The sequence below is a fragment of the Leucobacter faecis genome (assembly GCF_054456695.2).
Genome location: NZ_JBTJER020000012.1, coordinates 1 through 55950, shown reverse-complemented (window position 1 = coordinate 55950; position 55950 = coordinate 1). Strand labels below are relative to the sequence as shown.

Below are 55950 nucleotides of genomic sequence, written 5' to 3'. Positions count from 1 at the left end.
GCGCGTCCGGATCAGTGCGTGCCGCGAGCCAAATCCAGTCGGCCCCGTCTCCGCCCGAGGTGAAGACCTTTGAACCGTTAATGACGTAGTCGTCGCCGTCACGCACCGCACGTGTGCTGAGCGATGCGAGGTCTGTGCCAGAGGAGGGCTCGGTATACCCGATAGAGACGACGAGCTCGCCCGCTAGAATCTTCGGCAGAAAATAGGCTTTCTGCTCGGGTGTGCCGTGGTCCATGAGGGTGGGGCCCACAGTGGTGAGCGTGATCATGGGAATCGGCGCTTCTGCCCGGTACGCCTCATCGAAGAAGATGAACTGCGCCGCGGGGCCACGGTCTTGCCCCCCGTACTCGGCGGGCCACCCTATACCCAACCAACCATCGGAGCCGATCTGCCTGCGCACGCGATCGTGTGCGGGGCCGCCTCGTTCACCCTCGGCCCGCAGCTGGGCCCGAATTTCTGGAGTGAGGAGATTCGCGAAGTAGCGCCGTAGCTCTTCGCGTAGCTCTCTCATCTCCTCAGATACCTGAAGATACATGAGTTCCTTGCCTAGTGTCGTCGTTGACAGCAGCTCCTGGAGGGAGCGTGATCAGACTATCTACCTGCCGACCGGTAGGCAAGTGTTTCGGAAAAGTTTACGCACTGGCGCATTGCCCACTTCAGGAGCACACTGGAATCATGGACGTCAAGATCAAGCGCGTGTACGACACTCCCAGCGAGAGCGATGGTTATCGAGTGCTCATCGACAGGCTCTGGCCGCGCGGACTCAGCAAAGAGCATGCCCGCGTCGACCTGTGGGACAAAGAGGTTGCGCCTACCCCAACGCTTCGGCGCGAGTGGCACGGCGACCCCAATGCGCACGCCCCCGCACGCTTCGCCGCGTTTGCGAGCGATTACCGCAGGGAGCTCGCGAGCGGTCCAGCCTCAGATGCGCTCGACGAGCTCGTCACACTCGCACAGGAGCACGAATCGTTGACGCTCGTGTACGGCGCAAAAGACGAGCACGTAAACCACGCGGTCGTACTACTCGAAGCACTCACCGAGCGCGCGAAGTCTCACTAGGAGCACACAACACGCTCATGCCCTGAGCGCGGCACGGAGCCGCGTGAGCGCCCGATCAAACCCCTCCTCGTCGGGCCCGCCCATGCCAATCACGAGCCCCGCAGACCCCGCGGCACTGCCCGTCTCCCAATAGCTGCTCAGACCCACCGCCCCCAACCCTTCGGCACGGGTGTGAGCGAGCACGCGGCACTCTCGCTCGACGCTCGCGGGTAGTAGCTCAATCACGGCGTGCAGCCCTCCGCTCATAGGTCGCACGCGCCACCCGGCGTGCCCCGCGAGTCGCTCCGAGAGCAGGTCACGCCGGCGCGCATACCGCCTGCGCATCCGCGCAATGTGTCGCCGCAGTTCGCCTTCTGCCAAATACCCCGCGAGCGCCGCCTGCACCACCGCTGAGACCGGTCCGCCCAGGTCGTGCCGCACCGGTTCGATGAGTCGCCTCAGCCCTGCTGGCGCCAGCAAGAACCCCGCCGCCAAGGCGGGCGACAGTGTCTTCGAGAAAGTGCCCAGCAGCACGACCGAACCGCTATCGGGGTCGTCGAGCGCCGCGAGTGTGGGCAGCGGGCTGCCCACGTGCCGCAGCTCAGAGTCGTAATCGTCTTCAACGATCACCACCCCCGTGCGGTTCGCCCATTCGAGCAGCTCTCGCCGCCTAGCAAGCGGCAGCGAGCCGCCCAGCGGATACTGGTGACTCGGCGTCACAACCACCGCGTCGAGCACCCCCGAGGGCAGCGCCCCCGTCACGAGCCCGTCGGCGTCCACCGGCAGCGCAACGATGCGCGCACCGTGCCGGGCCGCTACCTGCCGCAGGGACGGATAGCCCGGGTCTTCAACTCCCACCACAAGCGCCCGCCCGCGAGTCGTGCCGAGCGCGGTGAGCAGCAACGAGAGCCCGTCGCGCGCCCCCGCCGTCACAATCACGTCGGCGGCGCCCCGCCGGGTGCCACGCATCTGTCGCAGGTGATCGGCGATCTCCTCGCGCAGCCGCGGGTCGCCCAGCTCGGGCGCGGCCAGCTGCGCGAGCGTCGCCGCGTGCCGCCACGCCGATCGCCACGCGGGCCGATCTACGGCGTCGGCGAGCGGTGTGCCCGGCGCGAGCGGCCCCGCGACCTGGGCCGCTTCGGGTCTCGCTTGATCCGGATCAGGGCCCTGCGACGCCGTGCGCGCACGGTCGAGCCGCGGGTGCACGACCGTGCCCCGCCCGTGGCCCGCGAGCAGGTATCCCTCGGCGACCAACTGCTCGTATGCGGCCACGATCACGCCGCGCGCCACCCCCACGCGGGCGGCAAGGTCACGCGTCGAGGGCAACGGTTCGCCGGGGCGCAGCGTGTCGCGATCGATCGCGTCGCGCAGGGCCGCCGCGACCTGCGCGGGCAACGTCACGCTGCCGCCACGCTCCAGTACGATCGGAAACTCGCCCGCCATACCCATTGCATCTCCCCCAAGAATAAAAACCACTGGTCCATTCACATTACAACTTTTTGGATCTTGAGGTAAACCATGAGGTGCGAAAAGCTCGATGCATGAGCAACAACACACGAACCAATATTCCCTCCACTGGCACGACCGAGTCGGCCGCAGCGGGCCTCGCCCTCGCACACGCCCTGGGCGGCGGCGTCATCATGGACGTCGTCACCCCCGAGCAGGCCCGCATCGCGGCCGATGCGGGCGCCATCGCCGTCATGGCGCTCGAGCGGGTGCCCGCCGACATTCGCGCACAGGGCGGCGTAGCCCGTATGAGCGACCCCGACCTCATCGAGGGCATTCGCGCGGCCGTGCAGATTCCGGTGATGGCGAAGGCTCGCATTGGCCACTTCGTCGAAGCGCAGGTGCTCGAAGCCCTCGGCGTCGACTTCATCGACGAGTCCGAGGTACTCTCACCCGCTGACTACACCCACCACATCAACAAGCGTCAGTTCAAGACGCCGTTCGTGTGCGGTGCCACCAACCTGGGCGAAGCGCTACGGCGCATCGCCGAGGGTGCCGCCATGATTCGTTCGAAGGGTGAAGCCGGCACGGGCGACGTGTCAGAGGCGACGAAGCACCTGCGCACGATTCGCGGTGAGATCGCACAGCTGGTCGCACAAGACGCCGACGAGTTGCCGCTCGCGGCAAAAGAACTGCAGGCACCGCTCGACCTCGTCGAGCGTGTGGCCCGCGAGGGGCGACTCCCCGTACCGATGTTTACCGCGGGCGGTGTGGCGACCCCGGCAGACGCAGCGATGATGATGCAGCTGGGCGCCGATGGCGTGTTTGTGGGCTCGGGTATTTTCAAGTCGGGCAGCCCCGCCAAACGCGCCGCCGCGGTCGTGCGCGCCACCGCCGATTTCACGAACCCCGGCACCATCGCAGACGCGTCGCGCGGCCTCGGCGAGGCGATGGTGGGCATTAACGTGGCCGACCTGCCAGCCCCGCACCGCCTCGCAGAGCGCGGCTGGTAGCCGGAGCCCACATCGGTAACTAAAATATGCGCGACAAGTTCCGTCTTAGACACCCTCTAAGGCGGAACTTGTCGCGCATATTCTTGACGAGCAGCGCCGCGCTCGACTACTTCACGATGAAGTGCATCTCGGGGTCGGTGAAGCGTCGCAGCATGACCTTCGCCGCCTCGGGGTTATCGTCCATCAACACGAACCGGCGATGCAGTTCCTCGGCCGCCGCCCCCGTAGTACCGCTGCCCGCAAACGGGTCAAGCACCCAATCCCCCGGGCGGCTGGACGCCTGAATGATGCGGCGCATAATGCCCACCGGCTTCTGCGTCGGGTACCCCGTGCGCTCCTTGCCCGTGGGCGAGACGATCGTGTGCCACCACACGTCAGTCGGCAGCTTACCGAGCGCCGCCTTCTCGGGCGTCACAAGCCCCGGCGCCATGTAGGGCTCGCGGTCGACCGCTTCGGCGTTAAAGAAATAGCGATCCGGATCTTTGGCATAGACCAGAATGTTGTCGTGCTTCGTGGGCCAGCGCTTCTTGGTGCGGCCACCGTAGTCGTATGCCCAAATGATTTCGTTGATGAAGCACTCGGGGCCAAACATGGCGTCGAGAATCACCTTGGCGTAGTGCACCTCGCGATAGTCGAGGTGCAGGTAGAGCGTGCCGTCTTGCGCGAGCAAGCGCCAGGCCTCCTCGATGCGCGGCTCGAGAAAGTTCCAGTAGTCGCGAAACCGGTCGTCAAACGAGATGGTGCGCTCACGCGTCACCGCGTACCCCTGGCCGCGAAAGCCGAGCCGGCCGCCGTCTTCGACGTCGGCGCGCACGCCGCGCACCCGCTCGGTGTGCCGCTCACGCCCGGTGTTAAACGGCGGATCCAGGTAGATCAGCTGAAACGATTCCGAGGGCATCGACCTCAAAATTGGCAGGTTGTCGCCCGCGTATACCTGGTTTGGCCCCAAAGAATCCCAGCGATCAGTCACCCGTCAATCGTAGTGGGCTCGGGCTGGGCGCAAGGCCCACGGCCCACGGCGTGCGGCGTGCGGCGTGCGGCGTGCGGCATGCCGACTGCAGAGCGCGAGCGGCGCTACAGCGCGAGCGGCGATTCGCCGGGCTGCAGGCGCGTATCAAGGATGCGCGCGAGCTCGGCGTCGTCAAGCTGTTCAATCGTGGCCGGCCACCACGCGGGGTTTCGGTCTTTGTCGATCACCTGCGCGCGCACTCCCTCGGCAAAGTCGGGGCGGGGCGCGACTCTGCCGAGCACCCGCAGGTCGTCGACCAGCACTTCTGAGAGCGAGAAGTCGAACGCCCGGGTGCGCGCGATCTGCGCGAGCGTCACCGCCACCGACGTGGGGCACATCTCCCGAATCTGACGGGCTGCCTCGCCCGCCGCCTTCGCGCGATGGGCATCGGCCGGCGTTGATCCGGTCAGTTCGACCGCGTCGCCCTGCGCCGCGACTGGCTCTGCCGCGGCCGCCTCGTCGAGCGCCGCGAGCAGGCGCAGCGCGGCCTCGCGGGGCTCGGCAAATATCGCGCGCCAGTCGTCACCGAGCGCCTCCCCCGCAAGCGGTCCCCACCAGGCCCCGGTCGCGAGAAGCGGCGCCTCGGCCACCGGGCCACGCGCCCCGGTGCCGGCAATCCCAGCGTCAGCAAACCTTGCGCACGCTGCCGCCGGATCCTCGCCTGCGGCGAGCGCCTCGCGCAGTGCATCGAGCGAAGCAGCCGGCACGAGGAGGTCGGCGAAGCCGAGCGCGATGGCGTCGAGCGGCCCCATTTCGGCGGCGGTAACAGCGAGGTATTCGCCGAGCAGCTGGGGCGCGTGGGCGAGGAGGCGATGCCCGCCGACGTCGGGAGCGATGCCGATGCGCGCTTCGGGCATGGCGAGCCGTGACCGCTCGGTGACGATGCGATGGTGGGCGTGGCCGGTGAGCCCGATGCCGCCGCCCATCGTAATACCGTCCATGAACCCGACGACGGGCACTCGGGAGGTGGCAATGGCGTAGTCGACGCGGTACTCGAGGGCAAGAATCTCGTGGCCGTCTGGGCCAGAGAGTTGTTTGATGTCGCCGCCGCCGCAGAAGCCGCGGTCGCCAGCGCCGTCAAGCACGATGGCCTGTGAGCCGTCTTGCTGGGCCGCATCGATGCCGTCACGGATCAGTTCAAACATGTCGCGGGTGAGGGCGTTGAGCGCGCGCGGCCTGTTGAGTGTGATGCGCGTGATGGCGCCCTCGCGGCGCACGAGCACAAGTGGCGCGGCGGGCTGTGTGGGAGTGACGTGTGAGGTGGGCTGCGTCGTGGGCTGCGTCGTGGGCTGCGTCGTTGCGTTGCTCATGTCAGCACCGTAGCAGGCACCAGTGACAGCGCCTCGAGTGACGAAGCCCCGGTTCACAGCGCCTCGAGTGACGAAGCCCGACGCTACGGCGTGGGCGCGTGCGCGTCGTAGTTCATGAAGCCGTGTGCGGTACGTGCGAGCACGAGCATCACCCCCAGCACGACCAGGCCGCCGAGCATCGCGGGCGCCCACAGTGCCACCGCGGTGGCCACCGTGCCAGCGAAGAGGTCGCCCACGCGTGGCCCGCCCGCAACAACGACGTAGTAGAGGCCCTGCATACGACCGCGCACTTCGTCAGGTACCGCGGTCTGCAAAATGGTGGAGCGAAACACCGAGCTGACGTTGTCGGCGGCTCCCGCGCCCGCGAGGGCAAGCGCGGCCAGCGCAATCGCGGGCAGCAGCGGGTCGGTGGCGCTGTGACCCGGCGAGACGCGCGAGGTGATCAGCAGCACGAGCCCAAACAGGGCGTTGCACACACCAAACACGGCGATCGCGTACGTGATGGCACGGCCCTGCCGGCGCACCCTGCCGAGCGGGCCAGAGAGCAGGCTGCTCGTGAGCGCGCCGACGGCAAAAGCCGCGGTGAGCGCGCCGACGGTGACCGACCCGCCGCCGAGCACGAGCGCCCCCGCGGCGGGGAACACCACTTTCGGGTTGCCCAGGGTAGTGGCCACGAAATCCCACACGAACGTGGCCCGCACGTTGGGGGCGGTCTGCAAGAATTTGAGGCTCGCAAGCACCGATCCGGGGCCTGCCCTGTGACGCTTTTCTCCCGCGGCCAGCCCAGCCGGGCGCATGGGCGGCAAGCTCGCGATGCCCAGAAACGCGCCGGTGTAGAGCACCGCGTCTGCAAGGTAGGTCCACGGATATCCCACCGCCGCGACGAGCACGCCCGCGGCGGCGGGGCCGACGGTGACGGCGAGCCCCATCGAGATGCCGGTGAGCGCCGCGGCGGCGGGCAGCAGCTGCGTGGGCAGCAGCTGTGGCACGATCGCGCCGCGGGTGGCGCCCATAATCGTGGCAGAGGCCGCGTTGACGGCGGCGAGCGCGTAGTACGGCCAGGTGGCGGTGACGCCGGTAAACGCGATCGTGGTCATTGTCGCGATGCTCAGCCAGGCCGTGCAGGCAGTGAAAAGCGCGACCCTGCGGCGGTCGAACGCGTCGGCCAGCGCCCCTCCAATAAAGCCTGCAAGAATCATGGGGCCAATCGCCCACAGGGCGACGAGTGAGACAGCGAGCGTTGACCCTGTGAGATGGTAGACGTGCAGCCCGACCGTCACGATCGTGAGCTGCGACCCGATCTGTGCGACCGAGGTGCCCGCCCACAACCGCGCAAACTCGGGGCTGCGCTTCAGCGGGGTGGTGTCGGCAAGCAGCCCTTTCAGGGCGCGCAGGCGGTGTGGCCGCGCGGGCGTTTCTTCGGGTGCTTCTTCATCTGTCACCACAGCACGTTATCGCAGGGTTCGGACAGGGCTCGGCCAGGGCTCGGCCAGGTCGCCCGTCGCCTCGGCATGATCTAGGCTCTTTAAGCGTGTTTGATGATCGCTACGCCCACGATCCCGTCGCCCGTATGCAGCCCCGCCGCGGGCCCGTGCAGCGGCGCAGTGTGACGCTCGCTCGCGGGCTCGTGGTGGAGCACACCGAGAGCGAGTGGTGCGGGGCCGTGACGGGCGTGCGCGAGGGTCTCGTGCAGCTCGAGGATTACCGGGGCAAGGTGCGCGCGTTCGCTCTCACCGACGGGTTTTTGATCGACGGGGAGCCCGTCACCCTCGTGATGCCGAAGCGGGCGCCGCAGGGTCGCGCTCGCACGGCGTCTGGCTCGTTCGCGGTGAAGCAAGACCGCGCCCGTGTCGCGATGCCCAGCCGCATTTTCGTGGAGGGTAAACACGACGCCCAGCTTGTCGAGCAGGTGTGGGGCGCCGACCTGCGTGTCGAGGGCGTCGTCGTCGAGCTGTTGCAGGGCGCCGACAACCTCGAAGAGGTGCTCGCCGACTTTGGCCCGGGCCCGGGGCGCAAGGCGGGCGTGCTGCTTGACCACCTCGTGCGGGGCAGCAAAGAGACGCGCATCGCCGACGCGATCGCGCGCGGGCCGCACGGTGGCTTCGTGTCGATCGTGGGGCACCCCTACGTCGATATCTGGCAGGCGGTGAAGCCCGCGCGGGTGGGCCTCGAAGCGTGGCCCACGATTCCGCGCGAAGTCGAGTGGAAGACGGGCATCTGCCGGGCGCTCGGCTGGTCTGGAGAGGAGCCAGCCGACATCGCCGAGGCGTGGGCGCGCATTCGCGGCCGCGTACGCAACTTTCGTGACCTCGAGCCGGTGCTCGTGGGCCGTGTCGAGCAGCTCATCGATTTCGTGACCGCACCCTGAGACGCGCGATTCAGGCGTAGCATGAAGGGTATCGGCTTCAAGCAAACGAACGTAGCGAGGTAGCTCATGTCAAGGCCCGTCTTTTTCGTGATGCCAGAGTGGCAAGGGTCGGCCTCATCGCGTGCGATGCGGCTGGCCGAGGGCGCGCAGCTGCTGCGCGAAGACCTGCCCAGTAAGTCGCGCGTTGATGTGCCGGTGCCGCTCGAGGCTGGCGACGCCCTCGGAACGCCCGTAGCCAGGCTGTCGAGCCTCATGCACGCCCGCGATGCGGCGCGTGAGCTGCTCGCCCAGGCCACCGGCACCCCCATTATTTTGGGCGGTGACTGCGCGACCTCACTACCAGGGCTCGAAGCTGCTGTGAGGCGGCACGGCAGCGAGAACCTTGCCGTGCTGTGGTTTGACGCGCACCCAGATCTGCAGCATCCGAGCACCTCACCGTCGGGCGCAGCGTCGGGCATGACGCTGCGGCACGCGCTTGGCGACGGCGCAGAAGACCTGCGTTCGAGCCACCCGATCAGCACCGATCGACTCGTGCTGCTGGGCACCCGCGACCACGACCCCGAAGAGGCCGACGAGCTCGCCAGGCTGGGCATCTCACCCGTGGGCGTGCAGGCGCTCGAAGCGCTGCGCGACGGTGCACGCGCCGGCGCGCTCGCGGCGGCGCTCTCCGCTGCTCTCACCGGCGCGAGCCACGTGTACGTGCACATTGACCTCGACGTGCTCGACCCGTCTGAGTTTGGGTCGGTGCACGCCCCCGTGCCGTTTGGCTTGCAGGTTGCCGCTCTGACACACGTGCTGCGCGACGTGCTCGGCACGCTGCCCCTCGCGGGCGCCTCGATCTGCGAGTTCGCCCCCACGAACGCCGAGACCGCGGGAGACGACCTGCCCACTGTGCTGCGCATTCTCGCGGCCCTCACCTCGGGTCACACACTGTGAACGCGCGCCCGCTGCCGCTTGCCCGACTCGGCTTCGCCTACGCCACCTGCGTCGGGTTTGTGTGGGGCGCGCTGCTCAGCACCGGCAAGATCGAGCGCATCGACGGACTGTGGGTGTTTCGCGGTATGCCCAAGTGGGCGTTTCGCCGCGGCGGCACGTGCGTGGGCGCCTGCTATCTCACGCGTCACAACGTGTCTGCGGCGGTGCTGCGGCACGAGCGCGTGCATGTTACTCAGTGGCGCCACTACGGCCTCGCGCTCCCCCTGCTCTACGCGCTCGCGGGCCGCAACCCGCTGCGCAACCGCTTCGAGATCGAAGCGGGCCTCGAAGACGGCGGCTACGTGCGCCGCTAAACGGCCACTAAACTGCCACAATGGCCACCAGCGACACCCCCGACGCAACTCACGACCCGGCGCTCGAAGATGAGTTTCGGTTTCTCGCGGCCGACGCGGCGCGCGTCGCCCAGCTTGGCGGTGATCTCGGCGGTTCGGCGCCCCGGGCGCTGCGCGTCTGTGCGCCATCGCTCGACGGCCGCAGCATCGCGGCGATCAAGTTCACATCACACCTCGCGCCGGATCGCGTGCCTCGCCTCGTCGCACTGCACGGCGCGGGGCTGAACGCGCACAGCTTCGACCCCATGCTCATCGCGCTCGGCGAGCCCGCCCTCGCGGTCGACCTGCCCGGCCACGGTCGCAGCTCGTGGCGCGAAGACGCCGACTACGGCCCGGCGACGCTCGCGACCGACCTTGCCCCGGCGCTCACCCAGCTCGCACCGGGGCCCCACGTGCTTCTCGGGCACTCGCTCGGCGCGCTTGCGGCCGTGATGCTCGCCGCGGCAGCTCCGGATCGCGTCACCCAGCTGATCCTGGTCGATATGACGCCCGGAGTGCGCCCGGGCCGCGATGCGGGCAGTGTCACCGAGTTCATTCAGGGGCAGCGGTCGTTTGAGAGCGTGGATGAGATGGTAGAGCGCGCAATCGCGTTTGGTATCGGGTCGGACCGTGCCGCCCTCACCCGCGGAGTATCGCTGAATACGCGCCACAGGCCCGACGGTAGGCTCGAGTGGACGCACCACTTTGCGCACCTCACGGGTCTCACGAAGTCGCCCGATGACAACGCGTTCGCGCCCCTGTGGGACGTGCTCAAGGAGCTGCCTGTGCCCGTGTCGCTCGTGCGGGCCGAATCTGGGCTTGTCACCGGCGAGCTCGAATCCGAGTGGCGCACGCGCCTACCCGACAGCCGCGTCGTGAGCCTTGCCGGCCCGCACAACCTGCACGAGGCATGCCCCGTCGAACTCGCCCGGGCAGTGCGCGAACTGCTCGCGTAGTCGCGCGGCCGCCGCCGGCCGCCAGCCTCCCACACCAAGACACATCTGTCTGCCAGAATGGGAGCTATGCACAGCGACGTTCTTACAATCGAGGGCACCTACAACTTTCGTGATCTGGGCGGGCTACGAGCGGGTGACAAGCACACCGATGTGGGGTTGCTCTTTCGTTCGGACTCGCTCACTCGCCTCACCGACACCGGTAGGGCGCAACTCACCGAACTGGGCGTGACGCGCGTCATCGACCTGCGTGACGATCTTGAACGACAGTCGCAGCCCGACGCGCTACCCCAGGGTGTCGAGTTTGTTGCGCATCCGATTTTTCCGAGCGCGGCAGCGCATGTGACGCGCAAGCTCGACATCTACTCGCTCACCGAGCTGATCTACGAGGAGCACGCCGACACCCTCGCGTCGGGCATCACGATGCTCACCGAGGGCGGCCCCACGGTGTTTCACTGCACCGCGGGCAAAGACCGCACCGGCGCGATCGCAGCCCTCACTCTGCTCGCGCTCGGTGTTGACCGTGACGACGTGCTCACGAACTATGAGGAGTCACAGGCGCGCTTGAGCGGCGAGTGGCTCGATAGCCACCTCGAGGCGCTGCGCGGCTACGGAGTTGACGTGACGCCCACGATCGCGGGGCTCGTGGGCGCTTCGCCCGCCGCCGCCCTTGACCGCGCCCTCACACAGGTGGTCGAGGCACGGGGAGGCGTGCTCGATTACTTGCGCACGGCCGGTGTGACCGATCGCACCCTGGCAGCACTCGAGCAGCGCTTTACGAAGTAGCGAGGCCCTTCAGATTCGCGAGAATCGCGTCGCGTAGTTCACTCGGCGGGCAGTTGCTGTCCCGTTCTTCGATGCAGGCGCGCTTCACAACGTCAGTCAGTTGGCGACACACGTGCTCCTCGCCCCGGCAGTCATCGCAGCCCGCGAGGTGCTCGCGAATCGGCGCTGACTCTTCAGCGCACAGCTCACCGCGCAGCAGCTCATAGAGCTTTCCCTGGGCGCCGTCGCAGTCACTCATCGCGTATTTCCTTTCTTCGCGTCTCTATCAATACCAACGCCCTGTTCTGCAGCGTATTCCCCCAGCGCTTTGCGCAGCCGCGCGCGGCCCCGGTGTAGGCGGCTCATCACCGTACCGATGGGCACCCCTGCAATGTCGGCGATCTCTTGGTAGCTAAAACCCTCAACGTCTGCAAGATAGACGGCAATGCGAAAGTCTTCGGGCAGCGCGTTGAGCGCCGTCGTGACAACCGAGTCGGGGGCCCGATCGATCGCCTCAGCTTCGGCCGAACGAGCTGACATGGCCGTCGTTGATTCGGCCCCGCCAAGCTGCCAGTCCTCGAGTTCTTCGACCACCCCAAGGTACGGTTCGCGCTGCTTCTTACGGTACGTGTTGATGTAGCTGTTCGTGAGAATTCGGTACAGCCACGCTTTCAGGTTCGTTCCTTCAGTGAACGATTCGAACGCCGCAAACGCTTTCAGGTAGGTCTCTTGCACCAGGTCTTGCGCGTCTTGCGGGTTTCGCGTCATCTTCATCGCGGCACCGTACAGCTGATCGAGCAGGGGCAGTGCCTCTTGCGTGAAGCGACGCTCCAGCTCGTTGGGCGTGGTCGATTGGGTCACACGGCGATCCTATCCCGAGCGCCGCCGGGCATGCTCAGCCCGGCCGGGCTAGACTGGGGCGTGATGTTGATCGCAAAGATGAATCAGGGTAAAGACGGCGACGAGGTCGGGTCAGGTGAGAGCCTTGCGGGCGAAGTAGCCCACTGGGTCGCGCCGCGCGCGAGCGCGCCCATTTCGGGCAGGCTGCAGTTGCCAGCATCAAAGTCCCTCACCGGCCGCGAACTTATTCTCTCGGCGCTCGCTGACGCACCCGGCACACTTCACGCACCGCTGCACTCACGCGACACCGACCTCATGGTCGAAGCGATGCGCGCGCTGGGCGCACGCATCGATGAGGTGCCGGGCACAGGCGCTTTCGGCGCTGACCTGCGCATCACACCGGCGACCGAACTCACCGGCTCCACCACGATCGAGTGTGGGCTTGCCGGCACCGTTATGCGGTTTGTGCCCCCTGTGGCAGCCCTCGCGCTCGGGCCCGTCGCGTTCGACGGCGACCCCTACGCACGCAAACGGCCCATGCGGCCCCTGCTCGACGCGCTGCGCGCGCTCGGCACAGATATTTCCGACGAGGGCCGCGGCGCACTCCCCTTTACCGTGCACGGTGCGGGCGGGCTTGAGGGTGGCCGCGTCGAGGTCGACGCTTCGCTCTCGAGCCAGTTCGTCTCAGCGCTGCTGCTCGTGGCTCCCCGGTTCACCAATGGCGTGCACGTGGTGCACACGGGCGAGCGCCTGCCGAGCGTGCCGCACATCGAGATGACGCTCGAGGCGCTGCGCGCCCGCGGCGTGCAGGCTTCTTCTCCGGCCACCGGCGAGTGGCGTGTGGAGCCCGGCCCAATCTCGGCGCATGACCTGCGTCTCGAGCCAGACCTGTCGAACGCGGCCCCGTTTCTGTCTGCGGCAGTGGCGGCAGGCGGCAGCGTCACGATCACCGACTGGCCAGCCGCAACCACTCAGGTGGGCGACCAGCTGCGCACGCTCCTCACGTCGTTTGGGGCGACCGTCGAGCTTTCAGCAGACGGCGCCCTCACCGTGAGTCGCACGGGCGAGCTCACCGGCGCGACCCTACACATCCCTGAAGCCGGCGAACTCTCACCCACATTCGTGGGCCTCGCCGCGCTCGCGGCGCAGCACGGCCACACCAGCCGCATCACCGGTATTGGCCACACGCGCCACCACGAGACCAATCGACTTGAAGCGCTCGTGAACGAGATTCGCGCGCTCGGCGGTGACGCCGAAGAACTCGAGGACGGCATTGAGGTGCGCCCCGCGACCCTGCACGGTGGGGTCTGGCACAGCTATGCCGATCACCGCATTGCCACCACCGGCGCCCTTATCGGTCTCGTCGTAGACGGCATTGAGGTCGAAGATATTGCGTGCACCTCGAAAACGCTGCCCCAGTTCCCTGAGCTATGGCACGCCATGCTCGGCCGCAACACCGGCAACCCGCACCCGTTTCTGCAGGGCTTCACCGCATGAGCTGGTTGCCCGAGGACGGCGTAGACCCCTACGAGGACTATGCCGACCGGGTGCGTGTACGCCCCAACCCGAAGGCCAACAAGCCGCGCACTAAGCGCCGCCCCGAGCACGCCGAGTCGGTCACCGCGATGGTGACCGGCGTCGATCGCGGGCGTTACGCGGTGCTCGTGCGTGCGGGCAGCGACCAGGCAAACCCCAGCGAACGCGAGGTGACGGCGGCACGCGCTCGCGAGCTGCACCGCACCCCCATCGTGATCGGTGACCGCGTTCAGATCGTGGGTGACACGTCGGGCGCCGAGGGATCCCTCGCACGCATCGTGCGCGTCGACGAGCGTGCGACGCTGTTGCGCCGCAGCGCCGACGACTCCGACCGCGTCGAGCGCGTCATGGTCGCAAACGCCGACCAGATGCTCATTGTCGTCGCAGCGGCGAACCCCGAACCCCGCGTGCGCCTCGTCGATCGGTATCTCGTGGCCGCGTATGACGCCGGAATCCAGCCGCTCATCTGCATCACGAAAACCGATCTGGCTGATCCGGATCCCTTTCTCGCTCACTTCGCGGCCCTCGAAGTGCCGGTGTTTCGTTCGGCCCTCGATGAGTGGCCACTCGACGAGATTCGCGAGGTGCTCGCGGGCAAGACGACCGTGTTCGTGGGGCACTCGGGCGTCGGCAAATCGACCCTGATCAACGCGCTCGTGCCCGAGGCCGAACGCGCGATCGGCCACGTCAACGTGGTCACCGGGCGCGGCCGCCACACGTCATCGTCGTCGGTGGCGCTCAGGGCAGGCACCCCGGGTGCTGCGGCGGGCGAACATGGCTGGGTGATTGACACCCCGGGCGTGCGCTCGTTTGGCCTCGGCCATGTCACAGGCGACGCGATCTTGCGCGGCTTCACCGACCTCTCAGAGCTTATCGACGCGTGCCCGCGCGGTTGCAGTCACCAGGAGGACGCCCCCGACTGCGAACTCAACATCGCCATTGCAGGTGGTGACCTCGACGCGACGGGGGCCGCACGAGTAGAGTCGCTGCGCCGGCTGCTCAAGTAACGCCGATAGGCTGGCCGCATGAGTGAACGTGTGATTCTCGAAGCCGGTCAGCCCGCCCCGGAGTTTGCGCTCCCCGACCAAGACGGCGTGACGCGCAGCCTGTCAGACTACCGCGGCGAGACCGTGGTGCTGTTCTTTTACCCGGCCGCCATGACGCCCGGCTGCACGAAAGAGGCGTGCGATTTTCGTGACGCTGAAGCAGCGCTGCAGGCCGCTGGCGTGCGCGTGCTCGGCATCTCGCGAGACAAGATCGAGAAGCAGCGCAAGTTTGCCGACCGCGATGAGCTCGGTTACCCGCTGCTGAGCGACGTCGAGCTCGACGTGCACCGTGCCTACGGCGCGTTCGGAACGAAGAACAGCTACGGCCGCATCATCGAGGGCGTGATCCGCTCGACGTTCGTCATCGACGCCGACGGCAACGTGGCGCACGCCCTCTACAACGTGAAGGCGACAGGCCACGTGGCGCGCGTGCGCAAGCTACTTGGGCTCGACGCCTAACCTGACCATACTTGTCTCTACGTGGTGCCAGGCGAGTAACCCGGGCACCACGTAGGCGGACCGCCAGCCGCTACTCTTCGAAGTGCACGACCGCCGGCCGTGCGATTACCGCCGCGGCAAACCCGACCAGCGCGATCGCCACGATGCCCAGGCCCAGCCACCACGGCCCGATGCCGAGCTGCAGGCACCCCGTGCCGCCCGCAAAGGTGAGCACGTGAATCGCCACCGCGCTGCTGCGTACCCAGCTCGCGCGGCCCCGCACCGCGCCCGCCAAGGTCAGTGCAACCCAGGCAAGCGATACGGCGCTCATGAGCACCAGGCTCACTTTCTGCGCGGTGTCGCCAGCGTCGGTGATCGAATGCACGATCGTGAAGCCCACGACGGCCACGAGCCCCAGGGTTTCGATCGCGAGCAGCGTTTTCAGCACCATCCACGCCAGGATCGAACGCGGGTGTCCATCGGGTGACGAAACCATTTCGGCTCTCTTTCTCATGAATTACAAGTTACCTATTGATTTGCGCGTGGTTCCGTGAAACTATATATTTCGTCGAGTTTCGCGCACACCGACGTGAGCATTCTCAGCCACGTATCAGGTAATTACGGCGCGAGTACTAGGCTACCTAGCCTAACTCTCTCGTGCGCGTGCATAAAAGAGGAGATCATCAAGATGGATTGGCGCGAAGAGGCTGCGTGTCTCACGGTAGACCCCGAGCTGTTTTTCCCCGTGGGAAACACCGGCCCGGCGGTTGAGCAGATCGAGCGAGCAAAGTCGGTCTGTGCACGCTGCACCGTCACCGAGATGTGCCTGCAGTACGCGATGGACACCGGGCAGGACTCGGGCGTCTGGGGCGGCCTCAGCGAAGATGAGCGTCGTGCGCTGAAGCGTCGCGCCGCACGCGCACGCCGCGCCTCCTAAGCGCACGCTGCACACGCACCAGCTGCGTATAACAAGAGCCCCGGATCATTGATCCGGGGCTCTTGTTGTGTTCTCGCTAGTCAGTGCCTGCGTCGAACGCGGCCGCAAGGCCGAGCTCATCGCCATCAGCGCTGATGCCCGAGACCGCGTCTGCAATCTCGGCCGCGCCGCCCGCTTCGAGCTTGCCGACGAGCTCGGCAACCGGGCCGCCCACGAGACCGATCGAAGCGTACTGCTCGAGACGAGCACGCGAATCGGCGATGTCGAGGTTTCGCATGGTCAGCTGACCGATGCGATCCTCGGGACCAAACGCCGCCCCCACGGTGCGCTCCATCGAGAGCTTCTCGGGGTGGTAGCTCAAGTTGGGGCCCTCGGTGTTGAGGATCGTGTAGTCGTCGCCGCGGCGCAGGCGCAGGGTGACCTCGCCCGTCACAGCCGAGCCGACCCAGCGCTGCAGCGCCTCACGCATCATCAGCGACTCGGGGTCCAGCCAGCGGCCCTCGTACATCAGGCGACCGAGCTTGCGGCCGTCGTTGTGGTACGAAGCCAGCGTGTTCTCGTTGTGAATCGCGTTGACGAGGCGCTCATACGTGATGTGCAGCAGTGCCATGCCGGGCGCCTCGTAGATGCCGCGCGACTTCGCCTCGATGATGCGGTTCTCGATCTGGTCAGAGATGCCCAGGCCGTGGCGGCCACCGATCTCGTTGGCCTTGTAGACGAGCGCTACCGGGTCGTCAAACACCTCACCGTTGATGGCGACGGGGCGGCCCGCCTCGAAGCGCACCGACACCTCTTCGGTGAGCACCTCAACGTCTTCGCGCCACGCGGCAACACCCATGATCGGTTCGACGATATCGAGACCGGCATTCAAGAACTCCAGGTCCTTGGCCTCGTGGCTCGCACCCCAGATGTTGGCGTCGGTCGAGTACGCCTTCTCGGTTGAGTCGCGGTAGGGGTAGCCGTGTGCGACGAGCCACTCGCTCATCTCGTGGCGGCCGCCGAGCTCTTCAACGAACTGGCTGTCGAGCCACGGTTTGTAGATGCGCAGGCTCGGGTTAGCGAGCAGACCGTACCGGTAGAACCGCTCGATGTCGTTGCCCTTGTAGGTGGAGCCGTCGCCCCAAATGTCGACGCCGTCTTCCTTCATCGCGCGCACGAGCAGCGTGCCCGTGACCGCGCGACCGATGGGGGTCGTGTTGAAGTACGTCTTGCCGCCCGAGCGCACGTTGAACGCACCGGTCTGCAGGGCGACGAAGCCCTCCTCGACCAGCGCGCGCTTGGCGTCGATGTGGCGAGCAAGCTCGGCGCCATACTCTTTGGCGCGGTCTGCAACGCCATCGAGGTCGGGCTCGTCGTACTGGCCGAGATCGGCCGTGTAGGTGCAGGGGATGGCGCCGTTTTCGCGCATCCAGGCCACCGCACACGAGGTGTCGAGACCACCAGAGAAGGCGATGCCGACGCGCTCGCCCACGGGAAGAGAAGAAAGAACCTTGGACATGCTTCCTATCCTAGGGCGCGATCAGCTTCGCGCCGAACGCGGCCCGGTCACAATCCGAACTCCAGTTTCGCGTTTGGGCATGCTTGCCAGACATCATCGTTTATCAAAGGTGCGCGGGTCAGATCCCGTATTCCTGCCAGCTTCTAGCGCGTCAATGGCCGCCATGTGCGTTTCAGACAGCTCGAAGTCGAACAGGCTGGCATTCTCTGCGAGCCGCTCACGACGCGTGGTCTTGGGAAAAATAATGTTTCTGTGCTGCAGGTGCCAGCGCAAGATCACCTGCGCGGGTGTGCGCTGAAGCGCCTCGGCCGCTCCTTGAATCGCCTGGTGGGCAAGCAATTCTTCGAGGCCGCGCGCCAGCGGGCTCCAGGCTTCAATGGCGATGTCATAGCGGGCGCAAAACTCGCGCAGTTCGCGTCGCTGGTGCATGGGATGCAGCTCAATCTGATTCACCGCTGGCACGACCCCTGTTTCATTCAGCAGCTCTTGCAGGTCTGACACCTCGAAGTTGGACACACCGATCGCGGTGGCGCGACCGGAGCCGGCGATCTTGATCAGGTCTTTCCACGCGCCCAGCGCCTCACCGTACATGGGCTGCGGCCAGTGTATGAGGTACAGGTCAACCCGATCGAGCCCGAGTCGTTCAAGACTTTCTTCGAATGCCGCCACCGCTCTGGTCTGGTCACTGTTCCACAGTTTGGTCGTGACAAACAGCTCTTCACGCGGCACACCGCTGGCGGCAATCGCAGCACCCACCCCTGCCTCATTGTGATACAGCATCGCGGTATCGATGTGCCGGTACCCAAGCTCGAGCGCGTCTTCCACCAGCTCTTGCGTTTGGGCGGGGTCAAGCTTGTACGTGCCCACCCCCAGCTGCGGAATCTTGCTTCCATTCAAGAGTGTGATGTTGGGAATCTGTAGCTTGGCCACCCGGTCTCCTTTGAATTCGGTACGGCTTTTAGTCTACGTCGCGTGTGAGCGCGCAATCGCTGGGATACTAGAGACGACATGTCACTGCATCTGCCCCACATCTCGTTCCCCGAAGAGCTTCCCGTTTCGCAAATGCGCGACGAGATTCGCGACGCCATCAAGCATCACCAGGTCGTTATTGTGGCCGGTGAGACCGGCTCGGGCAAGACGACCCAGCTGCCCAAGATCGCACTCGAGCTCGGCCGCGAACGCATCGCGCACACCCAGCCCCGGCGCATCGCGGCGCGCACGATCGCCGAGCGCATCGCCGAAGAACTCGGCAGCGAGCTCGGCGGGCTCGTCGGCTACCAGGTGCGATTTACCGACAAGGTGTCGGCCGACACCCGCGTGCGGCTCATGACCGACGGCATCCTCTTGAATGCGATCCACCGCGACCGCGACCTCACAGGCTACGACACGATCATCATCGATGAGGCGCACGAGCGCTCGCTCAACATCGACTTTCTGCTCGGCTACCTGAAGACGCTGCTGCCCCGGCGCCCCGATCTCAAGGTGATCATCACCTCGGCAACGATCGACCCCGAGTCGTTTGCGCAGCATTTTGCCGACGTCAAAACGGGCGAGCCCGCGCCCATCATCGAGGTTTCGGGGCGCACCTTTCCGGTCGAGGTGCGCTATCGGCCGCTGATCGAACAGATCGAGGTGCCGGATCCGCGCGGCGGGGCCCCTAAGACGCGCACTGAAGAGCGGGACCTTTTCGACGCGATCTGTCAGGGCGTCGATGAGCTTGGCCGCGAGGCTCCCGGCGATGTGCTCGTGTTCCTCTCGGGCGAGGCCGAGATTCGCGACGCCGCCGATGCTCTCTCGGGCCACCTGCGTCGCACCGCGCGCGGCGCGCGCACCGAGGTGCTGCCGCTGTATGGCCGGCTGAGCGCGGCTGAGCAGCACCGCGTCTTCGAGCGCGGCACGCAGGGCGCGCGCCGGCTCGTGCTCGCCACGAACGTGGCCGAGACGTCACTCACCGTGCCCGGTATTCGCTACGTGATCGATGCTGGCACGGCTCGCATCTCGCGCTATAGCGCGAAGAGCAAGGTGCAGCGGCTGCCCATCGAGGCGGTCTCGCAGGCGAGCGCCAACCAGCGTTCGGGCCGATCGGGTCGCACGAGCCCCGGTATCGCTCTGCGACTGTACAGCGAAGAAGATTACCTCTCGCGCCCCGAGTTCACCGAGCCGGAGGTGCGTCGCACCGGGCTCGCGTCGGTGATCTTGCAGATGCTGTCGCTCGGGCTCGGCGACGTCGCAGCGTTCCCGTTTCTCACCCCTCCTGACCAGCGCGGCATCGCCGACGGGCTGGGGCTGCTCGCAGAGCTCGGCGCCGTCGAGGCGGCTCGCGGTAAGCGCCCGGCATCGGGAGCCACCCACCGCATCACGAAAATCGGCCGCGAACTGTCGCGGCTACCCATCGAGCCGCGGTTTGCGCGCATGGTGGTCGAAGCACGCAAACAGGGCGTCGTGCCCCAGGTGCTCGCCATCGTGGCGGGCCTCACCATTCAAGACGTGCGCGAGCGCCCCCAGGCCGAGCGCGGTCGCGCCGATGAGCTGCACGCACGGTTTAACGACCCGCACGGCGACCTGTCGTCGCTGCTCAACCTCTGGAACTACCTGCAAGAGCAGCAGCGGGAGCGGTCGTCGAGCGCGTTTCGGCGTATGTGCAAGGCCGAGTACTTAAACTTCTTGCGTGTGCGTGAGTGGATGGACCTCTACCGTCAGATCTCGCGCATCGCGGGGGTGAAGCGCGACGCTGACCGCCCTGCCGTAAATTCCCCCGATGTGAGCGCTAGCGCTGCGGCCGACGCCCAGTCGGGCGGCTCGAGCGAGGCGATCCACCGTTCCATTCTCGCGGGGCTGCTGTCGCAGCTGGGCGTGCGAGACGATAAGCAAGACCGCAGGCAGCCGGCGGGCCGCAGCGCGGTCGGTGGTGCCACCAAACGTAAGCCCGCGCAGGAGTTCGTGGGCTCGCGCGGCACACGGTTTGTGCTCTACCCCGGCTCGGTGCTCGCAAAGAAACCACCAGAGGTGGTGATGAGCGTCGAGCTCGTCGAGACGTCCAGGCTGTTCGCCCGCGGTAACGCCGTCGTCGACCCGGCCTGGGCCGAGGAGCTCGCGGGCCCGCTCGCGAAACGGCAGTACTCTGAGCCGCACTGGGAAAAGACCCAGGGCGCCGCGGTCGCGTACGAGCGCGTCACGCTCTACGGCGTCGCGATAGTCGAGCGTCGCCGCGTGCAACTCGCCCGCTTCGATCAGCCGCACGCGCGCGAACTGTTCATTCGCCACGCACTCGTTGACGGCGACTGGGATTCGCCGCAGGCCTTCGATCGCGCAAACAGGCAGCTGCGCCGCGAACTCGAGCAGCTCGAGGAGCGCACCCGCCGCCGCGACATCGTGAGCGACGACGAATCGATCTTTGAGTTCTACGATCAGCGCATCCCCCAAGACATCTTTTCGACCCGCAGCTTCGAAGGCTGGTGGAAGAAGAAACGGCTCACCGACCCGCAATTCTTGCACTTGAAGCGCGAGGACCTCCTCGAAGACGAAGCCGAGGCGGTCGACGAGCAGGAGTTTCCACGCGAGTGGCAGCACGGCGACCAGCGACTTCGCCTCAAATATCGCTTCGATCCGACAGCCGAAGACGACGGGGTCACCGTCAACGTGCCGCTGCCGCTCTTGCCACGCCTCGACGAGGCCGACTTCGAGAAGCTTGTCCCTGGCCTTCGCCAAGACCTCGTCACGGCGCTCATCAAGACGCTGCCCAAGCAGATTCGCAAGCACGTCGTACCCGCGGCCGACTGGGCGCGCACGCTGCTCGCCGCAATCGAGCCCCAGCTCGAACGCGGTCAGGGTGCTGAGGCGCCCGCGCTCACGGCGCTCCTCGCGACAGAGATCCGGCGCCGCACGAGCGTGCCGGTGAGCGCAGATGATTTTGATCCGGATCGGTTGCCTGCGCACCTCACCCCCACGTTCAGGGTCGTGGACGGCCGCGGCAAGACGATCGGCACCGGCAAGAACCTGGGCGACCTGAAGGCCGCGCACAAGCAGCAGGCGACGCAGGGCGTCGCCAAGGTGGCGGCTGCAGCGCTGCCCAAGAGCGAGCTTGAACGCAAGAACGTCACGACTTGGACGTTCGGCACGCTGCCCAAGCACGTCGACACGGCGTACGCAAAGGGCCGGGGGCCGGGGGCGGGCGTCGTGCGCGCGTACCCGGCGATCGTGGACCGGCGCACGAGCGTCGATCTGGTGCTCGTTGCCGACCAGGCAGAGCAGGAGCGTGTGTCGCGGCGAGGCATACGCCGGCTGCTCGTGCTCAGCTCGCCCTCGCCCGCGAGCTACATTCGTGAACACCTTTCAAACCAAGAGAAGCTGCTGCTCGGGGCGGGCCCCTACCGCAGCCTCGACGCCGCGATTGCCGACGTTTCGCTCGCGGTCGCAGACGCCGCGATTCGTAAACACGCACCCGACGGGCTCGTCTGGTCGGAAGAAGAGTTTGAGCGCATCGCGAACGAGTATGCGCGGTCGCTCATCGACGCGGTGTACGGGGCGATCGCGCTGACCGCGAAGACGCTCGACGGGGTGCGTCTCGCCCGCAAAGCCATTGATCAGGCGAAGTCGATTCAGGTGCTTGGCCAGGTCGCCGACGCGGCAAAACAGGTCGAGGGGCTTGTGTACGACGGCTTCGTGTCGCACACGGGGCTTGCGCAGCTCACGCGTCTGCCCGTCTACCTCGAGGCGCTGTGTCTACGCATGCGCGGCCTCACCGAGAACCCGGGCCGCGACCGCGCCTGGCAAAACGAGGTCGACCGTATGCTGGTCCTGTTCTCTGACTCGGGCGGCAAGATCCCCTTGCCTAGCGGCACCCCCGCGAAGCTGGTGCACGCGCGCTGGCTCATTGAAGAACTGCGTGTAAGCCTCTTCGCGCAGCAGCTGCGCACCGCCGAGCCTGTCTCAGCGCAGCGTATTCAGAAACTGCTGCGCGAGGGATAGCGGTGGGGTGAGGGACTGGGGCCGCCGATTGGTTGGGCCTGGCAGGAGCGGCGGCTGCGCCTGCGCGACCGGAGAGCGGTGGGGCGAGGGGCTGGGGCCGCCGATTGGCTGGGCCTGGCAAGAGCGGCGGCGAAGCCGACGCGAGGGATAGCGGTGGGGCGAGGGGGCTGGGGCCGCCGGTTGGTTGGGCCTGGCAGGAGCGGCGACGAAGTCGACGCGACCGGAGAGCGGCGGCCCCAGCCCCCTCGCCCCACCGCCCCACCGCTCCACCGTCGCTGGCGTAGCTGTTCGAGTAACCTACTCGGTGTCTGCTTCGTCAGCACCGCCCGAGAGAATGCGCCGCGCGTCGTGCAGCAGCTCAGGCTCGGTCAAGAGGTCGTAGCGAGTCGCCACCATCTGCATCACCGACGAGAAGTCGCGGCGGTTACGGTTCATCGCGTACGACAGCACCCCAAACAGCATGCCAAAGCCTGCACCAATCACGACGGCCGCGAGAAACACGCCCACAATCGCGGTGTTGTCGGGCTGAAAGATGAACAGCAGTAGCCCGAGAAACAGGCCCAGGTACGCGCCTGAGAGCGCCCCCATCAGGGCGACACGGCTGTAGGTGAGGCGGCCGGTGACACGCTCAACGCTGCGCAGGTCGTTACCCAGAATGCTCACCTGCTGCACCGGAAACCCCGAGCGCGCGAGCACGTCGACCGCGTGCTTCGCGTCTTCGTAGCGGTCGTAGGTCGACACGACCTCACCCGTCGGCAGCTCGGGCATCATCATCTGCTGGCGACGGGAAGAAGGTGTCACTGGGTTACTCATGTTTTGATTCTTCCACAGCGGTTACGAAATTGGTCTGTGACACCGCATGTCTCAGACTTGCGGCGTGTAGCTGGCAATCGCCTGCGGGTACCCCGGCAGCGGGAGCTCACGCACGCTCAGGTCGTCAAGCGCCACGAGCGTCACGCCGTCCCACCCCGCATCACGGGTGTTGCCGCCCGCGACGGCAGCAAACTCGCGGCCGCTGGCGTCTTTCCACACCGCTACGGTCTCGTGCGGCACGTCGAGCGCTACGAGCTGCTCGTCGCCCGTGTCAAGGTCGAGAATCGACAGGTTCGACTGCCCCGTCGCACTACCAAATGATCCGGTGCCGACGGTGAGCAGGCGGCGGCCCGCGAGCGCGGTGCCGTGAGCGTGCGAGTTTGCGGCGCTCGCCTGCTCAGTCATCTTGCCCGTCGCGGGGTCGAGCGTCACGACCACCTCGCCCTGGTACGGCAACAGGATCTGGCCTGCAGCGTCAACCGCCCCGTAGTGTGGTTTCTCCCACGAGGCCAAGCCGCCCTCGGTGCCAAACGGTGCTACCTCATACGCTCTCGTTGTGAGGGTCTGGGCGTTGACAACATTCACCGTGAAGCCGTCGTGGTCGACCGTCGCCGCCCACGAGTTGTCGGGAGCGACGAGCACGTCGAAGGGGCGTAGCCCCACCGGCACTGACCCCACAAACTGCCCCGTGCCCGTGTCATACGCCTCGAGATAGAACGCACCGTCGCCCGCGGTCACGGCCGCGTAGACCCGCTTGCCATCGGGGGCGGCCGCGACCCCCAGCCCGCCCGGCCGGTACTCCCCCGTCGACCGCTCGGCCGTCGGGTGCAGGTACGGCACAAGCGCTACGCGCTCGCGCCGCTCAAGGTCGACCACGGCGAGCCCCTCGGCCGTGGTGACGTACGCGGTGTCACCGTGCACGCTCACGCCCCACGGCGCGGCCCCCACGGTGACCGTCTCCACGGCCCCTTCACGTGCCGGATCAACGAGTGCGATCTCGTCGCCGCGCGCGAGGGTGACGACGATCAGCTCTTCGGATGCTTCGGTGTCGGCGTGAGCGTTAGGCGTCGGGTCGGCCTGGGGTTTCGCCACCGGAGCTGACGGCGAGGTGGGGGTCGGCTCGGCCGCGCAGCCTGCGAGCGCGAGACCCGCGAGAAGCGGTAATGCGAGCAAGCTACGGCGCATAAACCTAAGAGTTGGCATGCCGCCATTCTGACGTGCGAGCCTGCGCGACCGCTGTTGATTCGAAAACATCTGCAGCCGTACTATCGCTGGGGGCGCTAACGCACGCGCGGCGCGGTAACTTAGAGGGGTGACTACTTCGAGGGTGTTTGTCGGGCGTCTCGCAGGCCGGGGCGTCTTTGATCCGGCGGGTGACCGGATCGGCAAGGTAAGAGACGTGCTGGTGGTGTTTCGTGCCGCAGGCGCACCCCGCGTCGTCGGTCTCATCGTCGAGATTCCTGGTAAACGCAGGGTGTTCGTGCCCATTAGCCGCGTCACTTCAATCGGCTCGGGCCAGGTGATCGCGACCGGTCTCATTAACGTGCGCAGGTTCGAACAGCGCGGCGGAGAAACCCGCATGATCGCCGAGCTCATCGGGCGCGAGGTGCATCTGGGCCCGGCGCACGCGGGGGGACCTACCCAGCGGGCGCGCATCGAAGACGCCGCGATCGAGCGTGGGCGCACCGGTGAGTGGCTCGTCACCGAACTGTTTGTGAAGCTGCACCGCTCTACCGCCCCATTCGCACGCGCAGAGTCGCGCATCGTGAAGTGGAGTGAGGCGCGCTTGCCAAGCGCAACCCCCGGCACTCGTTCGGCCGAGCTGCTGATTCAAACCCTGGTTGATCTGAAACCCGTCGACCTTGCCGAGGCGTTGCTCGAGCTGCAGCAGCCTCGCATGGTCGAGGTGATCGGCGAACTCGCCGACGACCGCGTCGCCGATGCGCTCGAAGAAATGGGCGAACAAGACCAGCTCGCCCTGCTCGCGCTGCTGCCACAAGACCGCACCGCCGACATTCTCGACCACATGGAGCCCGACGACGCCGCCGACCTGATTGCGGCGCTGCCCGCCGCCAAGGGCGAGGAGCTGCTCGACCTGATGGAGCCAGAGGAGGCCGAAGATGTACGGCGCCTGCTCGAGTACGACGCCGACACCGCGGGCGGCCTGATGAGCCCGTCACCTATCGTGCTGTCGGGGGAATCTAGCGTCGCCGAGGGGCTCGCCATGATTCGCCGCGCAGAGATCGCCCCCGCCATGGCCTCGGCGGTGTATGTGACGCACCCGCCCTACGAAACCCCCACGGGTGAATACCTCGGCATGGCGCATTTTCAGCGCATGCTGCGATTTCCACCCCACGAACGTCTCGCTTCACTCATCGACACCGAGATCGAGGCGGTCTCGGTGCACGCGAGCGCCGCCGAGGTGTCGCGCAGGCTCGCGAGCTATGACCTCGTCGCGATGCCGGTCATCGATGACCAGGGCCGTCTCGTGGGCGTTGTGACCGTTGACGACGTGCTCGATCACCTGCTGCCTGACGACTGGCGGCACGCCGACGACGAACCGCAGGGGGTCACGCCATGAGGCTTTTCAAACGCAGCGGCCCGCTCGACTCGCCGCTCACCTCGCGCGGCCGCAGCACACGTGCCACGGGCGGCACGGGTCACGGCAACAACGAGCGCTTCGGCCGCTGGACCGAGGGCATTGCACGCGGCATGGGCACGCCCTGGTTCTTGCTCGTGCTCACGCTCGTGTGCGTGGCCTGGCTCACCTGGAACACGGTCGGCCCCGAAGAGTTTCGCTTCGACTCCGCCGCGCTCGGGTTCACGGCCCTCACCCTGATCCTCTCGCTGCAGGCCTCGTACGCGGCCCCCATGATCCTGCTCGCACAAAACCGGCAAGATGACCGCGAGCGCGTGCAGATCGAGCAGGATCGCCAGCGTGCCGAACGCAACCTGGCCGACACCGAATTTCTCGCGCGCGAGGTCGTCGCGCTGCGTCTCGCGCTGAAAGACCTGCCGGATCGAGAGTTTGTGCGCGCCGAGCTGCGGGCGCTGCTCGCCGAGCTCGCGGATGAACCAACCACGACCCCCGAAAAAGGAACCGATGTCACACCCCACTAAGGCCGATATTCTCGCGTCGCTCGCGCGCGTGCAGGATCCTGAGATTCTGCGCCCGATCACTGAGCTCGGCATGGTCGGTGAGATCACGGTCGATGACGACGGTCGCGCCCGCGTCGCGATTAGCCTGACCATTGCGGGCTGCCCCGCCGCCCGCCGCATCGAAGACGACGTCACCGCCGCGGTCACGGGCACCCCGGGAGTGACGGCGGCCACCATCGACGTGGGGGTGATGACCCCCGCAGAGCGACGCGCCTTCGTCGAGCTGGTGCGCGGTGACCGGGCCACGCGGCCCCAGCAGTTTGGCCCCGACTCCCTCACCCGCGTGATCGCGGTCACGAGCGGCAAGGGCGGGGTAGGTAAGTCCTCGCTCACCGCGGGACTCGCGGTCGCGCTCGCGGCCCAGGGGCTGCGCGTCGGGCTCGTCGACGCCGATGTGTTTGGGTTCTCGATCCCGGGCATTATGGGGCTCAGCCGCGACGGGCAGGTCGCGCAGCCGAGCCGGGTCGACGACATGATCGTGCCGCCCGTGGCGCACGGCGTCAAAGTGATCTCGATCGGCATGTTCTTGGGGGACGCCGATCCCCGCACCACGGCGGTATCGTGGCGCGGCCCCATGCTGCACCGCACCATTGAGCAGTTCTTGCGCGATGTGTGGTTTGGTGACCTGGATCTTCTGCTGCTCGATCTGCCCCCGGGAACGGGAGACATCGCAATCAGTGTGGGCCAACTGCTGCCTCAGGCTGAGGTGCTCGTCATCACCACTCCGCAGGAGGCCGCGGCAGACGTCGCCGTGCGCAGCGCCCTCGTCGCCCGTCAGACGGGCCAAAAGGTCATCGGCGTGATCGAGAATATGGCGGGGCTGGTGCAGCCCGACGGCAGCGTCATTGACGTATTTGGATCGGGTGGCGGCAGGTTGGTCTGCTCACGACTGCGCGACGATGAACACCCCGAGGTGCCGCTCTTGGGTAGCGTGCCCCTCAGCCCCGCGTTTCGTGAGGCGGGCGATGCGGGCGATCCGGCGGTGCTCACGCTCGCACATGACCCCGCCGCGCAGGCTGTACGAGAGATCGCCGCGCAGCTCGCGGTGTCGGGGCGCGGCCTCGCCGGGCGCAAGCTCGGCCTCAGCGTGCGGTAGCGGCTGTGCGATAGCAGCTCTGCGACCGCGACGACCACGCCTGGTACGTCTAGGTAGCTTCGTCGTCAAAGCGCAGCGTGCCATCGCCCGCCCGCGCCTCGCGCTCGCGGCGGGCCTCAGCCACCCGCTCCTTGCGTGCCGCTGCCCGCGCCTCGCGTTCGTCTTCGACGAGCGCGTCGCGAATGATCCGGCGCGGATCGTACTGCCGCGGGTCGAGCTGACGCCAGTCGACCTCGTCGAACTCGGGGCCCATCTCGTCACGCAGCCGGTCTTTCGCGCCGTCCGCCATGCGCTTCAGCCCCCGCACGAGCTCGCCAAGCTTCTTGGCGTAGAGCGGAATGCGCTCGGGGCCCAGCACAAACGCGGCGATCACCAGAATGATCAATACCTTTTCGAACGAGAGCCCAAACACCATGCCATCGTAGCGCGCCGCGCCCGCGAGCGAGAATCCCACACGCACGCGCCCGTAAACCTCTACGCTAGAACCGAATGTATCGCGCGGCCCGGGTGGGCCGCGCGCACCTGATCCGGAGGACCATTGAGCAAGATCGAGCGCAACTGGCAGTTTGCCGAGCAGTACCCGGCAGAGACCGAGGCCGTGATCGCCGCGCGCCGCATGTCGCTCGAGCTGGGCATCGAGCCCGTGAGCCGCTCGGTCGCAGCCCACCTGGCCGGCTACGCGACCGTGATGCGCGCGGCCGCGATTTGCGAGATCGGCACCGGCGTAGGTGTGAGCGGGCTATCGCTTCTGCGACACGCCCACCAGGCCACCCTCACCTCGATCGAGCTCGAGCCAGAGCACCTGCGCGAGGCGCGTGCAAACTTTGCGAGCGCGGGAGTGACGGCGTCGCGGCTGCGCCTCATTGAAGGCGATGCGCGTCACGTTATGCCGCGGCTCAATCTCGCCTCCTACGACCTGGTGCTCATCGACGCGAACCCGACCCAGATGCTTGAGCACTTTGAATACGCCCTCGGGGTTGTGCGGCCCGGCGGTCTCATCGCGATCCCCAGCGCCTTCGCCCACGGTCGGGTGCCGGATCCCGCCTCCCGTGACGCTGCCACGCAGGCCATGCGCGATCTGCTCGCGATCGTAGCCGACTCCCCCGCGATCGCGCCCGCGCTCTCGCCCGCCGGCGACGGGCTGCTCACCCTCGTACGGCTCGACGGCTAGCTGGCACGCTCACCGCGCGGACCACAAAGGGCCCGAAACTCACACGAGTTTCGGGCCCTTTGTTAGTGCTTCGAGCAGTGCTAGCCGTCAAGCACCGCCGCGAGTACGTCGCGTAGCTCGGCCGCTTCTTCGTTGTTGACCGAGACCACGAGGCGACCGCCGCCCTCGAGCGGTACACGCACGACAATCAGCCGGCTCTCACGCACCGCTTCCATGGGTCCGTCCCCGGTCCTCGGTTTCATTGCAGCCATGACGCCTCCTCGCATTGTTGGTGGTTCATTCACCAGTTTATCTGGCTAACAGCGCATCGACGAACTGGCGGCGCGTCTGTTTCGCTAAACTACGCCCGGCACCGCGGCCCGTCGCGTCGCGGACCGTCGCGTCTGGGCGCTAGCGGCCGAGGTGACGCTCGGGCGAGCCGATGTACAGCTGCTGCGGCCGCCCAATCTTGGTCTGCGGGTCGAGGCTCGCCTCGCGCCACTGCGCGATCCAGCCGGGCAGTCGACCGATCGCAAACAGCACGGTAAACATGCGCGTCGGAAAGCCCATAGCTTTGTAGATTACTCCCGTGTAGAAGTCGACGTTGGGGTAGAGCTTGCGCTCCTTGAAGTAGTCGTCTTCGAGTGCGATCTGCTCAAGTTCCTGCGCGAGCCCGAGCAGCGGGTCACTGACACCGAGCTCTTCGAGGACCTTGCCTGCGCTCTCGCGCACAATGCGCGCACGGGGGTCATAATTCTTATAGACGCGGTGCCCAAAGCCCATGAGCTTCACACCGTCCTCTTTGCGCTTCACCTTCTCAACGAACGTTTCAACGCTCTGGCCCGAATCGCGAATCTGCGCGAGCATATCGAGCACGGCCTCGTTGGCACCGCCGTGCAGCGGACCCGAGAGCGCGTTAATGCCGGCAGAAATTGACGAGAACATGTTCGCCCCCGTGGAGCCCACGAGTCGCACTGTTGAGGTCGACGCGTTCTGCTCGTGGTCGGCGTGCAAAATGAGCAGCTTGTCGAGCGCGTCGACGAGCACCGGGTTCATCTCGTAGTCCTCGGCCATGTTGCCGAAGTTTAAGCGCAAGAAGTTCTCAACGAAGCTGAGGTTGTTGTCGGGGTACAGGAAGGCCTGACCGACCGACTTCTTGTGCGCGTACGCGGCCAGCACAGGCAGCTTCGCGAGCAGTCGAATGGTGTTCACCTCGACAAACTCGGGCACGTTCGTGTCGAGCGAGTCCTCGTAGTAGGTCGACATGGTCTGCAGGCCGCCCGAGAGCACCGCCATCGGGTGTGCCGTGTGTGGCACCGCCTCGAAGTAGTAGCGCATATCCTCGTGCAGCAGCGTGTGGCGACGAATCTCGGTGTTGAACGCCTCGAGCTCTGCCTCGCCCGGCAGCTCGCCGTAGATCAGCAGGTACGCCACCTCAAGAAACGTGGAGTGCCGCGCGAGCTCTTCGATCGGGTAGCCGCGGTAGCGCAGCACCCCCTGCTCACCATCAATGTAGGTGATCTTGGACTTGGTAGATGCGGTGTTCACAAACCCGTAGTCAAGGGCGGTGAGGCCGCTCTGTCTGGTGAGCGTCGAAACATCGATCGTCGATGGCCCGTCCACTGCTTGCACAATCGGCAGCTCGGCCGAGCCGCCAGGAAACGTCAGCTTCGCTGCAGCCGAGCCCTGGCCCTGAGTCGATTCAGTCACGTCGTCTCCTCGTGAGGTCTCATATTGGTCTACCGTCGGGTGTGACGGCGGCCTTGCTAACACACTATCGGCTCTCGGTGGAGCCCGTGGACGCGCCCATTTTCAGCACGTCCGCACACTAGGTTATCTTGACGTCAAACAAAATGCGATTTCATGACGATGGCGGCGCGCTTACGCGCGCCGCCAGAACACCTGATGTCTACTATTGACTCAAATTAGTCACCCTGAGGCGGAAGAGCCGCGACGACCGGGTGGTCGAAGGAGTACGGGCCCACCTTGGCGGCCCCACCCGGCGAACCGATCTCGTCGAAGAACTCGACGTTGGCTTTGTAGTAGTCGGCCCACTCGCTCGGCAGGTCATCCTCGTAGTAGATCGCTTCTACGGGGCACACCGGCTCGCACGCGCCACAGTCAACGCACTCGTCTGGGTGAATGTACAGCGCACGTTCGCCCTCGTAGATGCAGTCGACCGGGCACTCGTCAACGCAAGCTCTATCTTTTACGTCGACACACGGAAGAGCGATTACATAGGTCATGCCGCCCGCCTTTCACTTAAATGCGCGGAACCTCACCCGCGCGCCCATCCATCCTACTCTCGCGGCTCACCCTGTTTCTCAGTCGGGGTGGCGCGTCGGAATCACTGTCGTCACCGCCGGGATCTCTGCCGTGAGCGTGGGGATGACCCCCGTGTCCCCCTCGCGCGGCAGCATGCCAGCCGAGAGCCCCGTGAACGGGCCAAGGTTGGGTCCCTGATCAGTGAGGGGGACGGTGGAATGCCGCCCCGGCGTCACGCGCACCGATTCGCCGCGCACCGTGACTGTCACCTCCGCGTCCCCCTCAAGAATCTCGAACGACATTTGTTCGCGTGCCAGTGTGACCCCTAGCCTGGCCCCCCGCCACGCGAGCGAAAACGTCAGCGAGTTCCAGTGCCTGGGCAGCCGCGGGTCAAAACTCAGTTTCCGTCCCGCGTCACGCATGCCCGCAAACCCCTGCACGAGCATCATCCACACGCCACCGGCAGACGCGACGTGCACACCATCGGCCGAGTTGTGGTGCAGGTCGTCAAGGTCGACCCGCAGCGCGTGGTCGAAGTAGCGATAGGCGAGGTCGGGGTATCCCACCTCGGCCGCGATAATTGACTGCACAACCCCCGAAAGCGTCGAATCACCCGTGGTGAGGGCGTCGTAGTATTCAAAGTCGCGCTGCTTCTCGGCCCTGCCAAACTCGTCACTCGCGAGCAGCAGCGCAAGCACCACGTCTGCCTGTTTGAGTACTTGAAAGCGGTAAATGACGAGCGGGTGAAAGTGCAATAGCAGCGGTTTTTGGTCTGCCGGCGTCGCTGCCAGGTCCCACACTTCCCGCTCGAGAAAGTGCGCGTCTTGCGGGTGAATGCCGAGCTCTTTCGAGTATGGAATCGCCATCGCCTCGGCAGCTTCCTCCCACGCCACCGCCTCGTCTGGCTCGATCGCGAGCCGCGCGACGAGCGCAGCGTATGCTTCGGGACGCTCAGTGGCGAGCCTGCGCACGACTTCGGCTGCGAAACGCAGGTTAAACCGCGCCATGGTGTTGGTGAATAGGTTGTCATTCACGACGGTGGTGTACTCGTCGGGCCCGGTAACCCCGTGAATGTGAAACGCTTCTTCACCGCCCGGGTCGGTGCGCCAGAACCCGAGCGAATACCACAGCCGCGCCGTTTCAATCGCGATATCGCAGGCACCCGTGACGAGGTACTCCAGGTCGCCGGTCGCCGAAACGTAGCGCGCGAGCGCGAAGGTCACGTCGGCGTTGATGTGATATTGCGCCGTGCCTGCCGCGTAGTAGGCGCTCGCCTCTTCACCGCCGATCGTGCGCCACGGAAACAGCGCGCCCCGCTCGTTCAGCTTCGCCGCGCGCAGCCTCGCCTGCGGCAGCATTTTCTCGCGCGACCGCAGCGCGTTGCGGGCCCACAGCGGTGTCGTATACGTGAGAAACGGCAGCACATAGATTTCTGAGTCCCAGAAGTAGTGCCCGCTGTATCCCGATCCGCTAAGCCCCTTGGCGGCGATACCGCGGCCGTCTGCGCGGGCCGCCGACTGCGCCAGTTGAAACAGATTCCACCTAATGGCCTGTTGCACTCCTGGCTCGGCGTCGACGCGCACATCACTGCGGCGCCAAAACGCGTCAAGAAACTCGCGCTGCGTGTCCCAGCGCTTCTCTGGGGTTTCAGCCCGCGCCTGCGCGAGCGTGTGCGCGCATCGGTCAACAAGCTCAGACAGGGCCGCCGTCGATGACGAGTGATACGCCACCGTCTTCACAAGCTTGACCGTCACCCCCGCGCGGGCCACGCCCTGAAACACGTGACGTACCCGGTCAGGAGCGCGCTCAACGCTGCGACGCCACTCGCCGGCCTCCTCGGGCACACCCGCATCAAACTCGTGTTCCACGCCTACGCCGAGCCCCATGCCTGAGCCGGTCACCCGGTAACTCACGATGCTGCAGTCGCCCTCGTGTAACCCCGGGCCCGCGTTCAAAATGCGCTCAGACAGCTGCTCAGTCTTGCGCGGGTCAGCGATTCCGTCTTCAGTCTCGGGCTGCTCGGTGCGCACGCGCCCCAGATCCTGTCTGTTCAATAGCAGGCTCGAGACCGTGAGGTCGGCGTCTGCGTCAAGCACGGTCACTCGCATCTCGGTCGTCACGAGGTGCCGCGACGCAAACGACACCATGCGCCGCGTCTCGACGCGCACCCGTTTGCCCGTGGGCGTGAGCCACAAGAGCGACCTGGTCAGGGTGCCGGCCTGCAGGTCAAGGATGCGGGTGACGTCCAAAATGTCGGCTGAGCGCAGGTTCAGCCGTTCATCATCGACATAGATGCGCATCGTCTTCGCGTCGGGCACGTTCACGATCGTCTGGCCCTGCTCGGCAAACCCGTAGGCATTTTCGGCGTGCTGAATGCGCCAGGTCTCATGAAACCCGTTAATAAAGGTGCCGTGGCTGCCCAGCGGCAGCCCCTCCTCGTGATTGCCTCGCAGGCCCAGGTACCCATTGCCGAGCGAGAGCAGGGTCTCATCTTGCCCAGCAAGATCCGGATCAATGCCCTGCAGCACGAGCCGCCACGGATCGTCACCGAAATCGCGCCGCAGCTCATTGATAGGACCACTGAGCGGCTCTGCGTTCATTTGATCAGCTCCTCAAGATCTGCCACTACGAGGTGGGCGCCCGCCTGTTCGAGGGCGGCGCGGCCCGCGCCGCGATCGACGCCAACGACAAACCCAAAGCCGCCTTCGCGTGCCGCCGTCACCCCCGATTCTGCGTCTTCGTACACGACCGTGCGGGCGGGCAGCATGCCTAAGAGCTCGGCGCCGCGCACAAACGTGTCGGGCGCGGGTTTTCCCGGCAGTCCCTCGAGTGCCGCCCGCTCACCGTCGACGATGGCGTCGAAGCGCTCGTGCACTCCCGCTGCCCTGAGCACCTGTTCGGCGTTTCGCGAGCTCGACACGATACCGAGCGGCTTGCCCTGCCTGGCAAGCTGATGCATGAGCAGCAGCGAACCTGGGTATGCCTCAATACCATCGCGCTCGAGCACCTCACCGAAACGCGCGTTCTTGAGGTTGCCCACCCCCGTGACGCTCGTAAGGCCCACGTCGCCTGTCTCACCGTCTGGCAAGCTAATACCGCGCGCAGCGAGCAGCGTCGCCACCCCCGCAAAGCGGGGTAATCCGTCAAGGTAGGCAAAGTATTCTTCGTCGCGGTAGGGCGCGAGCCCTAAGACGTCAAACAGCTCATTAAACGTTTCGCGCCAGGCGCGCCGGTGCAGCACAACCGTGGGCGTGATCACCCCGTCAAGGTCGAAGAGGTGAGCGTCAAAACCGTCAATCACGAAAGGGTCCTTTCATGGGCTATTTTTGTGAGCCCGCGAGCATGGCATTTACGAAGTAGCGTTGAAAAGCGAAGAACACGATGAGCGGCACCACCATCGACAAAAACGCCCCCGCCGAGAGCACATCGATGTTGGCACCGAACTGGCGCAGCTGAGACTGAATCGCCACGGTGAGCGGCTGCGACTCGGAGTTCGTGAAGATCAGGGCGACGAGCATGTCGTTCCAGGTCCACAGAAACTGGAAAATCGCGAGCGAGGCGATCGCGGGTAGCGCGAGCGGCAGCATGATGCGCCCAAAGATGATCCACTCGGGGGCGCCGTCAATGCGCGCCGCTTCGAGTAGTTCGTCGGGCACCTGCGTGAAGAAGTTGCGCAGCAAGAAGATCGCAAACGGCAACCCAAACGCGGTGTGAAACAGCACGACGCCCAGCACGCTGCCAAAGATTCCGAGCGTGCCAAACAGTCGCGCGAGCGGAATCAGAGCGACCTGCACGGGCACCGCGAGCAGCACGATCACCGCGATGAACAGCCATTCGCGGCCGGGAAAATGCAGCCACGCGAACGCGTACGCTGCGAGCGAGCCGATGAGCACCACGAGCAGGGTGGCGGGCACCGCGATCACGATCGTGTTCCAAAACGAGCCCGTGATCGTGGGATTATGCAACAGGTTGGCGTAGTTCTGCAGCGTGAGCTCGGCGGGCTTAGTGAGCACCGTCCACCAGCCGCTCGCGGCGTTGTCTGCGCCGCTGCGAAACGAGGTCAATAGCAGCCCCAGCGTAGGCACGAGCCAAAACACGGCAAGGACCACCATCACCAGGTTGACCACGCCGCGGCTGAGGCGCCCAGCAATACGAGCAGCGACGCTCTGCTTGACAGGGTCTCGCTTCACGGGGTTTCGCTTCACGGGAGGGTCTGACACCGCGCGATGAGTCATCGTGATCGCTCCTCTTTAAACCGGCGCACATTAATGATCATGGAGGGCAGCACGAGAATGAGCAGCAGAATCGCGAGCGCGGAGCCGAGCCCCTGGTTTGCGCCGCCGCCAAACGAGACCGTCCACATCTCAACCGCGATCACGTTGGCCGCGGGCTTTGACGCTCCCGGCGGAATCACGTACACGAGGTCGAAGATCTTGAGCACATTGATGATCAGCGTGACGAGCACCACGACCAGCACGGGCGACAAGAGCGGTGCGGTGATGCGCGAGAAGACCTGCCACTCGTTCGCCCCGTCGGTGCGGGCCGCCTCTTGCAGCGACCTATCGATCGCCGACAGCCCAGACGCGATCATCACCATCGCAAACCCCGCCCAGATCCACACGTACGACAGGATCACGACGACGTTGATGAACGTCGAGCTGAGCCACGACACTCCCTGCGGCCCAGCGCCAAAGTTTGCGGCGGGCAGCGCGACCCGGTAACTCTCCCCCGGCTCGAGCCCGTCGATAACGTATTCCCCGCCCGCCCCGGTCGTGGCGTAGCCCCGAATCGAACCGTCTGCCGCGACGGCGTCGACGCGCACCCCGGGCAGCCCCTTCTTGCCCGCTTCGAGCGCGCCATCGGTGCCCCCGCCGCCGCGCACCACGTCAAGAAACACGGTGCCCGTGACCTGCGTATCGCTGGGCTTGGCCGAGGGTCGTGCGTCGGTGGCCTGATCCGGCACTTCGCTTTGCCTGATGCCGGTGAGCGGAAAGTTCAGTTGACCGCCCGCCGCCACCGGATCGGACGCAAAGATAATGCCGCCGTCGGCGTCGAGCCCCTGGCCCTGGCGCGCTTTGGCGCCGGGAAAGCTCGATTGCTCGCTGAACGCGCTTTGCACGCCCACGATGGCTGCGTTCACGACGCCGAGCTTGGGGCTCTCTTGAAACATGCCGCGAAAGATGACGCCGGCCGCGAGCATCGAGATCGCCATCGGCATGAAGACGATGAGCCGAAACGCGGTCTTCCAGCCGAGCTTCTCGACGAGCACTGCGAGCAGCAGCCCGATGATCGTGACCGTCACCGGCACGATCAACACCCACATCAGGTTGTTACGAATGGCGGTGAACGTCGAGTCGTTCGTGAACATGGTTACATAGTTGTTCCACCCCGCGAAGCTGGCGCCGCTCTTGTCATAGAAGGAACGGATCACGGTGTAGATGATCGGGTAGGCCACGAACGCCCCGAGAAACACGAGCGCAGGCCCGAGAAACGAGGCGATCAGCAGCCACCGCCCCCACCGGCCGTGGCCGCGCACACTGCGCGCGCGGCCACGCACCGAGATGGGAACGGTCTGGGTGCGGCTCATGGCGGGCCTAGTAGGCGGCCTTGGCTGCAGCTTCGAGGCGCTCGGCGGTGCCGTCGACGTCTGCCGGATCCTGGTAGAACTTGATCATTTCTTGCCAGAAGCCCTGGCCTGGGGTGCCACCGAACGCGCTCGGAGTCAGGTCAGACATGTCAAACCTGAAGTCCTTGGCGCCGGTGAGCGCCTCGGCGATCTGCTTCGCCGTGGCATCGGGATACAGCGACGTGTCGACGGCGTTGTTTGGCGAGGTAAGGCCGCCAAGCGGCACCCACACCTCGGCAGACGCGGGCGACGCGAGAAACTCCATCAGCGCCGTGGTCGCCTTGCCGTCGTCGAACTGCACGGCGACGTCACCGCCGCCCACGACGGCCGGTTCAGAGCCGTCGACGGCCGGGAAATCGTAGAACAGTGCGTTCTTGCCCACGACCGAGTTGCCGTCTGCCGTAATGTTGCCGGCGACGAAGTCACCCTCGAACACGGTGCCGGCCTTGGGGTCTGCGCCAAACACTTCAGTCACGCTCGTCGGAAAGTCACGCTGATCGCCGCCCGGCTGCACGAGGTCGGTGCCCCACAGGCTGGCAAGCACCTTCAACGCGTCCTTCACCGAGTCATCGGTCCAGGGGATCTCGTGGTTGGTGAGCTGGTCGTACTTCTCGGTACCCGCCGAGCGCAGGTAGACGTTCTCGAACCAGTCAGTGAGTGGCCAGCCGACGTCGGCGCCCACCGAGACGCCGTAGTAACCCGCGTCGGTGATGAGCTGCAGCTGGTCGAGAAAGCCGTCCCAGTCCTTGGGCGCTTCGGCACCGGCCTCATCGTAGATGTCTGCGTTGTACCACACGGTCGACTTGTTGGCCGCCTTGAACCACACGCCGACAAGCTTGCTGTCGACCGTGCCCAGGTCGATCCACGACTGCGAGTAGTTCTTCTTGACTGCGTCTGCGACACTGTCGCCCACCGGTACGATGCTGCCCTCTTTGGCGAGCGATTGCATGAGGGCGGGCTGTCCCACGATCGCCACGTTGGGTGGCGAGCCGCCCTCGAGTTGGCCGCTGATGTAGGTGGGGCCGTTGTCGCCGAAGCTCGTGTAGTTGACCTTCGCGCCCGTCTCGTGCTCGAACTCCTTGAGCACCGCCTTGAAGTTCTTCTCTTCATCGCCCGACCAGGCGGCAGCCACCTCGAGCGTTTCGCCCGACAGCGAGTCACCGCCCGCGGGAGTGTCGCTGCCGCCGGCATCACCGCCGCCCGATGAACAGCCGGTGATGAGGAGTGCCGCCGCGGCGACACCGGCCACTGCCTGTAACGCTCGTCGCCCTCGATGGGGGCGGCGCGCTTGATGCGAAGTAACGCCTTGAAAACTCATTGTGCTCTCCCGTCATCTGATCTGCTGATCCGGGGCCAAGGCTGGAGCTTCGCCCCTTCAAAGCGACGCCGCTTGGTTACGTGCTCCCCTCGCGTGGCGAGCAGCGTTGCCTCTGTCTGCGAGGCTACGCCCCAACGACGTAGCCTCGCAACCCTTGTAGAAGGCGCTCAGATGAGATAACGGGTGAGACGGGTTACGGCGTTACTTCGGTGCCGATGCCGTGCTCGGTGAAGATCTCGAGCAGCACCGAGTGTGGCTCGCGACCGTCAATGATGGCCGCTTTCGAAACGCCCCCGCGCACCGCGTCGAGGCAGGCGCGCATCTTGGGGATCATGCCTGACTCAAGGCTCGGCAGCATATTCTCAAGCTCTGCCGTGGTGAGCGATGACACGAGCGAGTCACGGTCGGGCCAGTTGGCGTAGAGCCCCGCCACGTCGGTGAGAATCACGAGCTTCTCGGCCCCCAGCGCGGCTGCGAGCGCCCCCGCCGCCGCGTCGGCGTTCACGTTGAGGGAGTCGCCAGGGCGGTCGCGGTCGGGGGCGATCGACGAGACGACGGGAATCAGCCCCGCGTCGAGCAAAGCGAGCACGGGTTCGACGCGCACGTCAACCACGTCACCCACGAGCCCCAGATCGACCATTTCGCCGTCGACCTCGATGGGGTCGCGGCGGCGGCCGATAAAGAGGCCGGCGTCTTCGCCCGTCGTGCCCGCGGCGAGCGGGCCATGGGCGTTGATCTCGTCGATCAGCTCGGGGTTCACTTTGCCCGTAAGGACCATGCGCACCACGTCCATCGCCTCGGGGGTCGTGACGCGGTAGCCGCCCTTAAACTCGCTCTCGATGCCGAGCCTGGCGAGCATCGCGTTGATCTGCGGGCCGCCGCCGTGCACAATGACGGGGCGAATACCCGTGTGCCGTAGGTACACCACGTCTTCGGCGAAGGCCTTCAAAAGCGTCTCGTCGACCATGGCGTTGCCGCCAAATTTGATGACCATGATGCGGTCACGAAACTTCTTGAGCCACGGCAGCGACTCGATGAGCACCCGCGCCTTAGCTTTTGCCTCGGCGTGGTCGAGGGTATGCGTCGTCGTCGTCATGTTTAGCTCGAGTACGCGCTGTTCTCGTGCACGTAGTCGTGCGTGAGGTCGTTCGTGCGAATCGTCGCGGTCGCCTCGCCCGCGAAGAGGTTAATCTCGACGTGTGTGCGGCGCGGCTTCAGGTCGCAATCGGTCACGGGCCGGTCGGGAGCACCCGCGTGGCACAGGCGCACCCCGTTGAACGACACGTCTACCTGGTACGGGTCGAAGGCAGCATCGGTGGTGCCGATCGCGGCGAGCACGCGACCCCAGTTGGGATCGTTGCCGAAGATCGCGGCCTTGAACAGGTTGTTGCGCGCCACCGAGCGGCCCACCTCGACGGCGTCGGCGACCGACGCGGCCCCCAGTACCTGGATATCGATGTCGTGGCTCGCGCCCTCGGCGTCGGCCTGCAGCTGTGCGGCGAGGCTGTCACACACCCCCGCAAGGGCGGCGGCAAATTCGGCCTCGTCGGGGGTCACACCCGACGCACCGCTGGCCAACAGTGTCACCTGGTCGTTCGTCGACATGCAGCCGTCTGAGTCGAGCCGGTCGAAGCTCGCCCCTGTCGCGCCACGCAGCGCCCGGTCAAGCGCTTCGTTACTCAGCACCGCATCGGTGGTGATGACAACAAGCATCGTGGCGAGCCCGGGGGCGAGCATGCCCGCGCCCTTCGCCATCGCGCCGATCGTCCAGCCTGCCCCCTCGTGCACGGCGGTCTTTTCGACCGAGTCGGTCGTGAGAATCGCGGCGGGGGCGGTCTGGTCGTCTGCCGCGAGCGCTGCCGCGAGCGCGGGCACGTTGTTTACGATCTTGTCGCGAAAGGTCTGATCGCCGGTGCCGATGAGGCCGGTCGAGCACACGAGCACGCTGCCTGCGTCGAGGCCGTCGATACCTTCGACGGCCGTCGCAACGGCTTCGGCGGTGAGACGGGTGGTCTCGTAGCCAAAGTCACCGGTGAAGCAGTTCGCGCCCCCCGAGTTGAGCACGATGGCGCGGGCCGCCCCGTCGCGCGCGACCTTGCGGCTCCACAGAATGGGGTTCGCCTGCGCTCGGTTCGTGGTGAAAACCACGGCGCTTGCGGGCGCGGGCCCGTCGTTGACGACGAGCGCCAGGTCTGGCTTACCCGTGCTCTTGAGTCCTACGGCGATGCCTGCCGAACGGAAGCCCTGCGGTGTGGTGACGGTCACGATGCTTCTTTCTTGAGTCTGCGTATGTCGATGCGGTCTGGGAGGTTGGGGGCGTTTACGGCGCGACGCCGTTGACGCTGAGCCCGGTCGTTTCGGGCAGGCCGAGCGCGATGTTCGCCGACTGAATCGCGGCGCCCGCGGTGCCCTTGGCGAGGTTATCGAGCGCGGCGACGACGACGACGCGACCCGCGGCTTCGTCGACCGCGAGCCCCATGAGGCAGGTGTTGGCGCCCAGGGTGTCGGCGGTGCGCGGAAAGATCCCCTCGGGCAGCACGTGTACGAACGGTTCGTCGGCGTATGCACTCTCCCATGCGGCGCGCACGTCGGCAGCGCTCGTGCCGGGCACGAGCTTCGCGGTCGAGGTCGCGAGAATGCCGCGGCTCATGGGCACGAGCACGGGAGTGAAGCTGATCGTCGGCTCGCTCTTGGCGCCCGCGCCGCGCAGCCCCTGCTTGATCTCGGGGATGTGGCGGTGCGTGCCGCCCACGGCGTAGGGGTTCGCGGTGCCCATGAGTTCGGCGCCCAGCAGGTGGGTCTTTGCGGCTTTGCCCGCGCCCGACGGGCCGACGGCGAGCACGCTCACAATATCTTCGGGCTCGATCACGCCGGCCGCGATGCCCGGCGCGAGCGACAGTGCCACGGTCGAGGCGTTACAACCCGGCGCCGCAATGTGGGTGGCGTCCGCAAGCTGGTCGCGCTGTTTTGATCCGGATCGAAGGAGCTCAGGGACCCCGTACGTCCAGGCACCGTGGTGTTCGCCGCCGTAAAATTCGGCCCAGTCAGCGGCCGATTCGAGCCGGTGATCGGCGCCGCAGTCGACGGCGAGGCGCACGTTCGTTAGCTGCTCGGTGAGCGCGCCCGACGCGCCGTGGGGCAGCGCGAAGAACACGATGTCGTGGCCGTCGAGAACCTCGGGCGTGGTCGCCTGCAGCGTGAGGTGCGCGAGCGAGCGAAGGTGCGGCTGCGACTCGATGAGCGGGCGGCCCGCGCTCGAGTGCCCCGTCACCGTCGTGATCTCAAACTCGGGGTGCGTGGCGAGCAGTCGCAGCAGCTCGCCTCCCGCATAGCCCGAGGCTCCGGCAACTGCAACGCTGTAAGTCATCGACGCACCTTTCTGGCGGGCCCTGGGTCAGCCCGCGCACGCAACCCTTCTATTGTGGCACCTTCGCGCGGCTAGGCTTGAACTCACGACTTAGAGGTCGCGTCCATAGACGGTCGTCATTCTGCGCGCAGTCGCAGAATCTAGTACGTGGATCCTGCGACTCCTCCGTCGCGCAGGATGACGAATCCATCATATTGGCGCAAGCTCTTATTCACGTATTGTCACGTTTTTTGAAGGGACTAGAACTATGTATTTCATCACCGTTAAGTTTGCCGTGAAGCCCGAGAGCGCCGAGGCCTGGCCCGAGATTGTGCGCGAGTTCACCGAGGCGACGCGCGCCGAACCCGGCAATCTCTGGTTCGACTGGTCACGCAGCGTCGAAGACGCAAACGAGTACGTGCTCGTTGAGGCATTCACCGACGAGGGGGCGGGCCCGCACGTGCAGAGCGACCACTTCGCAAAGGGCCTCGAATCGATGCGCCCGCACCTCGTGTCAACGCCGCAGATCATTTCGCGCCAGATTGAAGGAACAGGTTGGGACGCGATGGGCGAGCTGCAGATCGGCTAACTGGACCTAGACCTACCGGTGCGTGAAGTTGGGCGTGCGCTTCTCTGCGAAGGCGCGCATGCCCTCCTTCTGGTCAACGGTTGCGAACGCGGCCGCGAACGCTTGGCGTTCGAACCGCAGCCCCTCACTCAAGGGCATTTCTTGTGCCGCCTGCAGCGCGTCCTTTGCGGCATACACCGCCGGCAGCGACTTTGACGCGATCGTTTCGGCGACCTTGGCCGCCTCTTCGAGCAGGTCGGCCGCGGGCACCACGCGTGACACAAGACCCGAGCGCTCGGCTTCTTCTGCCCCCATCATGCGCCCGGTGAGCACCATTTCGGCCGCCTTATACTTGCCGATCGCGCGCGGCAACCGCTGCGAGCCGCCGAAGCCGGGCAGCACTCCGAGATTAATCTCGGGCTGCCCGAACTTCGCCGTGTCAGCCGCCAAAATGATGTCGCACATCATCGCGAGTTCGCAGCCACCGCCCAGCGCAAACCCCGCCACCGCCGCGATCACGGGGGTGCGCAGCCGTTCAAACCCGCCCCAGGCCGGAAACGGCCCGCCGAGGTACATCTCTGAGTAGCCGAGCTCGGCCATCTCCTTGATATCGGCCCCCGCAGCGAAGGCGCGCTCTGATCCGGTGAGCACGATCGCGCCGATGCCGGAGTCAGCGTCGAACGCGAGCGCGGCCTCGATGAGTTCACGCACGAGCTCGCCGCTGAGCGCGTTGAGCGCTTCGGGGCGGCGCAGCGTGATGGTCGCTACGCGGCCCTTCGTCTCGGTCACAATGCACTGGTACTCGGTCATGGCGGGTCCTCTCTGACTGCTGGTTACGCTACTCCACGCTACCGTGCCAACGCTACGTGGCCGGTACGTGGCGCTCTTCAACGCCGTTGTATGCCGACAGCGGGCGAATCAGAGCGTTCGCGGCAGCCTGCTCCATAATGTGCGCTGTCCACCCTGTGACACGCGACGCGATGAACAGCGGCGTGAAGATCTCGGTGTCAAACCCGAGCAGGTGGTACGCCGGCCCCGACGGGTAGTCGAGGTTGGGGTAAATACCCTTGCGTGCGACGAACTCGCGCTCGAGCTTGTCGTAGAGCTCAGCTAGATCCGTACGGCCAGACTCTTCGAGCAGCACGTCGAGTGCCGCCTTCATGGTCGGCACACGCGAGTCGCCGTGTTTGTAGACACGATGACCGAATCCCATGATCTTGCGCTTGTGGGCAAGCGCATCGTCAAGCCAGGGCTCGACCCGGTCGGCCGAGCCGATCTCGGTCATAATGTGCATGACCGCCTCATTGGCGCCGCCGTGCAGCGGCCCCTTCAACGCCCCAATGCCTCCCACGACCGCCGAGTACAGGTCAGAAGTGGTCGACGCGATGACGCGCGCCGTGAACGTCGACGCGTTAAACGAGTGCTCGGCGTACAGCACCATCGACACGCGAAACACGTCGATGGCTGCCTGCGAGGGCAGTTCCCCAAACGTCATCCACAAGAAGTTGGCCGAGTAGTCGAGGTCGTCGCGCGGTTCAATCGGAGCGAGCCCGCGCCTGCGCCGCTGCACCGCCGCCACAATGGTGGGCAGCTGCGCGAACAGGTAGATTGCCCGGCCCAGGTCGAGCGTGGCGTCTGTCCACCCACCCGGCCGGTCGAGGGTCTCATCGAACGTGCCCAGCTGGCTGACAGCGGTACGCACGATATCCATCGGGTGCGCGGTGACCGGCATCGTATCGAGTAGCGCGTGCGTGCGTGCGTCGAGCGGGCGCAGTGCGCGCTCCTGCTGCTCGAACTCTTTGAGCTGAGCGGGCGTGGGCAGCTCGCCGTGCCACAGCAGGTAGGCGACAGCCTCAAACGACTGGCTCGCCGCCAGCTCTTGTACCGGGTATCCCCGATAGAGCAGGCTATTCGTCTCGGGGTTCACCTTCGAGATCGCGGTGTAGTCAACGACGACCCCGGCGAGTCCCTTTTTAATCTCAATTGTTGTCTCGGCCATGATTGCTCCTTTGCATTGGCGGCGACTAAGGCGAGCTTAGCGCTGTACCTCGAAGTTAAACACGCTGGTATCAAAGCTGTTGTACGACTCGTAATCGATCAGGTCGTACAGGTCGGCGCGGTGTTGCATCTCGCCGAGTTTGGCCCGCAGGTGGCCCTCAGCGTTCAACTCATCAAGCGCCCGACCGGTCGCCCCCATAGCGATGCGCAGCATCGACACGGGCCAAATCACGATGTTCACGCCCACGTCTGCGAGCTGCTGTGACGAGAACAGTTCACTCTTACCAAACTCGGTCATGTTCGCGAGGATTGGCACGTCGAGCGCGTTACGCATCGCCTCAAACTCTGCGAGCGTGCGCATTGCCTCGGGAAAGATCGAGTCGGCGCCGGCATCGACGAGCGCTTTCGCTCGGTCAATCGCGAGCTTAAGACCAGCCTCCCCCGGCGCGGTGGCGCGCATGTCGGTGCGCGCCATGATCAGAAAGTTGGGGTCGCGGCGAGCATCGACCGCCGCACGAATGCGCTTGAGCGCGGTCGCCTCGTCAACGACCGATTTGCCGTCCAGGTGACCGCAGCGCTTAGGGTTGATCTGGTCTTCAATGTGCGCGCCCGCAAGCCCGGCGTCTTCGAGCTCCTGAATAGTGCGGGCGACGTTCATCGGCTCACCGAAACCGGTGTCGGCGTCAATAATGGCGGGCAGATCGGTCATGCGGGCGATCTGCTTGCCGCGCCCCGCCACTTCACTGAGGGTCGTGAGTCCAATGTCGGGCAGCCCCAGGTCGGCAGACAGCACCGCCCCCGAGATGTAGACACCGTCGAATCCCTTTTGCGCGATGAGCCTGGCCGACAGCGGGTTAAATGCCCCCGGAAAGCGCAGCAGCTCGCCGCTGGCAAGCCGTTCTCGAAAGTTACGGCGCTTCGCCTCGGCTGTGGTTTGTGCGTAGAGCATTAGAAGAGCCCCTTCGGGCCAGCGGCCAGGTCGATTACGCCGGGCTTAGCGACGATGTTGAGCTCGCGCACCTCTGCCGCCGTAAGCTCGGGTAGGCGCTGCACGAGCTCCAGGAACCGCTCGATCTCGGCGGGCTCGAGCACGGGCTCTGCCAGCAGCCTGAACTTGGCAATGTAGTTCTCGCGCACAAACGGGCGGGCACCCAGCGGGTGCGCGTCTGCCACCGCAATCTCGTCGGTGATGACGCTGCCGTCGGTGAGGGTGATCTCAACGCGACCGCCAAATGCCTTCTCGGCCGGGTCTTCGGAGTGGTAGCGGCGCGTCCATTCCTTGTCCTCCGCCGTCGTAATCTTGTGCCACAGCTCGACCGTATCGGCGCGACCGGCACGTTCTGGCGTGTACGAGTCGACGTGGTGCCAGCCACCGTCTTGCAGCGCCACCGCGAAGATGTACGGGATCGAGTGATCGAGGGTTTCGCGCGTGGACTGCGGGTCGTACTTCTGCGGGTCGTTTGCGCCCGATCCGATCACGTTGTGCGTGTGGTGGCTCGTGTGAATAACGATGCTCTGCACATTAGCGGGGTCAACCAGCTCAGGGTGCGCGCCGTTCAGCTTGCGTGCCAGGTCGATCAGTGCTTGCGCCTGGTACTCGGCCGAGTGCTCCTTCGTATACGAGTCGAGGATCGCACGCTTAGACTCCCCCGCCGCGGGCAGCGGCACACTGTACGAGGCCTCAGGTCCGTCGAGCAGCCACGCGATCACACTGTCTTCGCCCTCGTAAATGGGGCTCGGCGAGGTTTGACCGCGCATTGCACGGTCAACAGCTTCAACCGCCATCTTGCCGGCGAACGCGGGGGCGTGCGCCTTCCACGTGGAGATCTCGCCCTTACGGCTCTGACGTGTGGTGGTGGTGGTGTGCAGCCCCTGGCTAACCGCCTGGTAAATCGTCTCGGCGTCAAGACCAAGCATCGTGCCGATGCCCGCCGCGGCCGACGGCCCAATATGCGCAATGTGATCAATCTTGTGCTTGTGCAGGCAGATCGAACGCACCAGGTCCATCTGGATTTCATACCCGGTCGCGATGCCGCGCATCAGGGCAAGGCCGTCGCTACCCGCGTGCTGCGCAACCGCCAGGATCGGCGGAATATTGTCGCCCGGGTGTGAGTACTCGGCTGCCAGGAAGGTGTCGTGGTAATCCAGTTCACGCACGGCCACACCGTTCGTCCACGCCGCCCACTCGGGGCTCGTGCGGCTCGCGTCCTGCGTTCCGTCGATGCCGAAGATGCTCGATCCGGATCCCCCGCGTGAAACTGGGTGCGAAAGAGCCTGGGCTCGCGAGGCGACGATCGGGCCGCGCGTGAGTGATGCCGCGGCTACCGAGGCGTTATCGATGATGCGGTTGATGATCATCTCGGCGACGTCTTCGTCGACGGCAACCGGGTCAGCAGCGACCTCGGCGATCTTCCAGGCGAGCTGGTCTTCCTTGGCCAGGTGCTCTTCACTCTTGTAGACGCGAACGTGGTGTGAAACAGTCATTGTGTTCCTTCCGGGGTGGGGTTATTGATGGACTGCAGAATCGCCTCGAGGGCGTTGTGCAGGTGGACATGGGTGGCGTGCGCTGCGAGCTCTTGATCGCCTGAGGCGATGGCTGAGGCGATGAGGGCGTGCTCGCGCACAGACGTGCGCAGCCGCGCGGTGTTATCGCGGGCGAGGCTGCGGGCGCGCACCAGGTGCGTGCGCACGGTACGCAGCGCCTGGGCCAGGTAAGCATTGCCAGCGGCCGCATCGAGCTCGGTGTCAAAGCGGGCGATGAGGGCATAATAAGCGTCGGTGTTGGCGCCGCCGCTCGCGGGCTGAGCTGTTTCGAAGTCTGCCGCGAGCTTCGCAAACACTTCTGGCTTGCCCTTGCGCGCCGCGGCGCGAGCGGCGGTCTCTTCGAGCGCCCGCCGGGCCTCAAACAGGTCACGAATATCGCTCGCGTCAAACCCTGCGACGACAAGCACACGGGCTGACTGCTGCTTGACGAGGCCGTCTGCCACGAGCCGCGAGATCGCCTCGCGCATGGGCGTGCGACTCACGCCCAGGCGTTCTGCCTGTTCAACCTCAGCGATCACCGCCCCTGGGGCGTGCAGGCCACCCTGGATTTCTTCCAGAAGTGTGGCATACGCTCGATCGCTGGCTCGCACTGGGGGCTCCCTTCAACACCCTCAGTGTATACATAGAGGCCACTTCGGTGCAATAGCGCGACTCAGTGGAGCGATTGTGTATACGCTTTATGGCCTTTGTTGCTTCATCACAGCTCAGCAATCACGAGCTTTTTCATCTCGAGCATGCGTTCAAACGCCCCCTCGTGCGACATGAGCTCGCCCATATTTGCTGGGATGATCTGCCAGCTGACGCCAAACTTGTCTGCAAGCCAGCCGCACTGTTCGGCCTCGGGTACGTCCGACAACCTGCCCCAAAGCCGATCGATCTCTGCCTGGTCTGCGCACTGCACCTCGAGTGAAACACCGCAGGTGAACGAAAACTCCTGTTCTACGCCCGAGTCCATGAGCGCGAACCACTGGTCGCCGATGCGCAGCTCGGCATACATGAGGGCGTCTGCCGTTGCCGGCCCTGTCGCGGCACCGTATGGGAATGTTGCGCCGGGCTCTGCATCTTCAAACACCGAAGAGTAGAACGCAAGGGCTTCGGCGGCGCGGTTCTGAGCTTCGCCGCCAAACATGAGCACGGGCACGACGTGAGGCCGTGCCTCTCCTGTCCCATCACCGAGCGCGAGTTGCCAGCTCACACCGTAGCGATCTTCTACCCAGCCGTAGCGTGGACTAAACGGGTATTCGTCGAGAGGCATAAGGACTTTGCCCTCCGCGCCCAGTGCGCTCCAGGTTGATTCGAGGCGATCCTCTGCCGGGCCCGCCCCGCCGAATAGAACTGGATCAAAGTTCAACATGAACGAGATCGATGGGTTCGGAGAAAATTCGTCGCCCGCGTTGATGAGAGAAAGGTGAAACTTCTCACCTGCGGGGTCGGGGATGTCGACACCAACGGTCAGCGCACACCCCGCGAAGTCTCGTTGAAAGTCGAGCAACCCGGTTTCGGGGTAGCGTGACTCGACCGCGTATGAGGCCCCCGCAAAGGCGGCGGCGTAGAACGCGCCAGCTTCTTCGGCGTGGCGTGTATTCCAAATGTTTGGGATGATCTTCTGCATGATTCCTCCACCACCCGTTCGGGATTGTGCGGAGGCGGCGTCTCCGCTCGCGGCCAAGACTACTCGCTTCACATCAACCGCGAAACGGTCATCTTGGCACTTGTCAAAGCGCGCTTTCAGGCGCAGAATCAATGACATTCATCGGTGCCTTTGTTCTTAAGCTTCAGGGAGATGACATGTCCATTCGTTTGAACCCCTACCTCAACTTTCACGGTGCAGCTCGGGCCGCGCTCGAGCACTATCACCGCGTGCTCGGTGGCAGGTTAGAGATCACACGCTACGACTCGATCCCAGAGATGATGGGCGACCCCAGCGAAGGGGAGAAAGTGATGCACGGCCAACTCGAAACGGATGACGGCCTCACGATCATGGCGGCCGACTACCCAGATTCGATGGCGGCATCTCCCGATGCCTCTATTGGCGGGCATTCCGTGTGTGTCTCAGGGGACCAGATGGGGCGTGTCCAGGCAATCTGGGACGGCCTTTCTGAAGGCGCACTGATTCGTGAACCGCTCTCGCAGGCACCGTGGGGCGACACGTTCGGTATGCTGCAGGACCGCTTCGGTGTCGCCTGGATGTTCAGCGTCTCACCGCCTCGCGAGTAACCTCACTGGTGGTTCATGTGAGTTTCGAGCCAGTCTTCAAATGTCTCCTCGTCAAGTTTCGCTGCCGCGTTGGGCAGAACTGAGCCGTCGCGCAGACCTTTGCCGAACCGGCCGAGCAGCGGGACCTCCAACACACGGCGAGGGTCACTGCGCACACCCAGCAGTTCACGCAAGAGCTGCGCGATCGAGCGTTCTTCGGGCCCCGCGATCTCGTGTACGCCGTGAGCTTCGACTGATTCCTGCTGTGCCGAGAGTTCAGCCAGTCGCACGAGTTCAGCAGCCACCGCAGACGCAGCGATGGGCTGCGACCTCACTTTGGGCGCGATGACCCACGGCCCGAACGGCCTGGCGACCTGCTCGGCAAACTCAAAAAATTGGGTGGCGCGCAGAATTGTCCACGGGGTCATGCTCACTGCGACGAGGTCTTCTTGCGCACGCTTGCCTGCGTAGTAGCCAGCATTGATATTCGCTGCGCCCACTATCGACAGCGCGATATGGTGACCGACGCCTGCGTCTTCTTCTGCGTTGAGCAGGTTGGTCGTGGCTCGTTCGAAGAATTCGATCGGGCCACCGCGTGCGCCAGCCGCTGGCCCTGAGGTGTCGATCACGGTGTCGACCGCGGCAAGGTTGAGACCCTCACCGCTCACCAGGTCAACCCCTCGAGACCGCGTCAAGATGACTGTGTCGTGCCCGCGCTCACGCGCGATCTGATCAACGTGGCGTCCTACAACGCCGGTCCCACCCGCAATGGCGATCCTCATGCTCTCAGCCTACGCCCACGAGCGGGCCAGCTGAAGGTGGCGAGGGAGACATTCAACACGCCTCGTTTAGATCGCCAGCCCGTTCGGGTTTATGCGAAACCGTTGGCTTCAGCGTAGACCCGCTGCTCGGCCGGTTTGAAGCGTCTGGATCGCGGGGCCCCAGCTCGCATCGCGTAGGTGATGGGGAGTGGTGTCGCGAGCTCGGTCTGGGTGAGCTTGAAGGTGGGTACTGCCGCCCGGGCCGCAGCTTCGCGTGGGGCTGGCGTGACTGGAGGGGCCGGGTCTTCGAGACTTATGGGCGGAGCTGTCCCCTCAGGCCCGGGTGGTGGATGGAGGATGAAGGGGCCGCGCCCGTTGGCGAATAGCCGTATCGAGTAGCGCTAGTCCACGTATCGCGTATGTAATCACTCGCTACTTTGTTTACACACGCACTCACCACATCGTTTACACCCGAACTCACGACATCCTTTGCAAGCGAGATCAGCACATCGTTGACAATCAAACTCATCACATCGCTGACACCGCGTGCCCGAAGAAAGCGGGTGGTTTCAGTCGGCCGAATCTTGCCCGTAATGCTGCTTGTCGTACTCGATTCGCTTCTGCACCCAGGCCGGTCGAGGTTCACGGATTCTAGCCCCGCGAACCTGCCAGAGTCGGACCAGGCGCCTGCTGGACGCCACGCGCACCGGCAGCGGGAAGTAGTAGATACTTTCCTCGCCGTCGAGCATGCTGAACATACTGAACTCCGTGGCCGTGGTGACCAACTGATGCTCTCCGACGAGATGGGTGGGCACCTTGAAGATCCGCCCCCGATAGTAGATCTGCGGGTGACTTCTCGTGATCTGCACAATGTCATCTGCCTGGTCACGCAACCGCCCAGTGTGGGACAGCAAACCTTCTTGGGTCCGCTGCTGAGCGGCCAAGATCTCGCCCCTGTGTCGAGCGGTGACGTGGCTGCTCTCTGAGCCAGTTTGCCGTCCTTGTACGCTGCCGCCCGAGCCTGTAGCTCGGCGATGACAGTGCCGGCGTGCACAAGCCCTACTACTCCGTGGACGTGAACGACGTCACAGATGCGCAGTACGACGAGCAGAAGTACGAGCACGACAGCGACGGACGTCTCACCGCTCCCGCACAGAAGCAGGCGGCGCGTGACCTTGACGCGCAGCTGTCAGCCAAGCAGCGCGAGCTGAGGGCGTACGCCGACAAGCATGCCCGCTTCGACCGCAACTCAGTGAGCGAGACGGAACTCGATGCTCTCGACGCGCAGTACAACCAGTTGCACGACGACATCACCGAGCTGCGCTCCGAGCGCCACAGGGTCGCCACCAATCGCGGCATTGTCCGTGAGGGCACCACTGAATGGCTCGCCATGCAAAACATCGACTGAGCGTAATCCCCGGCGAGCGGGCACATCCACCGTGCCGCCCGAGCAGAGCTTGAGCAGCAGCGGCGCCAGCCCCACTTCTGCGGGTGCTAATCCCCGCATGCAGCTGGGCTGGCGGCCAATACTGGCCCCATCTACATGGACACGACCGCGTCATTGCGAGCCGGGTTCACCTGCTGCGGCGAGGTGCCCACCCCGGCGACCGAGATCGTGAAGATCCGGTCATGAAACCCAGCTAACCAGGACAGCAGAGGATAGACGCTCGTGCCACAGATGCTCCTCACCGCCGCGGGATGGGCGCGGCAGCATGCCGTGTTCAGCCTCACTGCCGTGCTCGCCGCAATCTCTATGGCGCTTGTCCCGCCGAGCCGGGCATACCTCGACTACTTCGACGTTCGCGCCCTTGCCCTCCTGGGCAGCACACTCGCGGTGATGTCCGCATTGCAGAGTGGGGGCTTCTTTCAGGCGCTTGCCGAGCGCGTCGCGGCTCGGTTCCGATCACTCCGAGCGATGGTGGCGGCTCTCGTTTTTGCCACCGCGGGCGCCTCGGCGCTGTTCACGAATGACGTTGCCCTCCTCGCCTTTCTGCCCCTCGCCTATCTCGCCCTCGACGCGGCCGGAGCGAACAGGATGGTGGCTTATACGTTCGTACTCATGACCGCTGGCGCGAATCTTGGCGGCATGATCACGCCGTTTGGGAGCCCTCAGAACCTCTTTCTGTTCTCACATTTCAGCATCCCTGGCCCCGAATTTCTGGCCATCATGCTCGGCCCATTCGTGTGCTCCATGGTGATGATCGCGCTGCTGTGCCTGCTCGTGCCGGCTCACCCCGTCCCGCGCGCAAGTCGCCCTCCGCTGCGTGTGACAAAGTGGGCAGTGGAGTATCTACTGCTGTTTGGGCTGACTGCCGCGGTGGTGCTCCGAGCGCTTCCTCTCTGGGCAGTCTTGGCAGTGCCACTGGTGCTGCTGCTTCGAAACCGGCGAGCCCGGGCGAGGCTCGACTGGCCCTTGCTCGGGACATTCGTCGCGTTCTTCGTGTTGGCGGGAACCCTTGCCCGCACCCCGGCTGCCGTCACCCTGGTGGAGACGCTGCTCTCGCATGGTGTTCTGCTGTGGAGTGCGCTCCTCAGTCAGGTGATTTCGAACGTCCCCGCTGCCCTGTTGTTGGCTCCGTTCACTGACCAGTACGCCGGGCTGCTGATCGGTGTGAATATCGGAGGCGTCGGCACACTAGTGGGATCCCTCGCCAGCCTGATCGCATTGAGCCAATTCTGCGCGGTGCAACCCGAGGGCACCGGTCACTTTCTACGGGTGTTCGGGAAAGTCAACGTGGGGCTGCTCACAGTGCTACTCGGCGGTGCGCTGCTCTTTTCGGAGTAGGCCGCGTAGAGCAGATACCGACCTGTTGGTCCGGCTTGGGGCGGTGATGGCGCGTGGCAAACATGGCCGCTCGTAGTCATCCCCTTGAGCACCCAGTGCGGGTCTGCTGACAAAAAGGTTGATTGTGTCTAGGATTCTTCGTAGAAACGTGATGTAAACCAGGACTTTTCTCGACCGAAGGGTTTTTGAGTATGAAAATCAGATTTACAACGACGTTAATCATTGGTCTTGTTGTGTCGACAATCTTGACGCCAGGTATCGCAAACGCAGAAAGTCAAGGGACTGATCAGTTTGTAATCGATCTCCGACAAGTCATAGAGAGTAACTATTCAGCTGAGGCGCGTGACTCCCGCCTCATCTATAGCCTTGAGGAGGAACAAGGTTCAGGTGCAGAGAGGTACCAGTTAATTGAGAACCGCTCAGGTGACGCAGGCCTGGTGGCAAGGCAATACATACCAAAAGCTGACGAGACTGTTGGTGATCCTTCGCTCCAAGGCGACGTGAACCCAGGGTTCACAGATGAGCAGCCGTTGCCCGTGGAGGAATTCGGTGGGTCAACCATTCTCGACGAGAACCCAGAGGGCTGGGAACCGTCGTTTTCCTATGGAGTGACGAGTTCCACCGCTACCTTTCTGTGGGATCGAGCAATTGGCAACTTCTCACTCTCGACGGATGCGGGGGTTAACATCACGAGCTCAGATCAACAAATAGTTCTGGAGAACCTGAAACCAGGCCAGCGGCATACTGTAACTCTGCGCGGCGAAACACCCAATAGCGCAGGGGAAATTGTTGCGACGGAGCGCATCGTGAACTTTTCTACTTTGCCTGTCGCAGAGCTGGACAAACTCGAGCCTCTTGACGATTCTCTTATCACTCCTCTGGTCTACCAGTCGGTGTCAACGCAGTTGACTTATCGAACTTTCATCCCGGGCGCATCGGCTCCCGGCGCCATGTGCAACTGGGGGGACTCGACATGGTCGTTCGATGGAGATAACAGGAGTTGGTCTCTTCCGAACACTGGCGAACCCTTCAACGCACCTAGCTCTAGGTCAATTATGATGGTCGCAAGTAACTGGATGCAGCCAGTCGGACAACGACTCTATAAGTACAAGAATGTTGGCGCAAGCGTAAGCAGAAAGAACAATGTCGTGCAATCGACGACATATGCTTCGATGAACAACATGCTGTTTCAGAACGCGGGTGAATCCTCCGCTCTCACACAAGTACGTCTTAATCACGCTGCTGCCAACCCACACTGTGCACTCTTCGATGTGAACTATGGAGGCACGATTCAGTACAATGTGATGACTCGGCTGTACCGTAGTGGCACAGTGGAAGTGGATGGATATCGACGCCCGGTCCCCAACCATGAGATTTATGCTGGACTTGACAGCGCACCAGTGGGAAGCGTCGTGCAGAAGAAGTATTACGCGATGTACAAGGGCACGAACTCTGGATTCCATTGCCTCATCGGAGGAATCTGTGCTGACCAACTGATCAATAAGTCCGTTTCCAATTAGAAGAACAGAATCGCTCTTGCGCCTCAAAGCCATCGAATCCACTAGAGCTAAGTTGGTTCTGATTTGGGGTGCTTGCGCAGTGGGCCCGGCGTTCCTCGTGAACGTCGGGCTCGGTCTATCCTTTGTGATTGAAGGAAGCCTTGCCGGGGGTACGAACTTTGGTTTCGGGTATCTTTGGTTAATAATCACTATCTGCTGGGTTTCTTTGGCGGTCTACATAGGCCACCTGGCCGAGGATCTTTGGGCCTCGGTGTTGTTTACGCTTGGAATTGGATTTCTTCCGACGGCGGCAACACTGCTTTTTACCATCACGACAGAAAGTGCGATGGTAATACTCCTTCTTCCTATTTCGTTTGGAGTTTTCTGTTTCACCGCTGCAAGTAGCTGGATGGTGGCGCTGTCGCACAAGAAGCTAAAAGTTGCTGCTTCATTAGGCCATGTTCTGCTTGGTGTCGCTGGAGTTGCGACAATAGCGTCGGCGCTGCTGGCTAAGTGAAGCAGAACTGTTCGGGGTGCCTGAAAACTTCAATAGCATCCCGAACGAATGTCTTGAGCGAGGAACAGTGACCCTTGTTATGGGGCTTCTCCACGGGTTCAACTTCAGCTAACGAAACAGCGACGAGGACACTCGGGCATTCAATGATGCGGTGTAGTCCGCGAATTCGCACGAACGCTAGTCTCCACTGCAGCATTACATCAAAATTCTGAAGCCTCCTTTGGGGCTTCAATCCTGTAGTGAAGAACCGCCAGTCTATTGAAAACAGTTTTGGATTACCAATTTAATGGTCCACATGTGGCAGATAACTCAGATAAGACGGGATTATGTCACCTATGGGCCAGAGTTCTATCGCAAGCTCTCTGGTCAATAGGTCGCCATCAGTAAACCACTCGCGAGGAAGCATCTCGCTAACATCAATATCTTGTTGTATGGCACGTTCTGCCACTGAGTACCATGCTTCAGTCCATGTTTTTAGTTTCTCGGCAAGACCATCACTTAGCTCTAAGTCTTGAGGTGATCGCGGCCCGTTGGTTGCCTCCCAAAGAGGCCACTCGTTTCCCCAGGCAGCAGTTAAACGAATTTCACGCAGCTCACGAGCCCGTTCAAGGGTGGCACGAGTTAATGCCTGTTCGAGTGTGCAGAACGGTGGAACTGATATATAGTCGCCGGAATTTGGATCGATCATTCGTGGCCACCGGTTCTCATCAGGAAATCTATACGTCTTGTTGAAGTGAATGTAGCTCACCCCTGTCTACGAGAAAAGGACTGAATTATTCAGGTTCGTACAGAATTCAATCTACCTAATGGCGGATCTATGGTCCTGCACCTCGGCCCAGACGTAGGCCAGACCCCATCCGGCTTCAACCTGAATGCGCACGGTCTTGGGGTTGGCTCGCTGCACGAGTGACCAGGTGCCGCGGATCTTCACGGCGTCGCCTTTCTTGACGGTCTCTCGGCTGTAGTTGGTGGCCTGGCCGGTGGCGATCGGGTCGGCGCGGATCTGCTGCCAGTAGGCGAGCTGGTCGCGCAGCTCGTCGAACTGGGGCGCGTAGTGCTCGGCGAATGTCGGCGGTGATTTTCTCGATGCGGTTCGCGACGGTCATGGGCTTGTAGCGGGCGCTCGTGGTGGCGGTCGCGACGCGGGCGCGCCGTGCGGCTTCCTCGGCGTCAGCATCTGCGGCGATCGCCTGCCCCATGCGGCGGTGTGCCTTCTCGATCGGGTTGCGATGGTGCTGCTCGGAGTGGTGGCCGATCTTGATGGGCTCGCCGCCCTCGGGGAGCGGGTTCCCGGCCGCGTCTGCGCGGTTCCATGCCTGCTGCGCGTCTGCGCTCTTACGCAGCGCCTTCGCTTCGAGCGCGTCGGCGCGGTTGGCTTGGCGTATGGCCTTGCTTGCTTCGACTTCTCCGGTACTGCGGGTGGTGCGGTCAACTTCGAGGGCCAGCGCGTAGCCTGCGGTTTCGAGCGCTGAGGCGGTGCGGGTGATGACGTAGTCCTTGGGCAGGCGGTCACGGCTGTGTGGCATGTACCAGGCGGAGATGCTGCGGCCCCAGCGCCACCCATTCGCTTTGAGGAGCTGCGCGGTGCCGTCGCCGCGCTCGGTGCCCTCGACGATGGTTCCGGCTTCGTGCGTGTGGGTGATGGTCAGCATGTCAATGTCCCCATTGTCTCCATTGTCTCCATTGTCTCCATTGAGTATTCGAAGGCTTTAGCACCGGCGATATTGCGAGTGAGCACCAAGCAATATTGCGATTGAGCACCGCGGAATCGCGCTGGTGAGCACCAGCAATAAGTGCTGCTGCTCACCAGCGGGCGGGGTTAGCCGCGGGCGGTACG

The 55950-nt window shown here is 64.7% G+C and carries 56 protein-coding genes (1 of these 56 only partly in view); 22 read left to right on the top strand and 34 right to left on the bottom strand.

Annotated elements, in window-relative coordinates:
• Positions 1-535: the 5' portion of an acyl-CoA dehydrogenase family protein gene (locus ACXR2W_RS12170; protein WP_458815214.1), read on the bottom strand. It extends 647 nt beyond the left edge of the window; only the first 535 of its 1182 coding nucleotides appear in the window; the start codon lies at positions 533-535; the stop codon falls past the left edge of the window.
• Positions 536-675: 140 nt separating this feature from the next.
• Here ACXR2W_RS12170 and ACXR2W_RS12165 point away from each other — a divergent pair, with 140 nt between their 5' ends.
• Complete coding sequence (locus ACXR2W_RS12165; RefSeq protein ID WP_458815216.1) at positions 676-1059, top strand: DUF488 domain-containing protein; 384 nt, start codon at positions 676-678, stop codon at positions 1057-1059.
• A 15-nt stretch (positions 1060-1074) separates the two neighbouring features.
• Here ACXR2W_RS12165 and pdxR read toward each other — a convergent pair whose 3' ends face one another.
• A complete protein-coding gene (pdxR, locus tag ACXR2W_RS12160; RefSeq protein ID WP_489948856.1) occupies positions 1075-2526 on the bottom strand; it encodes a MocR-like pyridoxine biosynthesis transcription factor PdxR in 1452 nt (483 codons plus the stop codon).
• Between the two features lie 53 nt (positions 2527-2579).
• On the opposite strand from pdxR, the gene pdxS reads away from it, so the two are divergent.
• Positions 2580-3497, top strand: coding sequence for a pyridoxal 5'-phosphate synthase lyase subunit PdxS (gene pdxS / locus ACXR2W_RS12155; protein WP_458815220.1), 918 nt, complete (start codon positions 2580-2582; stop codon positions 3495-3497).
• A gap of 106 nt (positions 3498-3603) precedes the next feature.
• Here pdxS and ACXR2W_RS12150 read toward each other — a convergent pair whose 3' ends face one another.
• The 3 genes from ACXR2W_RS12150 to ACXR2W_RS12140 all read right to left on the bottom strand — a co-directional run bounded on the left by ACXR2W_RS12150 (position 3604) and on the right by ACXR2W_RS12140 (position 7258).
• Positions 3604-4395, bottom strand: a complete 792-nt coding sequence (locus tag ACXR2W_RS12150) for a DNA-methyltransferase (protein ID WP_458815380.1) — start codon at positions 4393-4395, stop codon at positions 3604-3606.
• A gap of 176 nt (positions 4396-4571) precedes the next feature.
• Positions 4572-5816, bottom strand: a complete 1245-nt coding sequence (locus ACXR2W_RS12145; protein ID WP_458815222.1) for an enoyl-CoA hydratase/isomerase family protein — start codon at positions 5814-5816, stop codon at positions 4572-4574.
• A gap of 83 nt (positions 5817-5899) precedes the next feature.
• Positions 5900-7258, bottom strand: a complete 1359-nt coding sequence (locus tag ACXR2W_RS12140) for an MFS transporter (protein ID WP_458815224.1) — start codon at positions 7256-7258, stop codon at positions 5900-5902.
• A gap of 89 nt (positions 7259-7347) precedes the next feature.
• On the opposite strand from ACXR2W_RS12140, the gene ACXR2W_RS12135 reads away from it, so the two are divergent.
• From ACXR2W_RS12135 to ACXR2W_RS12115, 5 genes are all read left to right on the top strand, one after another.
• Complete coding sequence (locus ACXR2W_RS12135) at positions 7348-8184, top strand: DUF3097 family protein (RefSeq protein WP_458815226.1); 837 nt, start codon at positions 7348-7350, stop codon at positions 8182-8184.
• Positions 8185-8250: 66 nt separating this feature from the next.
• Entirely contained in the window at positions 8251-9120 is an 870-nt protein-coding gene (locus ACXR2W_RS12130) for an arginase family protein (RefSeq protein WP_489948855.1), read from the top strand.
• On the top strand, positions 9117-9473 hold the full coding sequence (locus tag ACXR2W_RS12125) for a Fe-S oxidoreductase (protein WP_458815230.1): 357 nt from the start codon (positions 9117-9119) through the stop codon (positions 9471-9473). The genes ACXR2W_RS12130 and ACXR2W_RS12125 overlap by 4 nt, the downstream gene beginning before the upstream one ends.
• A 20-nt stretch (positions 9474-9493) precedes the next feature.
• Positions 9494-10447, top strand: a complete 954-nt coding sequence (locus ACXR2W_RS12120) for an alpha/beta fold hydrolase (RefSeq protein WP_458815232.1) — start codon at positions 9494-9496, stop codon at positions 10445-10447.
• Positions 10448-10513: 66 nt separating this feature from the next.
• Positions 10514-11230 carry a tyrosine-protein phosphatase gene (locus ACXR2W_RS12115; protein WP_458815234.1) on the top strand — a complete coding sequence of 239 codons (717 nt, stop codon included), beginning with the start codon at positions 10514-10516 and terminating at the stop codon, positions 11228-11230.
• On the opposite strand, the gene ACXR2W_RS12110 is transcribed toward ACXR2W_RS12115, so the two are convergent.
• Together ACXR2W_RS12110 and ACXR2W_RS12105 are read right to left on the bottom strand one after the other, a co-directional pair.
• Positions 11220-11468 carry an anti-sigma factor family protein gene (locus ACXR2W_RS12110; protein ID WP_458815236.1) on the bottom strand — a complete coding sequence of 83 codons (249 nt, stop codon included), beginning with the start codon at positions 11466-11468 and terminating at the stop codon, positions 11220-11222. The genes ACXR2W_RS12115 and ACXR2W_RS12110 overlap by 11 nt on opposite strands.
• Positions 11465-12070: a sigma-70 family RNA polymerase sigma factor gene (locus tag ACXR2W_RS12105; RefSeq protein ID WP_458815238.1), complete on the bottom strand. Its 606-nt coding sequence runs from the start codon at positions 12068-12070 to the stop codon at positions 11465-11467. Before ACXR2W_RS12105 ends, ACXR2W_RS12110 begins: the two co-directional genes overlap by 4 nt.
• 63 nt (positions 12071-12133) lie before the next feature.
• Between ACXR2W_RS12105 and aroA the strand changes: the two genes are divergently transcribed.
• The 3 genes from aroA to bcp are packed head-to-tail and all read left to right on the top strand — an operon-like array spanning position 12134 to position 15090.
• The gene (gene aroA, locus ACXR2W_RS12100; protein WP_458815240.1) at positions 12134-13546 is read left to right on the top strand and encodes a 3-phosphoshikimate 1-carboxyvinyltransferase; all 1413 of its coding nucleotides are present in this window, start codon (positions 12134-12136) and stop codon (positions 13544-13546) included.
• Entirely contained in the window at positions 13543-14592 is a 1050-nt protein-coding gene (gene rsgA / locus ACXR2W_RS12095; RefSeq protein WP_458815242.1) for a ribosome small subunit-dependent GTPase A, read from the top strand. The genes aroA and rsgA overlap by 4 nt, the downstream gene beginning before the upstream one ends.
• Positions 14593-14610: 18 nt before the next feature.
• Positions 14611-15090, top strand: a complete 480-nt coding sequence (bcp, locus tag ACXR2W_RS12090) for a thioredoxin-dependent thiol peroxidase (RefSeq protein ID WP_458815244.1) — start codon at positions 14611-14613, stop codon at positions 15088-15090.
• 70 nt (positions 15091-15160) lie between these two features.
• Here bcp and ACXR2W_RS12085 read toward each other — a convergent pair whose 3' ends face one another.
• A complete protein-coding gene (locus ACXR2W_RS12085) occupies positions 15161-15565 on the bottom strand; it encodes a hypothetical protein (RefSeq protein ID WP_458815246.1) in 405 nt (134 codons plus the stop codon).
• A gap of 192 nt (positions 15566-15757) precedes the next feature.
• Between ACXR2W_RS12085 and ACXR2W_RS12080 the strand changes: the two genes are divergently transcribed.
• Positions 15758-16006: a WhiB family transcriptional regulator gene (locus ACXR2W_RS12080; RefSeq protein ID WP_026139613.1), complete on the top strand. Its 249-nt coding sequence runs from the start codon at positions 15758-15760 to the stop codon at positions 16004-16006.
• 76 nt (positions 16007-16082) lie between these two features.
• Here the strand turns inward: ACXR2W_RS12080 and argG are convergent, their stop codons facing one another.
• Positions 16083-17504, bottom strand: a complete 1422-nt coding sequence (argG, locus tag ACXR2W_RS12075) for an argininosuccinate synthase (protein WP_458815249.1) — start codon at positions 17502-17504, stop codon at positions 16083-16085.
• A 93-nt stretch (positions 17505-17597) separates the two neighbouring features.
• Complete coding sequence (locus ACXR2W_RS12070) at positions 17598-18434, bottom strand: aldo/keto reductase (protein ID WP_458815251.1); 837 nt, start codon at positions 18432-18434, stop codon at positions 17598-17600.
• A gap of 78 nt (positions 18435-18512) precedes the next feature.
• Here ACXR2W_RS12070 and hrpA point away from each other — a divergent pair, with 78 nt between their 5' ends.
• On the top strand, positions 18513-22472 hold the full coding sequence (gene hrpA, locus ACXR2W_RS12065) for an ATP-dependent RNA helicase HrpA (protein WP_458815253.1): 3960 nt from the start codon (positions 18513-18515) through the stop codon (positions 22470-22472).
• Positions 22473-22769: 297 nt separating this feature from the next.
• On the opposite strand, the gene ACXR2W_RS12060 is transcribed toward hrpA, so the two are convergent.
• Together ACXR2W_RS12060 and ACXR2W_RS12055 are read right to left on the bottom strand one after the other, a co-directional pair.
• On the bottom strand, positions 22770-23285 hold the full coding sequence (locus ACXR2W_RS12060; protein WP_458814877.1) for a YflT domain-containing protein: 516 nt from the start codon (positions 23283-23285) through the stop codon (positions 22770-22772).
• A gap of 51 nt (positions 23286-23336) precedes the next feature.
• A complete protein-coding gene (locus ACXR2W_RS12055; protein WP_458814879.1) occupies positions 23337-24488 on the bottom strand; it encodes a YncE family protein in 1152 nt (383 codons plus the stop codon).
• A 109-nt stretch (positions 24489-24597) separates the two neighbouring features.
• Between ACXR2W_RS12055 and ACXR2W_RS12050 the strand changes: the two genes are divergently transcribed.
• Genes ACXR2W_RS12050 through ACXR2W_RS12040 form a run of 3 tightly spaced genes read left to right on the top strand, consistent with a single transcriptional unit; the run spans position 24598 to position 27540 of the window.
• On the top strand, positions 24598-25866 hold the full coding sequence (locus tag ACXR2W_RS12050) for a magnesium transporter MgtE N-terminal domain-containing protein (protein WP_458814881.1): 1269 nt from the start codon (positions 24598-24600) through the stop codon (positions 25864-25866).
• Positions 25863-26405: a DUF1003 domain-containing protein gene (locus ACXR2W_RS12045; protein ID WP_458814883.1), complete on the top strand. Its 543-nt coding sequence runs from the start codon at positions 25863-25865 to the stop codon at positions 26403-26405. The genes ACXR2W_RS12050 and ACXR2W_RS12045 overlap by 4 nt, the downstream gene beginning before the upstream one ends.
• The gene (locus tag ACXR2W_RS12040) at positions 26389-27540 is read left to right on the top strand and encodes an Mrp/NBP35 family ATP-binding protein (protein ID WP_458814885.1); all 1152 of its coding nucleotides are present in this window, start codon (positions 26389-26391) and stop codon (positions 27538-27540) included. The genes ACXR2W_RS12045 and ACXR2W_RS12040 overlap by 17 nt, the downstream gene beginning before the upstream one ends.
• A gap of 49 nt (positions 27541-27589) precedes the next feature.
• On the opposite strand, the gene ACXR2W_RS12035 is transcribed toward ACXR2W_RS12040, so the two are convergent.
• Positions 27590-27955 carry a twin-arginine translocase TatA/TatE family subunit gene (locus tag ACXR2W_RS12035; protein WP_458814952.1) on the bottom strand — a complete coding sequence of 122 codons (366 nt, stop codon included), beginning with the start codon at positions 27953-27955 and terminating at the stop codon, positions 27590-27592.
• Between the two features lie 123 nt (positions 27956-28078).
• Here ACXR2W_RS12035 and ACXR2W_RS12030 point away from each other — a divergent pair, with 123 nt between their 5' ends.
• A complete protein-coding gene (locus ACXR2W_RS12030) occupies positions 28079-28711 on the top strand; it encodes an O-methyltransferase (RefSeq protein WP_458814887.1) in 633 nt (210 codons plus the stop codon).
• A gap of 80 nt (positions 28712-28791) precedes the next feature.
• Here ACXR2W_RS12030 and ACXR2W_RS12025 read toward each other — a convergent pair whose 3' ends face one another.
• The 11 genes from ACXR2W_RS12025 to argC all read right to left on the bottom strand — a co-directional run bounded on the left by ACXR2W_RS12025 (position 28792) and on the right by argC (position 41266).
• Complete coding sequence (locus ACXR2W_RS12025) at positions 28792-28962, bottom strand: DUF3117 domain-containing protein (protein ID WP_083879225.1); 171 nt, start codon at positions 28960-28962, stop codon at positions 28792-28794.
• A 139-nt stretch (positions 28963-29101) separates the two neighbouring features.
• The gene (locus ACXR2W_RS12020) at positions 29102-30400 is read right to left on the bottom strand and encodes a citrate synthase (RefSeq protein ID WP_458814889.1); all 1299 of its coding nucleotides are present in this window, start codon (positions 30398-30400) and stop codon (positions 29102-29104) included.
• A 215-nt stretch (positions 30401-30615) separates the two neighbouring features.
• Complete coding sequence (gene fdxA, locus ACXR2W_RS12015) at positions 30616-30936, bottom strand: ferredoxin (protein ID WP_458814891.1); 321 nt, start codon at positions 30934-30936, stop codon at positions 30616-30618.
• Between the two features lie 78 nt (positions 30937-31014).
• Positions 31015-33555, bottom strand: coding sequence for a glycoside hydrolase family 65 protein (locus ACXR2W_RS12010; RefSeq protein WP_458814893.1), 2541 nt, complete (start codon positions 33553-33555; stop codon positions 31015-31017).
• Complete coding sequence (locus ACXR2W_RS12005) at positions 33552-34256, bottom strand: HAD family hydrolase (RefSeq protein ID WP_458814895.1); 705 nt, start codon at positions 34254-34256, stop codon at positions 33552-33554. The genes ACXR2W_RS12010 and ACXR2W_RS12005 overlap by 4 nt, the downstream gene beginning before the upstream one ends.
• A gap of 19 nt (positions 34257-34275) precedes the next feature.
• Positions 34276-35190, bottom strand: coding sequence for a carbohydrate ABC transporter permease (locus ACXR2W_RS12000; RefSeq protein ID WP_458814897.1), 915 nt, complete (start codon positions 35188-35190; stop codon positions 34276-34278).
• Positions 35187-36542: an ABC transporter permease gene (locus tag ACXR2W_RS11995; protein WP_458814899.1), complete on the bottom strand. Its 1356-nt coding sequence runs from the start codon at positions 36540-36542 to the stop codon at positions 35187-35189. The genes ACXR2W_RS12000 and ACXR2W_RS11995 overlap by 4 nt, the downstream gene beginning before the upstream one ends.
• 7 nt (positions 36543-36549) lie before the next feature.
• Positions 36550-37830 (bottom strand): ABC transporter substrate-binding protein, encoded by a 1281-nt coding sequence (locus tag ACXR2W_RS11990; RefSeq protein ID WP_458814901.1) that lies wholly within the window; start codon positions 37828-37830, stop codon positions 36550-36552.
• A 262-nt stretch (positions 37831-38092) separates the two neighbouring features.
• Entirely contained in the window at positions 38093-38995 is a 903-nt protein-coding gene (argB, locus tag ACXR2W_RS11985) for an acetylglutamate kinase (RefSeq protein WP_458814903.1), read from the bottom strand.
• A gap of 2 nt (positions 38996-38997) precedes the next feature.
• Entirely contained in the window at positions 38998-40164 is a 1167-nt protein-coding gene (gene argJ, locus ACXR2W_RS11980) for a bifunctional glutamate N-acetyltransferase/amino-acid acetyltransferase ArgJ (protein ID WP_458814905.1), read from the bottom strand.
• 55 nt (positions 40165-40219) lie between these two features.
• On the bottom strand, positions 40220-41266 hold the full coding sequence (argC, locus tag ACXR2W_RS11975; protein WP_458814907.1) for an N-acetyl-gamma-glutamyl-phosphate reductase: 1047 nt from the start codon (positions 41264-41266) through the stop codon (positions 40220-40222).
• A 247-nt stretch (positions 41267-41513) separates the two neighbouring features.
• On the opposite strand from argC, the gene ACXR2W_RS11970 reads away from it, so the two are divergent.
• On the top strand, positions 41514-41834 hold the full coding sequence (locus ACXR2W_RS11970) for a putative quinol monooxygenase (protein ID WP_458814909.1): 321 nt from the start codon (positions 41514-41516) through the stop codon (positions 41832-41834).
• A 12-nt stretch (positions 41835-41846) separates the two neighbouring features.
• On the opposite strand, the gene ACXR2W_RS11965 is transcribed toward ACXR2W_RS11970, so the two are convergent.
• The 6 genes from ACXR2W_RS11965 to ACXR2W_RS11940 all read right to left on the bottom strand — a co-directional run bounded on the left by ACXR2W_RS11965 (position 41847) and on the right by ACXR2W_RS11940 (position 47967).
• The gene (locus ACXR2W_RS11965; RefSeq protein ID WP_458814911.1) at positions 41847-42623 is read right to left on the bottom strand and encodes an enoyl-CoA hydratase; all 777 of its coding nucleotides are present in this window, start codon (positions 42621-42623) and stop codon (positions 41847-41849) included.
• Positions 42624-42675: 52 nt separating this feature from the next.
• Positions 42676-43812, bottom strand: a complete 1137-nt coding sequence (locus ACXR2W_RS11960) for a bifunctional 2-methylcitrate synthase/citrate synthase (RefSeq protein ID WP_458814913.1) — start codon at positions 43810-43812, stop codon at positions 42676-42678.
• Positions 43813-43848: 36 nt separating this feature from the next.
• Complete coding sequence (gene prpB, locus ACXR2W_RS11955; RefSeq protein ID WP_458814915.1) at positions 43849-44760, bottom strand: methylisocitrate lyase; 912 nt, start codon at positions 44758-44760, stop codon at positions 43849-43851.
• On the bottom strand, positions 44760-46295 hold the full coding sequence (locus tag ACXR2W_RS11950; RefSeq protein ID WP_458814917.1) for an MmgE/PrpD family protein: 1536 nt from the start codon (positions 46293-46295) through the stop codon (positions 44760-44762). Before ACXR2W_RS11950 ends, prpB begins: the two co-directional genes overlap by 1 nt.
• Positions 46292-46945 (bottom strand): GntR family transcriptional regulator, encoded by a 654-nt coding sequence (locus ACXR2W_RS11945; RefSeq protein WP_458814919.1) that lies wholly within the window; start codon positions 46943-46945, stop codon positions 46292-46294. The genes ACXR2W_RS11950 and ACXR2W_RS11945 overlap by 4 nt, the downstream gene beginning before the upstream one ends.
• A gap of 107 nt (positions 46946-47052) precedes the next feature.
• A complete protein-coding gene (locus ACXR2W_RS11940; protein ID WP_458814921.1) occupies positions 47053-47967 on the bottom strand; it encodes a VOC family protein in 915 nt (304 codons plus the stop codon).
• A 176-nt stretch (positions 47968-48143) separates the two neighbouring features.
• Between ACXR2W_RS11940 and ACXR2W_RS11935 the strand changes: the two genes are divergently transcribed.
• Positions 48144-48572 carry a VOC family protein gene (locus ACXR2W_RS11935; RefSeq protein WP_458814923.1) on the top strand — a complete coding sequence of 143 codons (429 nt, stop codon included), beginning with the start codon at positions 48144-48146 and terminating at the stop codon, positions 48570-48572.
• A 2-nt stretch (positions 48573-48574) separates the two neighbouring features.
• On the opposite strand, the gene ACXR2W_RS11930 is transcribed toward ACXR2W_RS11935, so the two are convergent.
• Both ACXR2W_RS11930 and ACXR2W_RS11925 read right to left on the bottom strand, forming a co-directional pair.
• Complete coding sequence (locus tag ACXR2W_RS11930) at positions 48575-49333, bottom strand: SDR family oxidoreductase (protein ID WP_458814925.1); 759 nt, start codon at positions 49331-49333, stop codon at positions 48575-48577.
• A gap of 548 nt (positions 49334-49881) precedes the next feature.
• Entirely contained in the window at positions 49882-50256 is a 375-nt protein-coding gene (locus ACXR2W_RS11925) for a hypothetical protein (RefSeq protein WP_489948854.1), read from the bottom strand.
• 104 nt (positions 50257-50360) lie between these two features.
• Here ACXR2W_RS11925 and ACXR2W_RS11920 point away from each other — a divergent pair, with 104 nt between their 5' ends.
• From ACXR2W_RS11920 to ACXR2W_RS11905, 4 genes are all read left to right on the top strand, one after another.
• The gene (locus tag ACXR2W_RS11920) at positions 50361-50720 is read left to right on the top strand and encodes a hypothetical protein (RefSeq protein ID WP_458814927.1); all 360 of its coding nucleotides are present in this window, start codon (positions 50361-50363) and stop codon (positions 50718-50720) included.
• A gap of 270 nt (positions 50721-50990) precedes the next feature.
• On the top strand, positions 50991-52097 hold the full coding sequence (locus ACXR2W_RS11915; RefSeq protein ID WP_458814954.1) for an SLC13 family permease: 1107 nt from the start codon (positions 50991-50993) through the stop codon (positions 52095-52097).
• Between the two features lie 191 nt (positions 52098-52288).
• Positions 52289-53617 (top strand): hypothetical protein, encoded by a 1329-nt coding sequence (locus ACXR2W_RS11910; RefSeq protein WP_458814929.1) that lies wholly within the window; start codon positions 52289-52291, stop codon positions 53615-53617.
• A 97-nt stretch (positions 53618-53714) separates the two neighbouring features.
• On the top strand, positions 53715-54113 hold the full coding sequence (locus ACXR2W_RS11905; RefSeq protein WP_458814931.1) for a hypothetical protein: 399 nt from the start codon (positions 53715-53717) through the stop codon (positions 54111-54113).
• A gap of 283 nt (positions 54114-54396) precedes the next feature.
• Here ACXR2W_RS11905 and ACXR2W_RS11900 read toward each other — a convergent pair whose 3' ends face one another.
• Both ACXR2W_RS11900 and ACXR2W_RS11895 read right to left on the bottom strand, forming a co-directional pair.
• The gene (locus ACXR2W_RS11900) at positions 54397-54861 is read right to left on the bottom strand and encodes an immunity protein CdiI family protein (protein ID WP_489948853.1); all 465 of its coding nucleotides are present in this window, start codon (positions 54859-54861) and stop codon (positions 54397-54399) included.
• Positions 54862-54976: 115 nt separating this feature from the next.
• Positions 54977-55765, bottom strand: a complete 789-nt coding sequence (locus ACXR2W_RS11895; protein WP_458814935.1) for a DUF3560 domain-containing protein — start codon at positions 55763-55765, stop codon at positions 54977-54979.
• Positions 55766-55950: the final 185 nt, after the last annotated feature.

What these genes read in the sequence shown, in the direction of transcription:
- ACXR2W_RS12165 (WP_458815216.1), top strand. Translation starts at nt 676, where the DNA reads ATGGACGTCAAGATCAAGCGCGTGTACGACACTCCCAGCGAGAGCGAT.
- pdxS (WP_458815220.1), top strand. Translation starts at nt 2,580, where the DNA reads ATGAGCAACAACACACGAACCAATATTCCCTCCACTGGCACGACCGAG.
- ACXR2W_RS12150 (WP_458815380.1), bottom strand. Translation starts at nt 4,395, where the DNA reads ATGCCCTCGGAATCGTTTCAGCTGATCTACCTGGATCCGCCGTTTAAC.
- ACXR2W_RS12145 (WP_458815222.1), bottom strand. Translation starts at nt 5,816, where the DNA reads ATGAGCAACGCAACGACGCAGCCCACGACGCAGCCCACGACGCAGCCC.
- ACXR2W_RS12130 (WP_489948855.1), top strand. Translation starts at nt 8,251, where the DNA reads ATGTCAAGGCCCGTCTTTTTCGTGATGCCAGAGTGGCAAGGGTCGGCC.
- ACXR2W_RS12120 (WP_458815232.1), top strand. Translation starts at nt 9,494, where the DNA reads ATGGCCACCAGCGACACCCCCGACGCAACTCACGACCCGGCGCTCGAA.
- ACXR2W_RS12115 (WP_458815234.1), top strand. Translation starts at nt 10,514, where the DNA reads ATGCACAGCGACGTTCTTACAATCGAGGGCACCTACAACTTTCGTGAT.
- ACXR2W_RS12110 (WP_458815236.1), bottom strand. Translation starts at nt 11,468, where the DNA reads ATGAGTGACTGCGACGGCGCCCAGGGAAAGCTCTATGAGCTGCTGCGC.
- aroA (WP_458815240.1), top strand. Translation starts at nt 12,134, where the DNA reads ATGTTGATCGCAAAGATGAATCAGGGTAAAGACGGCGACGAGGTCGGG.
- rsgA (WP_458815242.1), top strand. Translation starts at nt 13,543, where the DNA reads ATGAGCTGGTTGCCCGAGGACGGCGTAGACCCCTACGAGGACTATGCC.
- bcp (WP_458815244.1), top strand. Translation starts at nt 14,611, where the DNA reads ATGAGTGAACGTGTGATTCTCGAAGCCGGTCAGCCCGCCCCGGAGTTT.
- ACXR2W_RS12085 (WP_458815246.1), bottom strand. Translation starts at nt 15,565, where the DNA reads ATGGTTTCGTCACCCGATGGACACCCGCGTTCGATCCTGGCGTGGATG.
- ACXR2W_RS12080 (WP_026139613.1), top strand. Translation starts at nt 15,758, where the DNA reads ATGGATTGGCGCGAAGAGGCTGCGTGTCTCACGGTAGACCCCGAGCTG.
- argG (WP_458815249.1), bottom strand. Translation starts at nt 17,504, where the DNA reads ATGTCCAAGGTTCTTTCTTCTCTTCCCGTGGGCGAGCGCGTCGGCATC.
- hrpA (WP_458815253.1), top strand. Translation starts at nt 18,513, where the DNA reads ATGTCACTGCATCTGCCCCACATCTCGTTCCCCGAAGAGCTTCCCGTT.
- ACXR2W_RS12060 (WP_458814877.1), bottom strand. Translation starts at nt 23,285, where the DNA reads ATGAGTAACCCAGTGACACCTTCTTCCCGTCGCCAGCAGATGATGATG.
- ACXR2W_RS12055 (WP_458814879.1), bottom strand. Translation starts at nt 24,488, where the DNA reads ATGCCAACTCTTAGGTTTATGCGCCGTAGCTTGCTCGCATTACCGCTT.
- ACXR2W_RS12045 (WP_458814883.1), top strand. Translation starts at nt 25,863, where the DNA reads ATGAGGCTTTTCAAACGCAGCGGCCCGCTCGACTCGCCGCTCACCTCG.
- ACXR2W_RS12040 (WP_458814885.1), top strand. Translation starts at nt 26,389, where the DNA reads ATGTCACACCCCACTAAGGCCGATATTCTCGCGTCGCTCGCGCGCGTG.
- ACXR2W_RS12035 (WP_458814952.1), bottom strand. Translation starts at nt 27,955, where the DNA reads ATGGTGTTTGGGCTCTCGTTCGAAAAGGTATTGATCATTCTGGTGATC.
- ACXR2W_RS12025 (WP_083879225.1), bottom strand. Translation starts at nt 28,962, where the DNA reads ATGGCTGCAATGAAACCGAGGACCGGGGACGGACCCATGGAAGCGGTG.
- fdxA (WP_458814891.1), bottom strand. Translation starts at nt 30,936, where the DNA reads ATGACCTATGTAATCGCTCTTCCGTGTGTCGACGTAAAAGATAGAGCT.
- ACXR2W_RS12010 (WP_458814893.1), bottom strand. Translation starts at nt 33,555, where the DNA reads ATGAACGCAGAGCCGCTCAGTGGTCCTATCAATGAGCTGCGGCGCGAT.
- ACXR2W_RS12000 (WP_458814897.1), bottom strand. Translation starts at nt 35,190, where the DNA reads ATGACTCATCGCGCGGTGTCAGACCCTCCCGTGAAGCGAAACCCCGTG.
- ACXR2W_RS11995 (WP_458814899.1), bottom strand. Translation starts at nt 36,542, where the DNA reads ATGAGCCGCACCCAGACCGTTCCCATCTCGGTGCGTGGCCGCGCGCGC.
- argB (WP_458814903.1), bottom strand. Translation starts at nt 38,995, where the DNA reads ATGACGACGACGACGCATACCCTCGACCACGCCGAGGCAAAAGCTAAG.
- argC (WP_458814907.1), bottom strand. Translation starts at nt 41,266, where the DNA reads ATGACTTACAGCGTTGCAGTTGCCGGAGCCTCGGGCTATGCGGGAGGC.
- ACXR2W_RS11970 (WP_458814909.1), top strand. Translation starts at nt 41,514, where the DNA reads ATGTATTTCATCACCGTTAAGTTTGCCGTGAAGCCCGAGAGCGCCGAG.
- ACXR2W_RS11965 (WP_458814911.1), bottom strand. Translation starts at nt 42,623, where the DNA reads ATGACCGAGTACCAGTGCATTGTGACCGAGACGAAGGGCCGCGTAGCG.
- ACXR2W_RS11960 (WP_458814913.1), bottom strand. Translation starts at nt 43,812, where the DNA reads ATGGCCGAGACAACAATTGAGATTAAAAAGGGACTCGCCGGGGTCGTC.
- prpB (WP_458814915.1), bottom strand. Translation starts at nt 44,760, where the DNA reads ATGCTCTACGCACAAACCACAGCCGAGGCGAAGCGCCGTAACTTTCGA.
- ACXR2W_RS11950 (WP_458814917.1), bottom strand. Translation starts at nt 46,295, where the DNA reads ATGACTGTTTCACACCACGTTCGCGTCTACAAGAGTGAAGAGCACCTG.
- ACXR2W_RS11940 (WP_458814921.1), bottom strand. Translation starts at nt 47,967, where the DNA reads ATGCAGAAGATCATCCCAAACATTTGGAATACACGCCACGCCGAAGAA.
- ACXR2W_RS11935 (WP_458814923.1), top strand. Translation starts at nt 48,144, where the DNA reads ATGTCCATTCGTTTGAACCCCTACCTCAACTTTCACGGTGCAGCTCGG.
- ACXR2W_RS11930 (WP_458814925.1), bottom strand. Translation starts at nt 49,333, where the DNA reads ATGAGGATCGCCATTGCGGGTGGGACCGGCGTTGTAGGACGCCACGTT.
- ACXR2W_RS11915 (WP_458814954.1), top strand. Translation starts at nt 50,991, where the DNA reads ATGCTCCTCACCGCCGCGGGATGGGCGCGGCAGCATGCCGTGTTCAGC.
- ACXR2W_RS11910 (WP_458814929.1), top strand. Translation starts at nt 52,289, where the DNA reads ATGAAAATCAGATTTACAACGACGTTAATCATTGGTCTTGTTGTGTCG.
- ACXR2W_RS11895 (WP_458814935.1), bottom strand. Translation starts at nt 55,765, where the DNA reads ATGCTGACCATCACCCACACGCACGAAGCCGGAACCATCGTCGAGGGC.